Raw genomic sequence first — 56,625 nt, forward strand, 5'->3', positions numbered from 1 at the left:
TGTCCGGCCTGCCCCGGCGGGATCGGAGCTGGATCAGGGGGATGCGGAAGAAGCCAGCCAGCGCCTGAGAATTGCGCGGAGGGTAGGTGAGTTGCTCGGGCACCTGCTGGGGCAGGTATCCCTGGAGCCCGTCTCGGAGGCCCGGGCCAGGCGGCTGCAGGAGTCATTGCTCAATAGTGATAACTGGGATGAGCTGCGCGAAGGGCTGAACGGCGTAGCGGAACTGGTGATTGCGGCGGTCACAAGAAGCCAGAGGGAGTTTGAGGCATTCCTCAGACGCCTGGATGAGAGGCTGGAGTCATTACGGCAATGCTTTTCCGAGCAGACAGCCGCGCAGACCGGTCGCCTCGACGCGTCTGAGGCGCTGGATCGTGAAATCCGGGATGAACTACAGGTGTTCGGCGCGCAAGTGGAGTCCAGTGCGGATTTTGGCCAGTTGAAGGCCTCGGTCGGGCGGCATCTGGAGTCGATAAGCGGCGCTGTGGAACGCTTCCGCACCCAGGAGTCTGAGCGTGAGAAGAACCTGTCGCAGCAACTGGAGTTGATGCACGAAAAGCTGGCAGCGGTGGAAGCACAATCGGAGCAGGTGCGGGAAGAGCTCGCGGAAGAGCGCCAGAAGGCGCTGAGGGATGTTCTTACCCAGCTGCCCAACCGGGAGGCATGGCAGGAGCGCCTTGCGTTCGAATGTCAGCGTTGGCAGCGCTATCGCCACCCCCTGACGATTGGCGTGCTCGACATCGATTTTTTCAAGCGGGTGAATGACTCCTACGGTCACAAAGCCGGTGACAGGGTGTTGCAACTTGTGGCCAAGGCGCTGAGTGAGCGGCTCCGGACAACGGATTTTATTGCCCGCTTCGGTGGTGAGGAGTTTGTCATTCTTTTGCCCGAGACCCCATCAGATGTCGCAAAGTCGGTGCTTGATGGCATGCGGGAGCATATTGCCTCATTGCCGTTCCATTTTCAGGGGAGTCCCGTGTCCGTGACGTTTTCCGCCGGGCTTGCAGAGTTTACTGACGGGGACGATGAGGACGAGGTTTTTGATCGCGCGGACAAAGCTCTGTACCTCGCCAAGGACTCTGGGCGCGACCGGGTGCTGATCAGTGGGGGCAGCCCCCCTGCAACCTGAGTCAGTGACGCATCAGTGCGTCCAGCTCGTCGATAATTTCCGCCCAGTCGGAGTCGTCCTCCAGGCCTTCCTCCAGGAAGTGGGATTGGCTCTCGGACCAGAAAGGCGCGTCCTGCAGGGCGATTTCCGAAGGAAGGGGTGAGTGTTTTGCAATGAAATCCTCAATACTGCGTTTGTCAGAGGGCATGCCCAGCTGTTCAAACAGGGCGCTGAACGTGTGTTTGCTGGTATCCATTGTAATGGCTCTCCCCGGGGCGTTCCCCAGTTTGTCGATGAATGCGAGTCAGGTCACGGTAAATCGGGTAACCCGCTGAATGCAATCAAAAGAATTTACGGGTATGGTTCCCTGAACTGTAGCCAAACCGGTGAGGATATCCAGTGAGGGCCGCTTTTTATTTTCTGTGGGCAGTCAACTGCCTTCTGGTGTCCGGCATCTCCATTGCTGAGCCGCCCCAGCCGTCGCCAGCTCCGGTCCTGGGCAGCGACGACCTGCGTTGGTTGCATGACCGAGACGCTTTTCGCATCGGTGTTCGTGATGGCCAGGTACCACTGGCGTTCGACACCGGGGACGGAGAGTTGGCCGGCATCTTCATTGATTACCTCAACCGGATATCCGAGAAACTGGATGTGCCCGTTGAGCCAGTTGCAGGCAGTGAAGCGCAGCTGGATGAGTGGCTCCGGGATGGCAGTCTGGATGCCCGGCTGAGCACCCGTCTGGCGAGTCAGCCGGCGCCTTCGGATGTGGCTGTGTCGTCACCACTGATGAGCGTGACCTACGGTATTTTCGTGAATTCCGGGGATGCTGGCATACGCAAACTCTCGGATCTCGAGGGTACTCGTTTGGCCCTTGTCACAAATGACCCCAATCAGTTCGCCCTGCTTGATCCTGTTGACGATTTTTCCCCCGTACCAGTAGCCAGCATCAGTGAAGCGGTCAGCATGCTCCTGTCCGGTCAGGCCGATGCGTTCCTGGGTCCGGTTCCTGTGGTTTCGGATTACCTTCAGTCCGCCATGGTGAATGGAGTGGGGATGGCCAGGCTACTGAGCCAACAATCGGCGGATGTTGTGCTTGAGGTCAGCGCCGGGGAGGATCGGATATATCGGGCGCTTAATCAGGCAGTGCTGGCCATAGACCATAACGAGCATCGTGCAATTCGGCAATCCTGGCTGCAAACGGAGTTGCCGGAGCAGGACTCGTCCACTATTTCACTGACAGCCGACGAGAGTGAATTCCTGAAACGCAATCCCAACCTCCATGTGGCCTTCCGGCCAGACTGGCCACCGTTCGAGTTTGCTCAGGATGGCCAGCCCACCGGGCTTGTGCCAGATCTGGTTTCCCGTCTGGAAGAGCAGCTCAATATTCGTTTCAGCCGTGAGCTTCTATCCGACAGTGCCGATGCCGAATCCGCCCTGAGCTCAGGCAGGATCGACGTATTGCCAGCTCTTTCCCGCACACCGAAGGTGCAGGACCGGTTCCTTTTCAGTCGGGCCTACCTGACGGTTCCCATCGCCCTGGCTATTCGTGATGACGGGCGGTTTGTCGGCGAGCTGAGGGAACTGAGGGAGGAGCGGGTGGGCGTCGTGAACCGTCAGGCCGGGCACGATTACCTGCTGATCAATCACCCTGACCTCAATCTCTACCCTGTCACCTCAATCGAGGAGGGGTTGCTGGCGTTATCAAACGGGGACCTTGATGTGATGGTAACCCATATTCCGGGGGTAAGTTATACCGTGGCCAGGCTGGGGCTTTCCAACCTCAGGATTACCAGTATCACTCCCTATCAGTACGAATTGAGGTTTGCTGTCAGTAAGGAGCAGCCGGAACTCCAGCGCATCCTGAACAAAGCCCTGGGCAGTCTCGACGCTTCTGAAACCGAAGCGATCTACAACCGCTGGATTCACCTGGATATTGAACAGGAGACGGACTACACCGTCGTGCGCCGCATCGTGCTCATCGCCATTGTGGTGGTGCTGATCTTTCTGTACTGGAACCGCAAGCTGTCGCGGGAGGTGGACGAACGTATCCGATCGGAAAATGCGCTGCGCAGAAGTGAAGATGAACTACGGGCAGCGAAACTGGAAGCAGAGCGACTCGCGCGCGAGGCGGAGGCGGCGAGCCTGACCAAAAGCGAGTTCCTGGCCAATATGTCCCACGAGATCCGCACGCCGATGAATGCAGTGATCGGTTATAGCGATCTGCTGAGCAACACCGTCAGGGACCCCCAGCAGCGGAATTATCTGGATGCCATCCGTGCGGGGAGTCGCAGCCTGCTGATGCTGATCAACGATATCCTCGACCTGTCCCGCATTGAGGCCGGCAAAATGCGGCTTGAGTATTCGGCAGTTTCAATGCGTCGTCTGCTCAGTGATGTGCGGCATATATTTGACCTCAGGGCCACCGAGCAGGGAATTTCACTCGAAGTCAGTGTTGACTCCAAGATGCCGGCGGCGATGATGCTGGACGAAACCAGGCTGCGTCAGGTTCTGTTCAATCTGGTGGGCAATGCCATCAAGTTTACCCACGAGGGTGGTGTGACCGTCCGTGCCACAGCCACGCCCCGAAAGTCAGGAGGGGGAGGGCCTGCTGCCGACGGCAGTACCGATAAACGCAGATGGTATCGCCTGGTAGTGACGGTTGCGGATACTGGCGTGGGTATACCTGTTGAGCAGCAGGAGCAGATTTTCGAGGCCTTTGAGCAACAGGAAGGGCAGAACAGCCGGCGTTATGGGGGGACCGGTCTGGGCCTTGCCATCAGTCGCAAACTGGTACGCATGATGGGAGGCGAGCTCACCGTTGAAAGTGAGCCTGGAGCGGGCTCCACCTTTACAGTCACACTGCCGCGGGTGGAAGTGACGGATGAGCAGGCCGAGGATGAGGGTGCGCCCGAAGAGTCCGAGCGTCTGCTGGCCCAGACCCTGAGCATGCAGGAGCGCGGCTGGCTGCGGGAGCAGCTGGCCAGGGACTTTGGCGATGAGTGGCAAACAGTGCGGGAGAGCGGTGACCCGGAACAGATGAAGGATTTTGCGATACGCATACTGGAATGGGGCAAGCGCTTCAGGTCGCCGTCGGTTACCCGCTACGGTGAGAAGCTGCTGGCGGATGTGGAGGCGTTCAACCTTGATTCTGTCAACAGTGCGTTGGAGGCCTTTCCGCGACTGTTGGGCCGTGACCAGTAAGACTGCTGTCAGAGGCAGTCGTACTGGGACTTTCGGTCAAAGGCAACCGCGACCATGTCATACCCGGAATCGGACAGGGACTGGATCAGCTCCCGGTCTTTCAGCAGCGCCATGCAGACTTTATGAACACTGGCCTGCAACTGGTCGGCGGCCGGGTCGGATTCGAAACGGAAGTCCACAATCAGGTATTTGCGCTCAATAGGGGAGGTGTCGGGGATATCCTCGCGCTCAACGCTCTCATACCCGATGTAGGTTGCTTGCTGATCAGGAAAGACACCGCTGAGCAATACGTCCAGATTGCCTGCCGTTGCGGGCTTTATAGCCAGGACCAGCAAGAGGGCGAAGGCGCCAGCGATACTGCGGATAGTCATGGAGCCACTCCTGTGATGTGAGTCCGTGGAGGTCTGTAAATATATGTAACATTTAGTTACTGATCATTATTGCAGAGTCCTGGCCGTTTTTCCTGATTTGTGCACACATTTTTCAATTGTTTGCAGTTTCCGGCAGAACTGGACCGGACAGCCGCGAATTTCCCGGGCCGCCGGGATCAACTATGATGAAAGAATCAGGTACAGCTAGAGGCAGAATCATGTTCCAGCTCATTTTTAAAGGTGAATGCACGCCAGGGACCGATCCGGCAACGGCCCGAAACAATGCCAGAGCCTTGTTCAAGGCCACGTTGGAGCAGGTAGACCGTATGTTCAGTGGTCAGCCGGTGGTGATCCGCAACAAGCTTGAAGAGGTGCAGGCGGAAAAGTACCGGGCCGTCTTGCAGAAACACGGCATGGTGGCCTATGTAAAGCCCATGGAAGGGGCGGCGCAACCTGCGGCATCCAGTCCGTCGCCAGCGCGGGAGCCCTCAGCGCAGTCGCAATCCGAGCAGACGGCCAGGCCATCAGTGGCGGAACAGGCTGCGCCTGAGCAGGGTTCCAGTTCTGGCAAGCCGGCCTCGTCCGTTGCCGTGGAGCCGGGCGATCGCCTGCCGGTGGCGGGCGAGAAGGTCGACACGATTCTTTCCGGGTCCGGGCTGAGTCTCGACCCGGTCGGTGTAACCCTTGAGGAGCACAGAGACGCTCCGCCCCCCATGTTTCAGCACCTTGACGACTGGACACTGGCACCACCAGGAAGTGAGCTGGGGGTAAAGCGGGATATCCCGCCCCCCGTCGTGCCGGATGTCTCCCATTTGTCACTGGCTGAAGAAGACGGCAAGGAAAATCAATAGCATGCGGGCAGGATGATGTCGGCACGGGGATTACTGGTACTGACGATTGCGGTGCTGGGATGCATTCCGGCAGTGGCCGACACCGGACGGCCAAAAGTAGGGCTGGTGCTCAGTGGGGGAGGTGCCAAGGGCATGGCCCATGTCGGCGTGCTGCGTGTGTTGGAAGAAATGCAAATACCGGTCGATGTGGTGGTAGGCACCAGTGCAGGTTCTGCGGTTGGTGCACTCTATGCCTCTGGCATGGAGGTTCCTGAAATCGAAGAGCGCTTCATCGAGATGGACTGGGTCTCGAGTTTTCGCGATGACCCGGGTCGTGCCTATAAACCGGTTCGTCGCAAGCGCCAGGACTGGCGCTTCCCGGTTTCACCGGGCATCGGTGTTCGTGCGGATGGTCTGCACTTGGGCGGGGGTATCATCGCCGGCCAGAATCTGGGGTTTATTCTCAACGAGCTTACCCGCGAAGCTTCTCTGGTGGAGGATTTTGACAGGCTGGCTATCCCCTTTCGCGCGGTTGCCACGGATCTGGAAACCGGCGAGGAAGTGGTTATCGGTAGTGGTAATCTGTCCGATGCTATTCGCGCCAGCATGAGTATTCCCGGTGTCTACGCTCCGGTCACGCTGGACGGGCGCCTGTTAGTGGACGGTGGCGTTGCCAATAACCTGCCGGTCAGTGTGGCCAGGGATCTCGGCGCTGAGATCATCATTGCTGTGGACATAACGGACCCATTGCTGGAACGTGAGGAGATCCGCGAGGCGTTTTCTGTAGTGGGCCAGCTGACCACCATGATGACCCGCAGAAACACCGAGCAGCAATTGGAGTTGCTGACGGAGGAAGACATTCTGATCCGGCCGGATCTGGAGGGGCTTTCCTCGTCGGACTTCTATGAGGCCCCAGCGCTGTTTGAGCTGGGTGCCAGTGGCACTCGAAAGCATGCCGGTGAGCTTCGTCACCTGAGCGTTAGCGACGATGAATGGAACCGTTTTCGTAGCGGTGTTAAGGCACATTCATTCAGTCCCGGTCTGATTACCGCAATCCGTATTGACGACAATTCCCGCCTGGCGGGGGATTTCCTGCGTCAGAGGATAAGCCAGAAAACCGGTGAACCCTTGGATGTCGAAGCGCTTGAGGAAGATCTCAAGCGCATCTATGGACTTGGCTACTATGAAACGGTTTCCTATTCGCTGGCGCCTTCGGATACGGCTGGCACGGAGCTAGTTGTCAGGGTCCGGGAGAAAAGCTGGGGGCCCAACTACCTTTCATTCGGCCTTCACTACGAGGACAACTTCGAAAACGACACCCGTTTCAATGTGGCAACGTCGTTGCGTATGACGGGTCTCAATGCCCTGGGTGGCGAGTGGGCAACGGGGCTTCAGCTGGGTACCCAACCCTGGATCCGCACCCAGTGGTTCCAGCCCCTGGACTATGGGTTCAAACGCTTCCTGACTCTGGGAGGCGAGTATGACAGGGAGAGTCTGAGTGCGTTTGATGGCGAGGGCGAGCGTATCGCCGAAGTGGATGTTACCAACCGACAGGTGGATCTTGCCATAGGCACTGAACTCGGGGCGAACGGAGAAATTCGCCTTGAGTATATGCGAGGATATGCCACTGTTGACGGGCAGGTGGGACAACCGGTGGCGCCCTCCGGCTCCATCCAGAGTGGCAGTCTTAATCTGCAGCTGGTCCACGACTCCCTGGATGACACCTTTCTTCCGGAGTCCGGCGCCTTTGCCGGTATTCGCGGCCGGGTCGAGCGCCCCGGCCTGGGGTCTGACCGTCACTTCGATTCTGTGACCATCATGACTCTGGGCACCGCCAGCTGGAAAAAAACCAGCATTACCGGACTTCTTTACGGAAGAGCAGTGACCCGTGGAGAAGCCGGGGTCGAGAACTCGGTGCTGCTGGGCGGGTTTCGTCGGCTGTCGGCCTACAGTAAGGGTGAGATAGCGGGCGAGGATGCAGCACTTGCCGGCGTCTTTGGCCGTCAGGAGTTTGGTGGGCCTTTTGTATCCTGGTTTGCCGGAGCCGGTTTCGAAACCGGTAACGCCTGGCCATCGCTTGGAGATGCCAGATGGAATGACCTGCTGTATTCAGGCAGTGTATTCGCTGGGGTTGAAACCTTCCTGGGGCCGCTTCAGGTGGCCACTGCCTACAACAACGAGGATGACTGGAGTGCCTACCTGAGCCTCGGGTTCTCGTTTACCCGTCTGTTTGACTGACTGCATCGATTCACGCAGTGGCAGGCGTGCTTCCGATGGCGTCGAGGACCTGTCGGCACTGCTGTTCAGCGTATTTTTCCAGGATATCGGCCAGACGCTCCTCGTCGTGCTCCCTGATGGCATCAATGGATTCACGGACGTGTTGCAGGTTGTCCTCCAGCACCCGATTGCCCCCGCGCTGAAAAGCGACGAAGGCACAGCGTTTGGCTGAGGGCCAGAGATCCTCTATGGCGGATACAATGAAATAGTTGTCGGCGTAGGCCAGTGACGCCTGGGTATACTCGATGCCCAGCTCCAGGAAAGCCAGCAGGTCATTTTTGTCGTGACAGGCTTTCATGCGCTGATACAGGGACTCAAGCTTTTCCATGTCCTCGGCTTGCCACTGCCGCACCAGCTTACGGCCGGTATGGGTCAGGTACAGTTGCAGCACCTCGTAAAGACTGCGCACAAAAAACTCGTCCAGCGGTGTAACGAAGGCCCCCTTGCGCGGAACGTTCTGCACCAGGTGGCGCTTTTCCAGCAACAGTAAACCCTCGCGGATGGAACCATGGCTGACGTCCATCTGTTTCGCCATGGCGCTTTCGTAGATCCGCTCTCCAGAGCGCAGTTGGCCGAAAGCGATGAGGTTTTCAATGTGGCGTGCAACCTGTTCAGTCAGGGTTTCGCGGGGCTTGAATGTGGTCATGGTCCTGCTTCGTTACAGCGTGCTGGCTCAATGGTTCTGGCATACTCTCACATTCTTTACGTCCGGAAAATGGTCACACTGAAAGCGGTTCCGCTGTCGCGGTGTGTTTCAGAGCAGGGGAGCCATCAGGCGGGTGGCCCTGCAGGCGAGGCGGAATGGAATTGAACGGTCCCGGTAATCCCGCTCTGTCATCAGTCGGCAGCTACTGAGGTCTTGCTCCAGCATCTGTTCGACACCGTCTACAAAATCTCCGGCTGTGCTGATGGCGGTAATCTCGAAATTCAGCCGCATTGACCGGTTGTCCAGATTGGCCGTGCCCACGGCAGCGTAGCGGTGATCCACCAGCACCATTTTCTGGTGCATGAAGCCGGGCTGATACCGGTAGATCCCGATACCGGTCCGGCAGGCCTGGACCAGGTAGGAATAGGCGGCAAGCCCGATCAGCCGGCTGTCGGATTTCTCCGGAATGATGATTCGCACATCCACACCCCGGAGCGCGGCCAGCTGCAGCGCATTCATGATCTGGAAATCGGGCACGAAATAGGGCGAGGCAATCCAGATCCGCTCCCGGGCGTTGTTGATGCAGTTCAGGAAGAACAGCGTGCAGGTTTCATAAGGGTCTGCCGGGCCGGTGGGAAGGATCAGCACTTCCTGATTGCCCCGAGCCGGCAGGGAGGGGGTCCAGTTGAGAGTGGGGAACTCTTCGCTGGCCCAGTTCCAGTCTTCCAGCCAGGCCAGTTGCAGGCCGGTCACTGCCGGCCCGGTGATGCGGCAGTGACTGTCACGCCAGGGTTCTTCGTCCATGGCGGTGCCCAGGTACTCGTCACCGAGGTTAATGCCCCCGACAAAACCCACCTCGCCGTCGCAGACCAACAGTTTGCGGTGGTTGCGGAAATTGACCTGCATCCGCATGCGGCGAAAATTGCCGTCTCCGAACGAAGCAACTTTTGCCCCGGCTGCAGCCAGTTCCCTGAGGTATTTTCTGGGTAGCCAGACACTGCCGATATCGTCAAACAGAAACCAGACTTCCACGCCCTGGGCCAGTTTGCGTTTCAGAATCGACTTGATGCGCTGGCCCACCTTGTCGGATCGAACAATATAGAATTCCAGGAGAATATAGTGGCGGGCGTTCTCCATGGCGTCGAACAGTGCCTCGAAGGTTGCCTCACCGTCCTTGAGCAGGTCGCACTGGTTGCCCCTGGTGAAAGGTTGCCGGCCCAGCTTGCAGAGTACCTGGAGTTCATCGTGAAAATGCTCGTGGTCCCGCTGGTTGATGGCCTCGGTCTGCTGTTCGAAACGGTTGAGCAGGGCGGTGAGTGCTGCATCTCCCGTTCGGCGGGTCCTCAGGTAGCCTCCGAACCGGTTGCGGCCGAACAGCAGAAACATGGGAACGGCGATGTAGGGCAGGCCGATCAGTGCCAGGACCCAGGCAAGTGCGCCCTGGGCCGTTCGGTAGGTCATCAATATCCGGTAGATGCAGACTGCTGCCGCGGCATAGAGCAGCCCGATGGCAATCGCGAGCCAGGGGATCTCTGCCGGGCTCATTCTGACGCTTCCCCGGTTTCGTTGGCCTGGTGACGGGCCCGATACTGGGCCGGGGCCATGCCGGTCCAGCGTTTGAACGCCCGGCTGAAGGCGCTGAGTTCGGAGAAGCCCAGCAGGAATGCAATCTCGCCCAGCGCGTAATGGTCTGACGCAACATACCTCAGGGCTTTATCCTTGCGTACCTCTTCCACCAGTTCGTGGAATCCCAGACCTTCCTTCTTCAGGCGCCGATACAGAGTCTGTCGGCTCATGTGGCACTGCTTCGCCAGGGTGTCGGCATCAATACGTTCAGTAGCCATCTGGCGGGAAATCAGTCGCCGTATCTTGCGGCCAAAGGTGCGCCGGCCCTGAAGTCGCGCAAGCAGGCTATTGACCTGTTTGAGTACCGCCGAATAGACGTAGGGATTGCGGTGTGGAATCGGGTGGCTCAGGTGCCGGCTGTGGAATGCAAGACGGGTGGTGCCGGAACCGAAATAGACGTGCCCGCCCAGTAGGCGGGGATACTCCGCGGCATAGGACGGCTCCGGGTGGGCAATCTCGGTCCACTCGGCAACAATGGACGGGTGGATGAAATGTCGCGTCCGGCAAATAGCCGCTGCCAGGGTCCGGTCCATATCCTGGCGGCAGTAATGCCCGGGTGAATCCGCCTGCCAGGTGAGAATGGCCTGCTCGCCGGCCTGCTCGAAACTCAGTATGACCGACTCATTGATCAACCGGTGCAGCCGCACATACTGGGTGACTGCCTCGCCGAGGGTATCGCAATTGAAGAACACATGGCCCACCAGTCCCATCCGGTCAGGATCCACCACCTGGCCGGCATGAAGTCCTACGGCAGGATCACCGGTGACTTTCTCCGCATGTTGCCAGAGGCGGTAATGGTTTTCGGCGGGAATGCGAAGATCCGGGTCGGTCAGTTCGGTGCGGGTGTAACCGGTGATCTGCTCAACAACAGGAAGGTCCAGTACCCGTTGCCGGTCAAGATAATGAACCAGTGCCAGCGTGCTTGAAGCTGCAACCAGTGGCGATGTGGTGGCTTCTGCCTGTGGAGCGTTCACGGTCACCTTTGTTTGATGGTTAACAGGAATTCATCGATGCTGATACAAAATGTCAAGCCTGTGGGACAGCCTGTCAATGGTATATCCCCGTAACAACGATAGCATTAAGTTATTGAGGATTCTCATCCGCACATTATGAATCAGGAGGTGTTTTCATGGAGCTTGAAATTTTTGTACCCCATAACGAGCTGGAGCGTCGCAACATTGCCGAGCTGGCTGAGTACCTGAACAGCATGTACTACTGCTGATCGAAAGGTATCAGAGTTCATGACCTGAGGCCGGGGGAACCCCCGGCCTTTTTTTGTCTGAACGATCCGTTTGGCCCGCCTCGTCAACCGGTGCCGACTTGTGCCTGTAACGATCGATGGTAATGTAGACGGTTTACCGGCTTATAGGAGGCTCTGGCCATGAGTGTTGAACTCAACTACCGGATTACTGGCGAAGGTCCGCCGGTGATCCTGCTGCACGGCCTGTTCGGGTCACTGGAAAACCTGGGGGGCATCAACCGCCGGTTGCAGGATCAATGGCAGATTCATGCCCTGGACCAGCGCAACCACGGCAGCTCCCCCCATACGGATACCATGGACTACCCCGCAATGGCCGAGGACGTCCTGGCCTACATGGATGCCCGGGGGCTGGACAAGGTTTCCATTCTCGGCCATTCCATGGGTGGGAAAACGGCGATGCAGGTTGCGCTGCAGGCTCCGGAGCGGGTCGAACGGATTATCGTTGCGGATATCGCACCTGTGACCTATCGCCCCCGTCATGACGCTGTACTGGAGGGCCTGACCTCTCTGGATCTTGGCTCGATCCGTTCGCGGCAGGAGGCTGACACGGCGTTGGCTGATTACGTTGAGGAGCCGGGTGTCCGACAGTTCCTGTTGAAGAACCTGGTTCGGGTCACGGAGGAAGAGCGCAATGATTATCCCGGCGTTTATCGCTGGCGGCTGAATCTGCCGGTAATTGAGCAGTGTTATTCGAAGCTGGCCCAGGCGCCGGAAGGTGAGGGGCCTTTTGAAGGGCCGGTGTTGTTTATCAAGGGTGCCGACTCTGCCTATATTCAGGAGAAGCATCGCGACGATATCCGTCGCCTTTTCCCCAACGCGGATCTGCGTATCATTTCCGGCACCGGGCACTGGTTGCACGCTGAAAAGCCCGACAGTTTTGCAGCGCTGTGCCGCAGGTTCCTTACAGGTTGACTGTATCAGCGAGAGAGTCTGGTCGGCAGCACGCGCCAGTTCAGCCCGGAGCGGCTGTCTGATAAGGTGGCAGGATTGTATCTGACAGGAACAGGCATCATCTATGAAGTGGCTTCTGGCAGCTTTGCTGATTGGTTTTCTGGCGTTGGGCAGTTTTCTGCTGTCGCCTTCGCCCATAAACAGTCAGTTCTGGAAAGCGCCGTCGCCCCGTCCGCTGACCGGTGAGCTGGCCCCGAACGAACGCTTGCGGTTGGCCGATCTGATCGCCAGGGGAGAGGTCTACGGCCCGGAAGACACCACTGTGGATGAAGAGGGCGTGCTCTATACCGGCACCCAGGATGGCTGGATTGTCCGGGTCTGGCCGGAGGACGGCCGGGTTGAGAAGTGGCTCGAGACCGGGGGTCGCCCCCTGGGTATGGTGTTTGACCGCCATGGTAATCTCATTGTCGCGGATTCCTGGAAGGGGCTACTGTCCATCGCTCCGGACAAGTCTGTCACCCTGTTGACGCGGGAGGCGGAGGGTCTGCCCTTCCGTTTTACGGATGATGTGGATATTGCCCCGGATGGCCGGATTTATTTCACCGACGCCAGCTCACGTTTCCGCCAGCCGGACTACCTTCTGGATTTGTTGGAAATGCGGCCTCACGGTCGCCTTCTGCGCTATGATCCAGACACGCAGAAAACCGACGTGCTACTGAGCAACCTGCATTTTGCCAACGGCGTGGCCGTGTCACCGGACGGCGAGTACGTGCTGGTGAATGAAACCTGGAAGTACCGGATTCTGAAGTACTGGATTGGAGGTCGCACCCCTGGTCAGGCGGAAGTGTTCGCCGACAACCTGCCAGGTTTTCCCGATAACCTGGCGGTCGACAGCGAAGGCCGCTACTGGGTTGCGTTTCCCACCCTGAGAAATGCCCAGGTTGACGCCATGCATAGGCAACCCTGGCTCAAGGACCTGCTGGCCAAACTGCCGGACTACTTTCTCCCGAAGCCTCAGGAATACGGCCTGGTGGTGGCAATGGACGAGCAGGGAGGGGTGATTACCAGTCTTCACGATACCCGCGGTACCCATCTGCAGGAGATAACTTCCGTCAATCCTCACGATGGCTACCTTTACTTTGGTTCGCTTCATAATGACCGCATCGGCCGGCTGGCGTTATCGGCCATTCCCGGCCTGGGAGACAAAAACGATGAGTGATGGCAACACGGTGAACTGGGACCTTCCCGAACCGTTCACCATGACCATTGAGGTGCGTGATGAGGATACTGACAGGCTGGGCCACGCCAACAATGTGGTCTATATACGCTGGCTTGAGGAAATCAGCTGGCAGCATATCGATAGCCTGGGAATGACCTGGGAGCTGCATGAAAAAACCGGCAAGGCCATGGCTATCACCCGCACTGAGATTGATTACCTGGCTGCTGCCAACTCCGGTGACCGGCTGGTGCTTGGCACCTGGTTAACCGGATTCGACGGACGTTTTCGTTCGGCGCGCCAGTTCCAGCTGGCGCGTGAGTCTGACGGCAAGACACTGGTGCGGGCGGTGTCGACCCATGCCTGCGTCAATATGAAGAGCCAGCGGCCTACTCGTATGCCCGCCGAGTTCGCTCAGATTCTCGGTGGAGCGATTGTCCCGGGAGGTCGCGGCCTTGATACCACAGGCTGAAGTTTCTGCTAGTCTGAACAATGATTCTGTCCTGTCCCTGAAGCTGTCTGGAGAACATCATGGAAAACACTGTTGATCCGAATGCTGGCAACGCCATGCGCCATGTGGTTTACGACCGCTTTGGTGATGCTGACGTACTCCGGATGGAATCCTCTGCGATCCCCGAACCGGGCGCCGAGGAAGTATTGTTCAGGGTAGCCGGTGCCGGGCTCAATCCTATCGACTGGAAGACCCGTAAGGGGTTGGGGTTCGTCGCCCGGCAGATAGAGAGTGATCTGCCCTGGACGCCGGGTTTTGACGCCGCCGGCGAAGTGATTGCTGTCGGCCGTGATGTTACCACCCTGGCACCCGGTGACCGGGTCATGGGTATGGTCGGCTTTCCCACTCGGGGCGGGGGGTATTCAGAGTATGCCGTTGCACGTGCCGACGAGCTGGCCATTGTGCCCGAAGAACTGGACCTGGTAACCGCCGGTGCCCTGCCCCTGGCGGCACTGACTGCATGGCAGGCGCTGTTCGAAGTGGCCGAGCTGGATGCGGGCCAGAAAGTTCTGATTCACGCAGGTGCTGGCGGGGTGGGTCATTTTGCAGTGCAGTTTGCACTGGAGCGCGGCGCCCACGTGATTGCCACCGCCTCTGCCGGCAATCGTGATTTTCTCGCAGCCCTGGGTGTCCATGAAGTGATTGATTACCATACCACTGATGTGGTGGATGAATGCTACGGGCTGGATGTGGTGCTGGATCTGGTGGGCGGCGAAGCGGGGAAGCGTTCCCTGCATACCCTGAGCGAGCATGGTGTACTGGTGACCATTCCCACGGTAACGGCAGACGAAATCATTACCGCTGCGGAAGCCTTGGGCCTGCGGGCCCACGGCATGACCGTCCGCCCCGATGTCTTTCACCTTGATGAGATTGCCGAACTGATCGAGGACGGAGATGTGCGGGTTCACATCGATGAGACTTTCCCGCTGGAGAAGGTGGCGGACGCCCACCGCTTGCTTGAGGGTGGGCACGTCAGAGGCAAGCTGGTGCTCGACTGCCGAGGCAGTTGAGCAGATCAGGCAGGGGCGGGCTCCGGTGACTCGCCGGTATCCCTCTCCTTGCGCTCCTTTCTTGCCTGGGGTGGTACCAGGCTGACAAGGGTCCAGTCCTTCTCTGGCTTGATGTCGTCCACGCTTTTGACCGGGGAAATGTGCTCGCGGTTGTCCAGCACAAACAGCACTATGGCCTGACGGTCGTATTTCTCCAGAAAGTCGTCGAAGGTGAATTCTTCACTGAGCTGGGTGGTTTTCACCGAATACCCCTGGCTTGCCAGGCTGGCAAGCTTGGCATAGCTTACACCGCCAAATAGCCCCCTTGTCAGCTGAATTTTCTCGGCAGTCTGATGCCTGGCTTTCTGGTCCTGGTCTCCCTCGGCCAGCGTCAGCACCGAATCCTTGCCGAACCAGTCGAGGAAGTGGTACGTGGCCAGTGAATTCATGTGCTTGTAAGGGGATATCACCAGCAGGTTACCAATGCCGGTCAGATCAAGATGTGTGGAGGCGTGCTCGGAAACCGGGTTGCCGAAATACACCTGCAGGTCGTCCATCCGCGCCTGTTTGACGTTCTCCCAGTTGGTGTCCGCCAGAGTGACCGGCACCTCCAGTTTCTTCAGGGCCAGAGCGATCTTCCGTGCAACCGGGTTGGCACCAAGGATCAGGAAGCCGTACTCCGCGGGTTCGGCCACATTCAGCAGCTTGGCCAGGGGGCGGGCGGTAAGACTCTGCAGGGTTACGGTGGCAATAATCAGCATGAACACCAGCGGCACCAGGGCTCCGGCACTCTCATAGCCCAGTTTCTGCAACTGGAAGGCGAACAGGGCGGAAACCGCTGCCGCAACGATACCCCGGGGCGCAATCCAGCTCAGGAACAGCTTGTCCCTCCAGGTGAGGCTGGTGCCCACAGCCGACAGGAAAATACTCACTGGTCGCGCCACCAGCATCAACAGGGCCAACACGGCCACCAGGCCCCAACCCAGTTGGGCTATGGCCTCAAACTCCACCCGTGCGGCTAGAATGATAAACAGTGCTGAAATCAGCAGTACGCTCAGGGATTCCTTGAATTCCAGAATGCTGTCGATGGGAACCTGTTTCATGTTGGCCATCCAGATTCCCATCACGGTCACTGTCAACAGGCCTGACTCATGAGCCATCTCGTTGGACAGGGCGTAGACTCCGAGCATGAAGGTCAATGTACCGGCGTTGTGCAGATACTGGGGCAAAAGGTGTTTGCGCAGTGCAATGCCATTGAGCCACCCGGCAACGGCACCAAGGACAAAGCCTACCGCAAGGGTTTTGCCGAAAATGTACATGGAATGGCCGAACACATTGCCCTGTCCCCAGGATATGATGCCCTCAAACACCAGAACTGCCAGCAGGGCACCAACCGGGTCAATGATAATGCCTTCCCAGCGCAGAATGTTGGCAAGTTTGGCATCCGGCCTGACTGAGCGCAGTAGTGGTGCGATGACGGTCGGCCCGGTGACAATGGATATGGCCCCGAAAAGCAACGCCACCTCCCATGACACGTCAAGTATCCAGCGCGCAGCCAGCGTACCGATAAAGCAGGTAACGATCGAACCCACGGGAATGAGGTTGCGAACCATCTTGCCATGGCCGCGGATTTCGTCGTAACGGAGGGTAAGGCTGCCCTCGAACAGGATGATCGCCACCGATAGCGAGATCAGCGGGAACAGCAGGTCTCCGAATACGGCTTCCGGATCCAGGAATCCCAGTAGCGGGCCTGCCGCAATACCACCAGCCAGCAGGAACAGAATTGCTGGCATACGAACCCGCCAGGCGAGCCACTGGCAGAACAGGGAAAGTACACCAATGCAGGCAAGTAGGAAGACAGTGCTGACGGTCATAGTGGAGTCAGTTCCATTGATTCATGGGTTTAGTTCTGTTGCCCGGCCGGGGAGGCTGCAGAGGTGTCTGACTCCGCCTTCCGCGCAAGCCTTGCCAGTAGTCTGGCGGCTGCAAAAAAACCGAAACTGGCGGTAACCGGGCTGGCGGCGCCGAACCCGGAGGCGCAATCCAGTCGCACCGGGCCTTCTGTGGCGGGCTTCTGGAGGCAGACCTCACCATCCCCTGCAGGATACGTGAGCTGTTCAAGGGAGTACACGGCTTCAATGCCAAAACGTCGTTTGGGGTTGCGGGAGAAGCCATACTCCCGTCGCAACAGATTACGTACCTTGGCGAGCAGTGGATCCTGGGTGGTCTTGCTGAGATCGCCGACGCGAATCTGGGTCGGATCCATCTGGCCCCCTGCACCGCCGGCACACACCAGCGGAATTTTCCGCCGCTGGCAGTGAGCGATCAGCGCCGCCTTGGCCTTGACGCTGTCAATAGCGTCAACCACTCCGGACATCTCCGGCGTGATCAGTTCACTGACATTCTTGGTGTTCAGAAATCCGAAATGGATATGGATATCGGCCTCCGGGTTGATTCCCCGCAGGCGTTCCGCCATGGCGTCGGTCTTGGTGCGGCCATACTGGCCTGCCAGGGCATGGAGCTGGCGATTGGTGTTGGAAACGCAGATATCATCCATGTCGATCAGCGTCAGTGTGCCAATGCCGGAGCGGGCAAGGGCTTCGGCTGCCCAGGATCCTACACCGCCGAGGCCGACAATGGCGATGTGGGCGTGACGAAAGCGCTCCAGAGCCCTGCGGCCATACAGTCGCTCGATACCGCCGAAGCGGAAGTGGAAATCGTCGCCCGTCATTCTGCATCTCCGCGCAAAAGCCCCGATTGTAACCCAGTCGCGCCGGCTGTCTCTAATCATTGGTGGAGCAGGGTGTCGGGAGGGAGCGATTGCCGGGCATAAAAAAAGGCCATGCAAACGCATGGCCTGTAAGCAAATGCCCAACCCGACGGGGGGTGGGCCGGACTAGTTCAGAGACACTAATCAACGTAATCAGTATCGTCTATTCACCTGTTCTCCGGAAGGTCATTAATTGACAATTGTCAGTCATTTCCGGCCAAGTTCCGGGTTGGGCCGGAAAGCAGGATTATGCGGCCCAATGGTTGTCATTGAAGGCCATGAGCGAGTCCTTTCCGCTCTCAATGTCCTGCAGTAGCCACTGAATCTCCGGTAGCAGTTTCTCGAAGTAGAAGCGGGCCGACACCAGCTTGCTTTCCAGCAGCGGCTTGTTGCCTTCGCCAGCGTCCAGTTGCGCCTGTGCTACGCCTGCCATGCGTGACCAGAGATAGGCGATCACCGTGAGAGCCATCAGGCGCAGGTAAGGCGTGGCTGCGGCCCCAGCCTGTTCCGGATCCTTGGGGGCATTGCCGGCAATCCACATGGTGGCAGACTCAAGCGATTTGATGGCCCTCTTCAGCTCTTCCCGGTGCGGTGCTTCCGGGTTTTCCTTGAGGTAGCCGGTCAGTTCCGCAAACAGGGTGCGTACCAGCTGACCGCCCTTCAGGCTGAGCTTGCGGCCCACCAGGTCCATCGCCTGGATGCCGTTGGTGCCCTCGTAGATGCGGGCGATACGACCATCCCGTACCAGCTGTTCCAATGGCCAGTCGGTGGTGAAGCCGGAACCGCCCAGTACCTGCAGGCCGGTGTTGGCATTGTTGAAGCCTTCGTCTGTGAGGAAGGATTTAACCACCGGGGTCAGCAGTTGAACCAGGTCATCTGACGATTCACGAACTGCCTCGTCGTGGTGAGCCACGGACAGATCCAGTTTGTGGCCGGTAAACAGAGCCAGGGCGCGCATCCCCTCATTGAGTACCTTCTGGCGCATCAGCATACGGCGAACGTCCGGGTGCACGATGATCGGGTCTGCCGGGCCGTCGGGGTTCCTGGCCCCGCTCAGGGCGCGGCTCTGCAGGCGCTCACGGGCAAAACCGAGACTTTCCTGGTAGGCCATTTCCGCCAGCCCCAGGCCCTGCATGCCTACCATCAGGCGAGCTTCGTTCATCATGGTGAACATGGCGCGCATGCCGTCATTGGGCTCGCCCACCAGCCATCCTTTGGCGCCTTCGAAGTTCATGACGCAGGTGGCGGAACCCTTGATCCCCATCTTGTGCTCAAGACCGCCACAGAAAGCCGGATTGCGCTCGCCGGAATCCGGCAGCACCTTGGGCACTACAAACAGGGAAATTCCCTTGGTGGTATCCGGCGCGCCGGGCAGTTTGGCCAATACCAGGTGCACAATGTTGTCCACCAGATCGTGCTCGCCGCCGGTGATCCAGATCTTGGTGCCTTCAATGGCGTAGGAGCCGTCATCATTCGGCGTGGCGCGGGTGCGGATCATGCCCAGGTCAGTGCCGCACTGGGGTTCGGTCAGGCACATGGTGCCGGTCCACTGGCCGGAGATCAGCTTTTCCAGGTAGGTATCTTTCAGTTCGTCGGAACCGTGGGCATAGAGTGCGCTGATGGCGCCGTGGGTCAGGCCGGGGTACATGCCCAGTGACAGGTTGGTGGAGCACACCATCTCATCCACTACGAACTTCAGTGTGTGGGGCAGGCCCTGGCCACCGTACTGCAGTGGTGCGTCCAGTGCTGTCCATCCGCCCTCTACGAATTTGGTGTAGGCTTCACGGAAGCCATCCGGCGTGGTCACGTCGTGGGTTTCCGGGTTGTACTGGCAGCCCTGGCGATCGCCTGTCTGGTTGGTGGGCTGGATCACTTCCGCAGCGAGCTTGCCGGCCTCGTCGATGACCGCCGAAATAAGGTCAGGTGTAGCATCTGCATACTTTTCAAGTTCATGGAGCCTGTCGGCGCCGAGGACATCAAACAGCAAAAAGCGAAGGTCGTTCGCTGGAGCCTGGTATTGCATGGAAGTCTCTCCTCAATGCAGCGGGTTGTGCCAGCAATGCCCGAGGCCTGTCAGATCGGTCGGGTGGACATTGCAGATTGTGTCAACGCCTCTATTCATACGGTCGTTTTAATCCCTGGTTCACCAGAAAGGCCGGTCTGATGAGGAGAATTTTCGTATTGGTTCAATGAATTCATTTAATCGAGGGGCCTGGCCCCGCAAGGCGGGAGTTTTTTGATGAAACAGGTGTTGATTGCCGGGATTTCGGGGGCCATTGGTGGCGCTCTGGCCAAGCGAATCCTGAAGCAGGATTCGGAAGTGTCGCTCATCGGGTTGTGCCGTGATCCGTCGTCCGTGGTCCTGGGTGAGGCACCGGATGGCCGGGTCACACTGATTCCGTGGGATGCGGTGGAGCACGGAGGCGCCGGAGCGCTGAGGGAGAGACTGAAGCAGGCGCTGTCGGAGGAGTCAGGGCTGGATACGGTGATCTACGCAGCAGGGATACTCCATGGTGCAGGAATGACTCCCGAGAAACGGCTGGAGGACCTGGATGCACAGGCATTCGCCCATGCCTTCGCCGTCAATGCCACCGGCTTTGCGATGCTGGTCCAGGCGATCTCTCCGTGGCTCCTTCACCGGCGCTGCAAACGCATTGTGGCGATATCTGCCAAGGTCGGCTCCATCACCGATAACGGATTTGGCGGATGGTATGCCTACCGAAGCTCAAAGGCAGCGCTGAATATGCTGGTGCGTAACCTGTCTATTGAGCTGCCCAGGAAATACCGGCCACTGGCCTGTGTCGCCGTGCACCCGGGCACCACTCTATCCCCATTGAGCAAACCTTTTACCCGGTCGCTGGCCCAATTGCAGGTTCATGAACCAGGGGAAACAGCGGAGAATATCCTGCGTGTGACAGAGGGGCTGACGGAAAATGAAAACGGAACCTTCCTGAGTTGGGATGGTTCCGCTATTCCATGGTGATGGGCAAAGCGCTGAGACAGCAGTGCTGTCTCAGCGAATGAAGGGGTTCAGTAACCGGGTGAAGGTTCCGGTGAGTTTGACCGGTGCGCTCAGTACCGACAGCGTAATGCAGTCTTCACAACCGACGGCGACAGGTTTGTGCTCGTCTTCCTGGTTAAGAACGACAAAGTCCCACTGGTTGAATACGCCCTTCTGATCGGCAAAAGCCCCCTGCAGGACAATCGTCGTCTCGTCTCCCCGATGGGTGTGGGCTGGTGCCTTGCCGCCTGCCGCCAGCTTCTGCAACACCACCTGCTCACTCTGGCCCGGAAACTTTTCGCTGATATCCAGCACACTGACGTCGCCCAGCTGGCGCTTCCAGGGCAGGTCATTCAGATCGTCGCCAAGAAGTTTCTGTAACGGGCTCATGCGCCTGGCCTGTGCGCTGATGTACTTCTCGGTTATGTCCGGCTCGCTGTCAATGCGAGACAGGATGGAGTCAAACATATCCGAAGAAACATCCACCTGTGGCTGGCTTTCCATCATTACAGCACCCAGGCTGTCGAGCGTATCAACACGGCTACGGCAGTGAGGACACTGGTCCAGGTGAAGTCGGATACACAACGCATGAGGCTCGCTAAGATTGCCTGCACTGTATTCCATCAGAGTTAGCGTATCTGGATGATGCCGTGTCATACGTTCTGGTCCTGCAAAATCACTTTCAGTTTGTTCAGTGCCAGACGAACCCGGCTTTTGACGGTACCCAACGGGATGTTCAGCTCGTCAGCCACCATCTGGTGTGACTTGCTTTCCATGTAAACCTTGGCAATGACGGTAATCTGCTCCTCCGGAAGATGACTGAGGGACTCACGAACCCGTCGTTCCGACATCAGGCGGTGCAACGAGGTGACCGGCTCGTCTTCGTTTTCCCCGGGAATCTGCCACAGGTCTTCAGTTTCCACTGGCATTTCCGCGCTCGTACGCTTCATCTTGCGAAGCATGTCGATACGCTGGTTCCGGGCAATGGTGAAAATCCAGGTGGAGGCAGCAGCCTTGCGCCAGTCGTAAAGACAGGAGCGCCGCCAAATGGAGACGAACACTTCCTGGACCAGTTCTTCCGCATGACTGGCCAGACCGTTGGCCATGGCGTAATACTTGATCTGCGGGCCAAAATGCTCAAACAGAGCATGGTAGGCCTGGCGGTCCTGGTGCTTACCCACCTTTTCCAGCATCTGGCTCCAGGGGTCCTTACGGCCCTCTGCCCGTGCCGGCTTCTGATCCAGTGTCGTCACCGGATGCTCCTTGACTGTCGCATGATTGGAAATTGTTCTATTGATCATTCTATGCACTCGCCCCGGCTTTGTCAGTGACGGTATGTACGTGGAGCGCGCATAGCTGGATCAGCCAGGATGTGTTTTTCGTGAATTTCCTGTTCCTGTCCTTTCTAGTCTTCCAGATAGGTGTAGCCTTCAAGGCCGTTGCCAAGCTCCTGCAGCAGAGTTGCCTGCTCTTCCGCAGGCAGTCCGCTGGCAGCGAACTTTTGCTGGTAGGCCCTGAGCAGGGCAGCGGGCTCAAAGTTCACGTACTGCAGCACCTTGGACACGGTATCTCCCTGTATAGGCTCACTGATGGTATGGCCGCCACCCGGATGACGCCGCACATCCACCGAGTGGGTATCGCCGAACAGATTGTGCATGTCACCGAGGATCTCCTGGTAGGCGCCGGTCATGAAGAATCCCATAAGCATGGGTTCTTCCGGCCTCTCTTCAGGCAGGGGAAAAGTGGTCTCGATACCCTGGCCGTCCACATAGCGGTCAATCCGCCCGTCAGAGTCACAGGTAATGTCCTGGATCACCGCGCGCCGGTTCAGGGGGCGGTTCAGCCCGTTGATAGGCATGATCGGGAAAATCTGGTCGATCCCCCACACATCCGGTAACGACTGGAACAGAGAAAAGTTCACGAACAGCTTTTCCGCCAGCTTTTCGTTCAGCTCATCAATAATTTCCCGGTGTGCGCGGTTAGCTGAATTCAACTGGTCCCTCAGAATCCTGCAACCGGTGGTGTAGAGCGTTTCTGCGTTTGCGCGGTCGGCCAGGGATAAAAGACCGTGAGCAAACTGGGTGTGCACATCCGCCATGGCGTGGAGCAGGTCATGGTAGATCTCAGCGAGGGACCTGGGCGACCCCTCGTCCTGAAGGCTTTCCAGATCTCGCCACAGATCCTGGAGAGGTGCCGGAGCATTGCTGGCCGGCTGCCTGGGCTGGCGATTGTCTGGCACCTCCCTGTCAATAACATTGGTGACCAGCACCGAATGGTGGGCCGTCAATGCCCGTCCTGATTCGCTGATCAGATCGGGGTGGGGGATGCCGGCACGGTCGCACTCTGATTGCAGAATATGGACCACGTTGTATGCATATTCATGCATGCTGTAGTTCATGGAGCAACTGCTGCGGGACCGCGTGCCCTCATAGTCCACGCCAAGCCCCCCGCCGATATCCACGGTGCCCACCGGTGCCCCCATATGCCGCAACTCGCTGTAGAAGCGCGCGCACTCTCGCAGCCCGGTCTGGATGTCGCGAATATTGGCAATCTGTGAGCCCAGGTGGAAGTGAAGCAGTTGCAGGGATTCCAGAGCACCCGCATTGCGCAGGGTTTCAACCACATCCATTACCTGGCTGGCGGACAGTCCGAATTTTGACTTCTCGCCACCGGTATTCTGCCAGTTCCCCTTGCCAATGGTCGCCAGACGCGCCCGCACGCCAATCAGCGGTGTCACCCCGAGATGGCGGGCCTCGTCCAGGATCAGCGGCAGCTCGGATTGTTTTTCCACGACAATAAATACCCGGTGCCCCAGCTTCTGCCCAATCAGAGCCAGGCGGATGTATTCCCGGTCTTTGTAACCATTGCAGATGATAACGGAACCCGATTGCCGGGACAGTGCCAGAACTGCCATAAGCTCCGGCTTGCTGCCAGCTTCCAGGCCGATCTGGTTGCCACTGGCTGCCGGCTCGGCGCAGAGCAGCTCCTCGACCACCCGCCGCTGCTGGTTGACCTTGATGGGATAGACCGCGGTGTAACCTCCCTGATAGCCGTGTTCTGTCGCGACTTTGTTGAAAGCGCCGCAAAGCTTGTTCACCCGGTCGTGGAGAATATCGGTAAAACGGATCAGAACCGGCAGCTGCACCCCTTCGCTGACCAGGGATCGGGTCAGGTCCGGCAGGTTGATGTCCTCACCACTGCGGCCCCGGTCTGGCCGAATAAGTACCTCGCCGCGGGGATTCACATCAATATAGCCGTCGCTCCAGTGGGCGATGTTGTACACCTTGTGGGCGGCACTGCCAGTCGGTTCATTCATCGTGCTTTCCTGTGCTGAATCCGGAGCCGGCAATCTGCCGGCTTATGGCGGTCATTGTATGGATTCCACCGGTCTGCTGAAAGAACCATGTCGGAAAAACCGTGGCCAGACGGGATGCCAGGCACCTACAATACCTTCAATACGATCAGGCTCGACACGCAAATCCGGAGACACGAAATGACTGTACTGAACGACGGCTGGTTTACCGAGGTATTCCAGGACCAGGGAACCGCATTTTCCCTGCAGGTCAAAAAGAAGTTGCACGAAGAACAGACCGAATTCCAGAAGCTGGAAATCTGGGAAACGGAAACCTTCGGCAACCTGATGGTACTGGACGGCTGCGTGATGCTGACCAGTCGTGACAACTTCCTCTATCACGAAATGATGACCCATCCGGCCCTGTTCACCCACAGGGACCCGAAAAAGGTTGTCATCGTCGGCGGGGGTGACTGTGGCACTCTGAAAGAGGTGCTCAAACATCCGGGCGTGGAAGAAGCCTGGCAGGTGGAAATCGACGAGCGTGTTACCCGCTTATCGGAACAGTACTTCCCCGAGCTGTGCGAATCCAACACCGACCCTCGCGCCAACTTCTTTTTCGGGGACGGCATCCAGTGGATCCGCGACGCGGTGCCGGAAAGCCTTGACGTCATCATCATCGACAGCACGGACCCGGTGGGCCCGGCTGAGGGGCTGTTTGCGCTGGACTTCTATCGCGACTGCATGATTGCGCTGCGCGAAGGCGGCATCATCGTCCAGCAGAGCGAATCACCGCTGCTGCACACCAACACCATTATCAAGACCATCCACGATGATATGAAAAAGGCCGGCTTTGACCACGTCAGAACCCTGCCATTCCCGCAGCCGGTTTATCCCACCGGGTGGTGGAGTTGCACTATGGCTGGAAAGGAAAAGCCGGTGGTGTATTTCCGCGAGGAAGACGCCGATCAGCGGCCGTTTGTGACTCGTTATTATAACGCGGATATCCACCGTGGCGCCTTGGCGATGCCGCAGTTTATGGTGGATGTGTTGGAAGATGAGGTTATGTCGAGCGAAAGATAAGAGTTGGCGGAGGAGGTGGGAGGGGGCCTTTCCGGGATCGTCAAAAACATGGATGTTTTTGTCGAGCGTACATGGACGTATTCACAGCGTATCCCGGAAAGGCCCCCTCCCACCTCCGGCATGCTCTCAGGTCTGCGTGTCGGATTACGCTTTGCTAATCCGACCTACTAAGTCAAAAAAAGGGCGCCCGCGGGCGCCCCTCTTTCGATCCAGTGTCAGCCGATGTTACTTGCTGCTGACAAACTCCGGATAGGCTTCCATGCCACACTCGGACAGATCCACACCTTCGTACTCTTCCTCTTCGCTAACCCGGATACCCATGACCGCCTTGAGGATGCCCCAGACAATCAGGCTGGCTACGAAGACCCAGACGAAGATGGTGAGCATGCCGACCAGCTGGCCCATGAAGGTTGCATCCGCGTCGGACAGAAGTACCGCGAAGATACCCCAGATGCCAACCACGCCGTGCACCGAGATGGCGCCCACAGGATCATCGATACGCAGCTTGTCGAGTGTGACTATCGAGAATACCACTATGATGCCGCCGATAGCGCCGATGATGGTGGCCAGCAGGGGCGAAGGGTCAGCGGGCTCGGCAGTGATTGCCACCAGGCCAGCAAGGGCGCCGTTCAGGGCCATTGTCAGGTCGGCTTTGCCGAACATGATGCGGGCGACGATCAGCGCACCGATCAGGCCGCCGGCCGCGGCTGCGTTGGTGTTCAGGAACACGTTGGCAACCTCGTTGGCCACACCGATACCACCCAGCTTCAGGGTAGAACCGCCGTTGAAGCCGAACCAGCCCATCCACAGAATGAACGTGCCGAGAGTCGCCAGCGGCAGGTTGGCACCCGGGATAGCGTTGATCTGGCCCTTCGAGCCGTACTTGCCTTTACGGGCACCCAGCAAAAGAACACCTGCCAGGGCTGCCGCAGCACCAGCCATGTGCACGATACCGGAGCCGGCATAGTCGCTGTAGCTGAGCTCGTACAGGCCGAAGACCGCATCGCCGTTCCAGGTCCAGGAACCCTGCATCGGGTAGATGAAACCACACATAACAACGGCGAAGGCCAGGAAAGCCCAGAGCTTCATACGCTCGGCCACGGCACCGGAAACGATGGACATGGCTGTGGCGACGAATACAACCTGGAAGAAGAAGTCAGAAGCACCGCTGTACTCACCCATTTCACCGAAGCCGGACTCGGTAGATGCAGCAATAACACTGGCCACGGCTGCATCGTCCATTTCAGCAACGGTGGTGATACCGCTGAGGAAAAGACCGCCTCCGTACATGATGTCGTAGCCGACGATCAGGTACATGGTGCAGGCAACGGCAAACAGGGCAACGTTCTTGGTAAGGATTTCGGTGGTGTTCTTGGCACGCACCAGGCCTGCTTCGAGCATCGAGAAACCCGCAGCCATCCACATGACCAGGGCGCCGCAGATCAGGAAGTAGAAGGTATCCAGTGCATACTGGAGTTCAAAGATATGATTAAGATTGCTTTCCATGTGAAGCCCTCCGCACGAGGCTTTTCAAGTTATAGATTTTTGCGTTGGCTGTCTGGTTGATCAGGCCGTGATCAGACCGCTTCTTCGCCGGTTTCCCCGGTTCGGATTCGGATGGCCTGTTCCAGTTCGGTCACGAAAATTTTGCCGTCACCAATTTTTCCGGTGTTGGCGGCCTTGGTGATGGATTCGATGACCTGGTCCAGCAGGTTGTCGCCGATAGCAACTTCAACCTTGACCTTGGGTAGAAAGTCCACCACATATTCTGCGCCGCGGTAGAGTTCGGTATGACCCTTCTGGCGACCGAAGCCTTTGACTTCAGTGACCGTTACGCCTTGTACGCCAATCTCGGATAGTGCCTCACGGACATCATCCAACTTGAAAGGCTTGATGATCGCTGTCACAAGTTTCATTGCTTTCTCCTTGGTAAAGCCGTCTCAACGCCTGGAACTCTTCGGCCCGTTGTTGAGGTCGGGATGCTGCCACCTCGCACACCAATTGTGCGGATTGCGTACAAGGCTTTTAGCATCGGGTGTGCCAACGCAAAAAATAACAATAGTATCAGTATCTTGAGTATATGCTGATCCAAAATGGATCGTCAGGCCGCACCATTTCGGGGCTTGCCTGTCTGAGGTGAACCATAATGATGCACCAGTCATGTGCAACCATTAACAGCTGCCACAGCCGCATTATACTGCTGATAGGGTACAGTATGGCAGTGCTGGCAATGTGTTACACTTCCGACCTTCGTACCGGTGCCAGAGCGGGACCGAATTCAAGAGATTCAAAGCCAACGAGGTGATTTGTGAAAGGTCCGCAGGATTTCTTTACCCAGCTTCAGGGTCAGTTTGGCCAGTTTGTTCCCGATATGGCCCGCGCTGCCCGTGAGGACTTCGAGGCTCAGGCCCGTGCAACCGTCATGACTGTGCTGTCGCGCCTTGAGCTGGTGACCCGTGACGAATTTGATGCCCAGCAGGCGGTTCTGATGAAAACCCGTGAAAAGGTCGAGGCGCTGGAAAAGCGCGTGGCCGAGCTGGAGCAGCAGTCCCCGAAGAGCTGACAGGCAGGAAGCCAGTCGGGCGGCCGAGCCGCCAATACCCATAACCATGGAAGGTTGTCATGTTTGCCGTCGTCCATACCCGCGCCAGTATTGGCGTATCCGCTCCGTCCGTTACCGTTGAAGTCCACCTGTCCGGAGGCCTGCCGGCGCTTTCCATTGTCGGGCTGCCTGAAACAGGGGTTCGCGAAAGCCGGGAGCGTGTCCGCAGTGCCCTGCTCAATGCAGGCTTCGAGTTTCCCGCCCGCAGGATAACCATCAATCTGGCTCCCGCCGACCTGCCCAAGGAGGGAGGCCGCTTCGATCTGCCTATTGCTCTGGGCATCCTGGCTGCATCCGGGCAGATTCCTGCGGAGAGCCTTGCCCAATATGAGTGTGTGGGAGAGTTGTCCCTTGACGGCGCGCTTCGTCCCCTCAAGGGGGTTCTCCCCGCTGTACTGGCAGCGCGCAAAGAAGGCCGGCAGCTGCTTGTCCCCCAGGCCAACGCCCGGGAAGCGGCGCTGGCCAGCCAGGACGATGTGCTTCCTGCAGGCCACCTGTTGACAGTGTGTGAGCATCTGTGTGACCGGGCCCGTATTTCTCCGGTGCCTGCTGCAACGCTGGAGGGGAGTGTGAGACCAGGTCCTGATCTGGCCGATGTGCGGGGACAGAATGTGCCGCGCAGAGCGTTGGAGATTGCAGCGGCTGGCGGACATAACCTGCTGATGTTTGGCCCGCCGGGCACCGGGAAAAGCATGCTTGCGAGCCGCCTGCCCGGTATTCTGCCGCCGCTGACCACAGAGTCAGCCCTGGAAGTGGCCAGCATTCATTCCGTGGCCGGATTGCCGGTCCAGGATGGGGACTGGTGCCGTCCGCCGTATCGGGCGCCACACCATACCGCTTCGTCCGTTGCCATGGTTGGAGGGGGAAGCAGCCCCCGGCCCGGGGAAATCTCCCTGGCCCACCGTGGCGTACTCTTCCTCGATGAATTGCCGGAGTTTGGGCGCCGTGTACTGGAAGTGCTGAGGGAGCCTATGGAGTCGGGTGAAATCGCCATCAGCCGTGCCGCCAGGCAGGTGACCTTTCCTGCCCGATTTCAGGTCGTGGCGGCCATGAACCCTTGCCCCTGCGGCTACCTGGGGCATCCCTCGATCGAGTGCCAGTGTACGCCGCAACAGGTGCTCCGTTATCGGGCAAAGATTTCAGGGCCCTTACTGGACCGCTTTGACCTCCATGTAGAGGTGCCGGTGCAGAGCGGTGAAGTACTGATGCAGCGGGAAGGCGATGGCGAGTCCAGCGCCGTCGTGCGTGAGCGTGTTAACCGGGCCCGTCAGCGGCAGATTGAGCGTGGAGCCGTGAATTCCGCCCTGGGCGGAAGTGATCTTCATGACCACTGCCGGGTGGACCAGGCCGGTGAGACCATGCTGTCCTCGGCCATGGAGCGCCTGGGCCTGTCGGCCCGGGCTCTGCACCGCATTCTCCGGGTGGCGCGAACCCTCGCCGACCTGGAGGGTCAGCAACGTATTGGTAGTGGTCATCTGGTGGAAGCTCTGGGTTATCGCAAGCTGGACCGGCAGCAGACCAGGAATGCGCAGGTGTCCCTGTGAGCCATTCGTGGCTGGCAAGGGGCTGACGGGCACAGAAACCTGGCGGTATAGTGGCGTCTGCAGCAATTCACTCTGATAAACTGTCGATATAACCCATTGAAGATGAGCCGCGAAAGGGCGGTTGAGGACGTCAGATGACCGATCAGAATGATGTTTCCGGCGATTCCCCTGTTACCACACGCCGTGGTGTGCGCAGTTTTGTATTGCGGCAGGGTCGAATGACAGAAGGGCAGAAGAAGGCCTATGAACGCAGTTGGCCCAAGTATGGCCTTACCCGCGAGCAGGGTATGATCGACCCGCGGGAGGTGTTTGGCCGGGACAATATGCTCAACCTGGAGATCGGGTTCGGCATGGGCAAGTCCCTGGCGGATATGGCGGAGGCAGCTCCGGAACAGGACTTTATCGGAGTGGAGGTGCATCTTCCGGGTGTCGGTGCCCTGCTGAAGGAAATAGAAGACAGGGGGCTGGAGAATATCCGGATCTACGCCATTGATGCCAATGATGTGATTGATCTGTGCCTGCCGGATGCGGCCCTTGACCGGGTGATGGTGTTTTTTCCGGACCCATGGCACAAGAAGCGCCACCACAAGCGGCGGCTGATTCAGCACGATTTTGTCCAGCGCCTTCGTCACAAGCTTCGAGTGGGCGGTATCCTGCACCTGGCCACAGACTGGGAGGACTACGCGGAATACATGATGGAAATCATGAGTGAGTCGGAAGGTTTCGCGAATGCTCAGGAGCCAGGCCAGTATTCCCCCCGCCCGGAGGACCGCCCTATTACCAAGTTCGAGCAGCGCGGCGAAAACCTGGGGCATGGGGTCCGGGACCTGGTGTTCTACCGCACAAACTAGAGACCTGTTCTGTGGACGTTATCCGTGCGCCAGCGGATGACGTCTGGCAGCGCGGATAATCACCAGCCCGGCAGCGCCCAGCATAAGCCCGGTAAACTTGATCAGCGCGCACACGGTTGCGGACAGGCTGATCAGATCTGTGGGCGGGTCCATGTTGTTGAGCAGCAGGATATTTTCGGCCATGTCCCCGGTGCCCGCAGCCACAAACAGGGCCTTGACCCACCGCGCTACATTACGCTCCCGCACGCCCGGTCTGTCGCGGCTCAGGTGATTGGTCAGGAGAATCAGGGTAACCAGGTAGGCAGGGACGAACAGGAAGTCCAGCCACAATGAAATCTGGGCCCATAGCAGGCCCTCCTGCCGCCAGCTCCGGATGATGGCCATGGACTGGTCGGCCGTAGCCGCCATCTGGAAGCTGACAATACCCTGGGGCGCCGAGCCTGTCTGGAGTGGCTGGTTGACTAGCAGCAGAATAAGCAACAGAGCTGCTGTTACCAAAAGGCTCAGGTTGAGCCTCTTGGGGAGCAGGGTCAGAAGGCGCGGCAATGGCATCAGAGGAAGCGCTCCAGCAAGCTGTTCAGATATCGCTGACCGAGTTCCGTGGTCTGTATTCGCCCCGGTACCAGCAGGTTTTCTGTTCTCAGTTCATCAAGTTTTACCGCAACTGTGCTCAGGGGTAAACCTGTACGCTCTGTAAACAGGTTTTCCGGCACCCCGGACGTCAGGCGCAGGGCGTTCATCAGGAATTCCAGGGGGCGTTCGTCAGGCTCGATGTCCTGACTGCCCGCGGTGCGGCTGCCGATCCGGTTCAGGTAGGCTTCGGGTTGCCGGGTTTTCCAGAAACGCCGCATGTCGCCGTTGCGCAGCGTAACCTTTCCGTGGGCTCCGGCGCCAAGGGCCAGGTAGTCGCCAAACATCCAGTAATTCAGGTTGTGGCGGGACGCCATTCCCGGCCGGCTCCAGGCTGACACCTCGTAATCCGCGAAACCCTGTTGGTGCAGAAAATCCGCGCCCTGGCGATAGATCTCCCACAGGTGGTCCTCGTCCGGCAGGGAGGGTGGGCGACTGTAGAATTCGGTATTGGGCTCAAGGGTCAGCTGGTACCAGGACAGGTGTGGAGGCTCCCACGCCAGGGCTGCCTCCAGGTCGGCAATGGCCTGTTCAGGCGTCTGGCCCGGCAGCCCATGCATCAGGTCGAGGTTGAAGTTCTCGAAACCAGCGTTGCGGGCCGCTTCAATGGCCCGGTGGGCTGCCTTGTCGTCGTGGATGCGTCCCAGTGCTTCCAGACGCTGCGCATTGAAGCTCTGGATTCCAATGGACAGGCGGTTGATCCCTGCTGCCCGGAAACCCTGGAATCGGCGTTGTTCAACCGTGCCGGGATTGGCCTCCAGGGTGATTTCGGCATCGTCAGTAAAGCACAATTGTTCCTGTAGCTGGCGGAACAGGCCTTCGTAGAAGTCCGGCGACATCAGGGAGGGGGTGCCGCCACCAATGAACACCGTCTGAACGCTGCGGCCCTGAACCAGGGGAAGGTCGCTGGCAAGGTCCTCCATGATTGCCTTCAGGTAGCGGTCTTCAGGAATCTCGCCGGTCAGCGCGTGAGAATTGAAATCACAATAGGGGCATTTCTTCACGCACCAGGGAACATGAATGTACAGGCTCAGCGGTGGCAGTTCCCCATGCTGCCAGGCACTCGCAGTGTCGATATTCACGCCGCCCCGGTACCCAGTTGCTCAAGGAGTTGGGCGAGAGCTCGCCCGCGGTGGCTGATTCTGCTTTTGTCTTCGCGGGACAGCTCAGCCGCGCTGGTTCCTGTTTCGGGTACCCGAAACACCGGGTCGTATCCAAACCCGCCTTCGCCCCTGGGCTGTTCGAGGATATGTCCGGGCCATCGGCCATGGCAGATGATGGGGGTCGGGTCATCGGCATGACGCAGGTACACCAGGACGCAGTGGAATTGAGCGGCGCGTTGTCCTTCCGGAACCCCTTCCATGGCGGACAGCAGCGCACGGACGTTGTCCTGATCGCTCGCAGATTCGCCGGCATAGCGTGCCGAGCGTACACCCGGTTCGCCGCCAAGTGCGTCGACCGCAAGCCCGGAGTCGTCTGCCAGGGCAGGCAGGCCGGTAATGCGGGCAGCGTGCCGAGCTTTGAGGATGGCATTTTCCACAAAGGTGACGGCGGGCTCCTCTGCCTCGCCAACCCCCAGCTCGCCCTGGGCGACCGGTGTCAGTCCCAGGGGCTTGAGCAGGTCAGCGAGTTCAGCGATTTTTCCCTTGTTGTTACTGGCAATCACCAGTGTGTCAGTGGTAGCCATCAGTCATTGAACAGCGTATGGGTGAACCGGACAGGAAGGTCCTGTTGGGCGCCAGTGGGCCTTGCGGTTATCTCAAAGGTCATCAACTCGGCGTCGCTGTACTGGTATTCCGCAATAAAGTAGACGGCATTGCCTTCCTGAATACGGCGGAAAGCCAGAAATTTTGGCTGCTGTACCTCATTCAGGACCTTGCCTTCTACCTGGCCGGATACAGGCTCCAGGCCACCGTTGTCGGTTTCCTGCATGATGGATATGTTAACAATTCCAATGCTCTTGCTGCGATTCAGGTTGTTTTCGCGAGCAACCTCAGGCGCAAGGAAAGTGCTGGGGAAAACACTCCAGTGTACCTGGAACTCGCCGAAGTCCTTCGAGCCGGCATGGCTCTGGGCGGAAAGTAAAGTCAGGCATGCCAGCGACAGCAGGGCAAGCCAGTGCGTGAGAATCTTCTTGGTCATGAATCCTCCCGGGTTATCCGATAAATGGCAATCTGTCCCAGCATGTTGGGCCATAGGCGGCTGAGCCAGCGATCCTGATGCTCACCATCCACCACCGTACGGGTAAGGATGCGGTAGCCTTTGCGGTAACACAAGGCCTCGAAATCCTTGAAGGTGCACAGATGAATGTTTGGTGTGTTGTACCATTTATACGGCAGGGTTTCGGATTCGGGCATACGGCCTCGACGCATCAGGTACCAACGCAGCTTCCAGTAGGCAAAATTGGGGAAGGTGACGATGCCCTCGCGGCCTACCCGAAGCATTTCATCCAGTACCATGTCCGGGCGGCGAACCGCCTGTAATGCCTGGGTCATCAGTACCGTGTCGAATGTCTCGTCCTCGAAGTTGCCCAGCCCCTGCGTGTCCAGGTTCTGCTCAATGACGGACACTCCGCGTCCCATACAGGTGGTGATATGGTCGGGATTGATTTCGAGGCCAAATCCGGTGGCCTGTTTCTCCCGCTGGAGGTAGTCAAGCAGAGTGCCGTCGCCACAGCCAAGGTCGAGCACGTGACTGCCGGGCCTGATCCACTGTTCGATAATTTTCAGGTCTGTTCTCATGCGCCCACCTCCCGCGCGACCCTATCCATATAGGCCTCGAAGATTGCAGTGTACCTTGGCGTTGGGATCAGGAAGGCGTCGTGGCCCCAGGGGGCGTCGATTTCGGCATAACTGACCCTGCGCCGGGCCGCGATCATGGCGTTCACCAGTTCCTCCGAGCGTGCCGGAGTAAATCGCCAGTCGGTGCTGAACGACAGCACAAGGAATTCGCAGCGGGCGCGGAGCAGGGCTTTGGCCAGATCGTTATCGTGCTCATAGGCGGGGTCGAAATAATCCAGTGCCCGGGTCATCAGCAGGTAAGTATTGGCATCAAAAGATTCCGAAAAGCGTTCACCCTGGTAACGAAGGTAGCTTTCCACCTGGAACTCCGCGTCATATCCGAACTTGTAGGCCTGATCCCGCAGTTCCCGGCCAAACTTCTCGCCCATGGAGGCGTCTGACAGGTAAGTGATATGCCCCACCATGCGTGCCAGCATCAGACCACGGCGCGGCAGGGTGTTGTGTTCGTAATAGCGGCCGTCATGGAACTCACGGTCAGAAGTGATGGCCTGCCGTGCCACCTCATTGAACGCGATGTTCTGGGCGCTGAGGCGTGGAGTGGAGGCGATGACGACGGCGTGTTTCAGGCGGTCCGGATAGTCCAGGCTCCATTGCAGCGCCTGCATGCCGCCCAGAGAGCCGCCTACCACTGCCGCCCAGCAGTCTATGCCCAGCCGGTCGGCAAGCAGGGCCTGGCTGTGCACCCAGTCCCGGACCGTAATAACGGGGAAATCTGGCCCATAGGGCTGGCCTGTCTGGGGATTGGTGCTGCCGGGGCCGGTGCTGCCATGGCAGCCACCCAGGTTGTTCAGGCTGACCACAAAGAAGCGGTTGGTGTCTATGGGCTTTCCCGGGCCTATGCAGCTGTCCCACCAGCCAGGCTTGCGGTCATCCTCGCTGTGGTAGCCCGCCGCATGATGATGGCCGCTGAGCGCATGGCATATCAGCACCGCGTTGCTGGCATCGGCGTTGAGCTTGCCATAGGTCTCGATCACCAGGTCGTAGCTTTCCAGCGTCCGGTTGCAGGCCAGGGTAATTGGCGTGTCGAAGTGCAGTGTCTGCGGGGTGACTATCCCTACAGAATCCGTTGGCAAGGGATCGGGCATTGGCGCGACAGGTTCCTGATTCGGTCCGGTTTATCTGCAATAACATGGAGGCAATGGCCGCGCAGGAGAGCCCCGGATGAAGTTGGGCTCGATCGAGAGCCAGGCTGATTGCCAGCCAAGCAGTTTAAAGGCCGGCCTGCCAGGCTGCAACCGCCATCTCCGGCGCTGCTCAGACAGCGCCGGAGATATTGACCACTTTCTGCTGGATCAGGGTTGGTGCGGGTTTGCGAATCTGGCGCTGCATGGCATCCGCCAGTTCCAGCTGCCGCTTCAGGTCAGAGATGGTGTTCTGCAGTCTTTCCCGTTCAGCGCGGCTATCCCGGTCGCTGCGTACCATATCCCGCAGGCGGCGGATCTGGTGCTCCAGCAACTGCTTCTGCTCCATGGAGTACTGCATGATGGGTAGCAAAGCTTCCGAGGGCCAGCGTTCGACGTCTGCCCGGACCCGCTGATGCAACGTGCGTGCTTCACCCACCATGACATTGAAAAAGCGACGCACCAGCAGTGACTGTTCCGTCAGCAGGTTTTTCGGGCTGATGCGGAAACGCCTGGCTTTTTTACGCAGTTCGCGGACGGCGATGACATGACGTCCGGCCCGCAGAGGTATCGGTTCCAGATGGCGCGCCCGGGTGTCTTCGTTATAGCGTCGATAGATTGCTCCGACCATTTTTTCTGCAAGGCGCCCCTCGCTGAGGAGATTGTTCAGGTCGCTTTCCAGTAGCTCGAAGAAATGATCCATGCTTTGGTTCATGCCGGCGGTCGTCCAGCTTTTCGACATTTTCTGGCGGATCTTCTCGGCATGGGCTTCAAACCGGTCCTCGCCCACCAATCCTTTGAGCATCTCGCCCTGTGACTCCATCAGTCTGCGGCTGGAGCGCAGGGTGATCAGTTTCTTGTAGTAAAAGTCGTAGTCCCGCTGTGCGCGGTCTGCCAGACGGCGCAATGCATCCTTGTCCATGGTAACGCCGGAGCATGCTTCCAGCTCTTCCTCCAGGGCACCGAGCCGGGTCTGCATGGCAGCCTGACTGTTCTGAAGCATGCCCAGCAGATCGTTGATCAGGCTCTGGGTGATCAGTTGTTCCTTGTGCATCAATATGCGCTGGATAATCAATTGTTCCAGCTGGCCAAGGTTCGAGCGCCCAAACAGTTCTTCATCGCCCTTTACACGAGCCAGCAGGCCCTGTTTGGCAGAGAGAGGGATCACGTCGTTCTGGCGCATGCCAAGATGGTCGGCTGTGTAGCCACGTACCCGATCGATGGCTTCCTGGGTATGCTTCTCGCCCTGAAGATCGTCCCAGAGCACATCAATCTTGTTCAATACGGCAAAGCGGCCTGCGCGGTGGTCCGCGTGCTCGGTATCGATATGCTCTTTCCAGATGGTCATGTCGCTGGCGGTGACGCCGGTATCGGCGCTGAGCAGGAATATGATGGCGTGTGCCCGGGGCAGCATGCTGATGGTCAGTTCCGGCTCCGAGCCCAGCGCATTGAGGCCCGGGGTGTCCAGAATCCTGAGGCCGCGCTCGAACAGAGGGTGGCGGATGCTGACCTGAGCGTTCCGCCAGGCCGGGACCAGGACGTTGCCGGGCCTGTTACGATCATGCTCCAGCATGTCTTCGTCGAACCCTAGGCCGCGCGCTTCCTGGGGGGTAACACTCTTGACCCGAGCCACTTCGGCCAGAACCTCACGCATGATTTCCGGGTCGCGCTCATCGAGATCATGTTTGACCCAGCGCTCGGGTTGCTTGCGTAGCTGCTGAAGGGACAGCTCGCCGGTGCGGGTTTCGATGGGAAGGAGTAACAGGTAATTGCTGTTTGATGTGCGATCAAAAAACAGCTCGGTCGGGCACATAGTGGTGCGACCAGCCTGGGACGGCAGCATGCGCTGGCCATACTCGGAGAAGAACAGGGCATTGATCAGCTCGGTTTTGCCACGGGAATACTCACCGACAAAGGCAATGGTAAGCTCATCTTCAATCAGCAGTTCCAGCCCATGGCGGATGCGATTGCTGACATCATCCGAGAACAGGTTGTTGTCCTGAAGCCACAGGCGATACCGGCCGATCTGTCTGATCAGTTCCTTTTTCCAGCCATGGTAGGCTTCGACCTGCTGCGACAGGGTACCTTGCTTGTTCATCGGACCATCCTTCTGCGCGACTTCCGGGCGACTGCGTTGGCTATTGGTTGGGTAAAGCTGTGTCAAAAATATAGTTAATGTTACCGCAACTGCTGGGAAAATCTGCGAGGCGGGTCACGGGTCTGTATGCCAATGCGACGGTGGGCTGCAAAAAAATGCAGCTGATTCAGTCACATGAATCAGCTGCTCGGGACGGTAGCATTATTGTCCTGATGTGTAACGGAATGTGTTTCTGGGAGTTGGTCTACATTCCGACGAGCGATCCCATGCCAGCGGCGACCTTCATGTGATCAATCACCACTGAAATCACGTTGAGGATCAGGAACACGATAATGGGGGAAAGATCCAGCCCGCCAAGGGATGGCATCACGCTACGGACCGGCCGCATCACCGGCTCGGTGATCTGTGCAACCAGCTGTATGGCTGGATGGTTGCTTTGCGGAGCGATCCAACTGACCACCACAACAGCGATGACGGACCAGAAGTAGATCTTGACGATCAGATCCAGCACATTGAGTATCGACCAGCTCAACAGGGTGAGCGGATTGATGGCAGGAATGCTGCTGTTCAGGGCAACCAGTATCAGGAAAAAGGTGATGGCCTGAATGATGACCGCCAGTACCAGGGCAGCGCCATCAATGCCTCCCCAGCCGGGAATGAAACGGCGAAGAGGGCGTAGCAGAGGATTGGTGGCCTTGACCGCAAACTGCGAGATGGGGTTGTAAAAGTCTGCCCTTGCCAGTTGCAGCAGGAAGCGTAGCAATACCACCGTCAGGTAAAACGTCGAGGCAATGAGCAGGATGGTGATCAGAATGTCAGCCAGCATGAAGCCGTGTCTCCCGTTATCGGTTACTGTTTCTTGGCAAGTTCTTTGGCCATTTCCCCGGACCGTTTATAGGCTGCGGTATAGGCTTTCTTCACCAGGTCCCTGAGGCCACCTTCTTCAAAGGCCTGGATGGCCCGCTCGGTAGTACCCCCCGGTGACATGACATTGCGCTTGAGCTGGCCAGGATCATGTTCGCTACGCCCTGCCATTTCGGCGGCGCCTGCCATGGTCTGGATGGCAAGGGCGCGGGCGGTTTCACTGGCGATGCCTGCGTCGGTTGCGGCTTCTTCCAGGGCTTCCAGCATCAGGAAGAAGTAGGCCGGGCCACTGCCGGAAAGGGCGGTGACCGCATGCAGCAGAGATTCGTCCTCTACCCACAGGGCGGAACCAATACTGTTAAAGACCGATTCCACCATGGCCTTCTGCCTGTCCTTTACCTGGTCGTTGGCGTAGAGACCGGCCGCTCCCTTGCCCACCAGAGAAGGGGTGTTCGGCATTACCCGTACCAGAGGCAGGCCGCCACCCAGCCATTCATCCAGGGTCGATGCTTCCAGGCCTGCGGCAATGGACACCATCAGCGGGCGGGTATTCTGCACCACTGGTGCAATGTCCGAACAGACGTCAGCCATAACCTGAGGCTTGACCGCCAGTACCACCATGTCCGCCTGCTGGGCGCAGTAGCGGTTATCGGTAGTAACGCTGACGCCAAACTGCTTTCGGATGGATTGAAGGTGGTTGTCGTCGGGGGCGCTGACCCAGATATTGGCAGCCTGAAAGCCGCTGTCCAGCATGCCACCGATGATGGCGCTGGCCATGTTGCCGGCGCCGATAAACGAAATCGTTGGTGATGTGCTCAAGGTTCACTCCACGTTTGGATCAGTAGTGGTCAGTTGTCGATCTGCTGCTGATGATAACAGGATCTGCAGCCATCAGCCTCCGCTTACCGTGGCCCGAACAGGGCTGTTCCCACCCTGACCCAGGTAGAGCCCTCTTCAATCGCCATCTCCAGGTCGCCGGACATCCCCATGGACAGTGTGTCCAGTGGGCCGGAAGCCGGTGCTTCCTGCCGGAGTTTTTTCAGGGCGTTGGACAGCTTGCGGAAACTCGACCGTAGTTCCGCCTCTGGCTGGTCCGGGTCCGGAATTGCCATCAGGCCCCTGAGCGAGAGGTTGGGCATCTCTTCTATGGCGTCCGCCAGTTCAGTGAGATCTTCAAGTGAGCAGCCGGATTTGGAGTCTTCGTTGTTGATATTCACCTGAAGACAGATGTTCAGGGGAGGGAGTGCGCGGTTTCGCTGATCATCCAGTCGCTGGGCAATCTTGACACGGTCGACGCTGTGAACCCAGTCGAATGCCTCGGCAATCTGGCGGGTCTTGTTGGACTGGATCGGCCCTATGAAATGCCACTCAATGTCCTTCAGGTCGGCAAGGGCATCAATCTTGTCCAGTGCTTCCTGCACATAGCTTTCACCAAATGCGCGCTGGCCGGCGTCATAAGCGGTACGAAGGGCATCTGCGGACTGTTTTTTGCTAACAGCCAGCAAATGTACCGATCCTGCCTTGCGGCCGGCCCTCAATGTTGCTTTTTGTATGCGTCGGGTTACGGTCCCGATGTTGTCTGCTATGCTGCTCATAGTGCGAATCCGCCGACTCCGGTCTGTCACTGATACGGTGACACGTTACCCGCAGGTCACTGAAATGCCAAGTGAAGCTGTTCGGGGCCTGCTGCCGGAAGACGGCGCATACCGGGATAAAAGAAAAACGCCTTCCGAGGACCCCTATGGATATTACTGAACTGCTTGCCTTTTCGGCCAAACAGGGCGCATCAGACCTGCACCTTTCGGCCGGCCTTCCTCCGATGATCCGTGTTGATGGTGATGTTCGTCGTATCAACCTTCCGCCCATGGAACATAAAGAAGTCCACGGGCTGATCTACGACATCATGAACGACAAGCAGCGCAAAGACTACGAAGAGTTTCTGGAAACCGACTTCTCGTTCGAGGTTCCGGGGGTTGCCCGCTTCCGTGTCAACGCGTTCAACCAGAATCGGGGGGCCGGCGCGGTCTTCCGGACCATTCCGTCAAAAGTGCTTACCATGGAAGACCTGGGCATGGGCCAGGTGTTCAAGGATATCGCTTCTGTACCTCGTGGCCTGGTGCTGGTCACCGGCCCGACGGGTTCCGGTAAGTCCACCACGCTGGCGGCGATGATCGACTACATCAACGACAGCCGCTACGAACACATCCTCACCATTGAGGACCCGATTGAATTCGTGCACGAATCCAAGAAATGCCTGCTCAACCAGCGGGAAGTACATCGTGACACCCTGGGCTTTAACGAAGCCCTGCGCTCGGCGCTGCGGGAAGACCCGGACATCATCCTGGTGGGCGAGCTGCGGGACCTTGAAACCATCCGCCTGGCGCTGACGGCCGCTGAAACCGGCCATCTGGTATTTGGCACCCTGCACACCACCTCGGCGGCGAAAACCATCGACCGGGTAGTGGACGTGTTCCCGGCGGAAGAGAAATCCATGGTCCGTTCCATGTTGTCGGAATCTCTGCAGGCGGTTATCTCCCAGACCCTGATGAAGAAAATGGGCGGCGGCCGGATTGCGGCCCATGAAATCATGATTGGTACCTCGGCGATCCGTAACCTGATCCGCGAGGACAAGATTGCGCAGATGTACTCCGCGATCCAGACCGGCGCTTCCCTGGGCATGACGACCCTGGACCAGTGCCTGGAAAAACTGTTGAAGAAAGGCCTCATTTCCCGCGAAGCGGCAAGAATGAAGGCGAAAATGCCGGACAACTTCTAGATTTCATCGAAGGCTGGGCACACTGTTCGGGGGGTGTCGGGCAGGGGCTGTTCCAGGGACGTCAAAAACATGGATGTTTTTGTCGAGCGTACACGGACGTATTTACAGCGTGCCCTGGAACAGCCCCTGCCCGACACCCGGACACCGAAAGTCAGAAAAATAGGTAGAAAATCATGGAATTCGAAAAACTGCTCCGTTTGATGGTGGAAAAGGGCGGCTCCGACCTTTTTATAACAGCCGGCGTGCCACCCTCCATGAAGGTGAATGGCAAGGTGTTACCGGTTACAAAAAACGCCCTGACCCCGGAGCAGACACGGGAGTTCGTGTATGGCGCCATGAACGACAAGCAGCGGGCCGAGTTCGACGAAAGCCACGAGTGCAACTTTGCCATCAGTGCCCGCGGCATTGGCCGTTTCCGTGTCAGTGCGTTCTTCCAGCGTAACCTTTGTGGCATGGTGCTGCGTCGGATTGAGGTGAAGATCCCGCAGATTGATGACCTGGCGTTGCCGGAGATCATCAAGGATCTGGCCATGACCAAGCGCGGCCTGATCATGTTCGTGGGTGCTACCGGTACCGGTAAGTCCACCTCGCTGGCGGCCATGCTCGGGCACCGCAACCGCAACAGCCGCGGCCATATCATCTCCATTGAAGACCCCATCGAATTCGTCCACCAGCACCAGGGCTGCATTGTTACCCAGCGGGAAGTGGGCATTGATACCGAAAGCTTTGAAGTGGCACTGAAAAACACCCTGCGCCAGGCGCCGGACGTGATCCTGATCGGTGAGGTGCGTACTCGCCAGACCATGGAATACTCGGTGCAGTTCGCCGAAACCGGCCATCTGTGTCTGGCCACGTTGCACGCCAACAACGCCAACCAGGCGCTGGACCGGATTATCCAGTTCTTCCCGCCGGAGCAGCACAATCAGATCTGGATGGACCTGTCGCTGAACCTGAAGGCCATTGTGGCCCAGCAGCTGATTCCGACACCCGACGGCCAGGGCCGCAAGGCGGTTATCGAAGTTCTGATCAATACGCCGCTGGTCGCAGACCTGATTCGCAAGGGTGAGGTCCACCGGCTCAAGGAACTGATGTCCAAGTCCAACGAGAGCGGCATGCGCACCTTCGACCAGGCTCTGTACACGCTTTATGCCGAGGGCTCCATCACCTACGAAGACGCGCTGGCCCATGCCGACTCGGCCAACGATCTGCGCCTGATGATCAAACTGGGTACTGACTCGCAGGGGGCGGACAAGCTTGCATCCAGCGTCGACAAGTTGTCGATTCAGGATGATTGATCAGGAATTGGACTAAAGTCGTAATCGGTTAGCTTTCTGAATCAGTAGTCATGGTAATTGAGGCCGCTGACTCCTGATGCGTATACTCCTCCCGACGATCAATAGGGAGGGGTTATGTGCAAAAACAAGGTATTAGCAAGATCAGCCGTCCGAGTGGCTGTTCTTTCGACGCTGGTGGCACCCGCCGGGGTCTGGGCTGGCGGTTTTTCGCTCAATGAACAGAGTGCCAGCGCCATGGGCGTTGCGAATGCGGGAACCGCAGCCAATCCTGAGAATGCCACCACTGTATTCTTCAATCCGGCTGGCATGAGCCAGCTGTCTGGTACCAATCTTTCGTTCGGCGCGGCGGTGCTTGATATTGATGCTGAGCTCAAGGAAGGCACCGGTAGCGCAGTCCGTGATGACGGTCGCCCTGTTAACGGTGGAACCGGCGGTGACATTGCCGACCCGGCTGTACTTCCGAATGTCTATATGACCCATGAGGTGAACAGCTGGCTGGATGTGGGCTTTGGTCTGCATGCACCCTATGGTCTGGCAGCGGACTACGGGGATGACTTCAAGGGCCGTTTCTTCGCTGACGAGACAGAATTGACCGCCATCGCTTTCAGCCCCTCCATTGCCGTCAATGACGGCAATGGTTTCTCCATGGGCGCGGGCATCAATGTTATCTACGCTGAGGGCAAGCTCACCAAGTTCCAGGACTACAGTGGCACTGAAGCCCGCTTCGGCCTCCCGCCGGGATCATTTGACGACGGATATGCGGATGTTGAAGGTGATGACGTTGCACTTACCTTTGCGTTCGGGATGCTGTGGGAGCTCACCGACCGAACCCAGTTTGGCTTGTCTGCCCAGACCGGAACAGAGCTGAACCTTGATGGCGATGCGGAAATCAGCAACTTCCCGCAGGGCAGCGCGGGCTCCGGCGGCCTGACGTTCAGCCAGTCCACAGTGACTGAAAAGGCGACGGTGCCGTTGGAGATTCCGGAGAGCATTACGTTCGGTGCCCGCCACCACCTCACGGACAAGGTGACTCTCCTGGCCGGAGCAACCTGGGCGAAGTGGAGCCGCTTTGAAGCGCTGGATATCGTCAGTCGAGAGGACAATGGCCCTGTTTCTTCCCGCACCGGGCCGGAGCTGGGCGATGACAGCCTGATCGCCCATGTGTCGGAGAACTGGAAAGATACGTGGCAAGCCAACGTCGGTGCTATCTGGCAAGCGACACCGGAATGGGCTCTGAAAGCGGGCTATGCCTGGGATGAGTCGCCGGTGAACAACGACTTCCGCACAGCACGGATTCCATCCGGCGACCGCGACTGGCTGACGCTGGGTGCACAGTATGCTGATGCCCGTTCAGGCTGGACGGTGGATGTCGCTGCTGGCGTATTGCTGTTTGACGATCAGGACGTTGACGAACAGAACTACGACGTCAATGACGAGCCGATGCCGGGCGCAGCCCGTTTTCAGGGTACTTACGAACTTGATGCCTGGAGTGCAGGCGTCCAGGTCAGTAAATCGTTCTGATCTTTTCTTGCTGAGGCTGGCCGGGTTCTCCGGTCAGCCGACCACCTGCCCGCGATAGATCCTTCTAGTGTGCTTCGTCCCAGTTATTGCCGACGCCGGCTTCCACCAACAGGGGAACATCCAGCCTGGCAGCGGCTGACATGCGCTTCTCCAGGCCTTCGCGGATACGGTCTATCGCTGACTCCCGCACTTCCAGAATCAGTTCATCATGCACCTGCAGGATCATGCGGGCATCTTCCCTGTGGTTGTCCAGCAGCCAGTCTTCCACACTGACCATGGCACGCTTGATGATGTCTGCGGCGGTTCCCTGCATGGGGGCGTTGATGGCGGTACGTTCAGCGGCTTGCTGCATCTGCTTGTTGCGGGCGTTGATCTCCGGCAGATACAGGCGACGACCGAACAGCGTTTCCACATAACCGTCATCGTGAGCCTGCTTGCGAATGTTATCCATGTACCTGAGTACGCCAGGGTAGCGCTCGAAGTAACGATCGATGTATTGCTGGGCCTGGTTGCGGCCTACATCAAGCTGGCGGGCAAGGCCGAAGGCAGACATGCCATAGATAAGCCCGAAGTTGATGGCCTTCGCGCTTCGGCGCTGATCTCCCGATACATCCTCTACGGCTACGCCAAACACTTCCGCTGCTGTGGCCCGGTGAATGTCCTCGCCCTTCTCGAAGGCATCCAGCAGACCCTTGTCTCCAGACAGGTGCGCCATGATGCGCAGCTCAATCTGGGAATAGTCTGCCGCCATCAGCTTGAAGCCGTCCGGTGCTATGAATGCCTGGCGAATTCGCCGGCCCTGTTCCGTGCGGATGGGGATGTTCTGCAGGTTGGGCTCTGACGAAGACAGTCGCCCGGTGGCCGTTACCGCCTGGTGGTAGGATGTATGGATCCGGCCAGTACGGTGATTGATCAGCTCCGGCAGGGTGTCAGTGTAGGTGGATTTGAGTTTGCTCAGGCTGCGATGTTCCAGGATCAGTCGCGGCAGGGCATAGTCGTGTGCCAGTTCCTGCAATACGGGCTCGGCTGTGGACGGAGCGCCTTTCGGGGTTTTCTTCACGACCGGCAGCCCCATCTTGTCGTAAAAGATGGTTTGAAGTTGCTTGGGGGAGCCCAGATTGAAGATTTCGCCGGCCTCTTCGTGAGCTTCCTTTTCAAGCTCCGCCATGCGTTCTGCCAGTTCCTGGCTATGCCTGCGGAGGGTGCTGGCGCTGATCATGGCGCCCCGTTGCTCCATTCTTGAGAGTACTGGCACAAGTGGCAGATCAATGTTTTCGTACACCTCCAGAAGACGGCCGGTTTTCTCAAGTTGCGGTCGCAGCACCTGGTGTAGACGCAGGGTGATGTCAGCATCTTCCGCGGCGTAAGGGGCTGCCTGCTCCAGATCAATCTGGTTGAAAGTAAGCTGTTTCGCCCCCTTGCCGGCAATGGACTCGAAGGTGATGGTCTGCTCGCCCAGGTACTGCATGGCCAGGGAGTCCATGTCGTGGCGCGAGCCCACCGAATTGAGAACGTACGACTCCAGCATGGTGTCCTCGGCAATGCCTTCAAGGTCGATGCCATGGTTGGCCAGAACGTTCTTGTCGTACTTGAGGTTCTGGCCCAGTTTGGGCTTTTTCGGGTCTTCAAGCAGTGGCTTCAGCTGGTTCAGCACGGCATCCCGGTCCAGCTGCTCAGGTGCCCCCATGTAGTCATGCCCCAGTGGAACATAGGCAGCTTCACCCGGTTCGATGGCAAAGGAGACGCCGACGACTTGCGCCTCCATGTACCTCAGACTGGTGGTTTCAGTGTCGAACGCGAACAGGGTTGCCTTGCTCAGCCGCTCAATCCATTGATCAAGCTCTGTCTGGTCCGTGATGACAGAGTACTTCTTTTCTTTCAGGGTCGTTTGTCGATTGCTGTTATCGTTGCCATTCCCGGCACGCTTGGTGTCGGAGGCACCGTTGGCGCCATTTTCGAGCTCTGCAATCCAGGAGCGGAGTTCGTACTCGCGGAACAGTTCAAGCAGTTTTTCATCGTCCTGGGTCCTCAGCTTCAGGTCTTCCAGTCCGAATTCGAGGTCCACATCAGTCCTGATGGTGGCCAGTTCCCGGCTCAGTGGCAGGGTTTCCCTGGCTTCGCGCAGGTATTCGCCAATCTTGCCCTTGACCTCATCAGCGTGCTCGATAATGTCATCCAGGTTGTCCCAGGTCTGCAGCCATTTAACCGCCGTCTTGGGACCACATTTGTTCACCCCGGGAATGTTGTCTACCTTGTCGCCCACGAGTGCCAGGTAATCCACAATCTGTTCCGGTGCAATGCCGAACTTTTCAATCACGCCCTCCCGGTCCATGTGGGTGTCAGTCATGGTATTGATCAGGGTGACATGGTCGCTTACCAGCTGGGCCATGTCCTTGTCACCGGTGGAGATCACGACATCAATGCCTTTACTGGTAGCCTCTTCTGCAAGAGTGCCAATCACGTCGTCGGCCTCCACACCACTGACGATCAACAGTGGCAGACCCATGGCACGAACCATGTCGTGGATTGGCTGGATCTGCACAGCCAGATCGTCAGGCATGGGGGGACGGGTGGCCTTGTAGTCTTCGTACAGGTCGTTGCGGAAGGTCTTGCCCTTGGCGTCAAAGACCACCACCATCTTTGAACCAGGGAAGTCCTGCTCCAGCTTCCGGATCATGCTGATAACGCCCTTGATGGCTCCGGTTGGGTGTCCTTTGCTGGTCATCAGGGGTGGCAGGGCGTGATAGGCACGGAAAAGGTACGATGAACCGTCTACAAGAACCACGGGCGGGGTTTGCTGTTGTGTCATATCAAAACGGATCCGGATTCTGATTGAAGCGTTGAATGGCTTGTGCAACTCTGACACTACAGTGGCATTTGTTCACAGTGTCAGGGCGGCTTTGGGCGTCCTTAAACAGAATGGAAGAGTAACATGAAAATGAAGCGTATCGCCTGCTCGGCTCTTGTCTTGGGTGTGCTGTGGGGGCCGGTGACGGCTCAGGACGACATGGATGACAGTGATGTTGTAGAGACGCCCCGGGAACCCCTGGTGGTGTCCGACTACCAGCCATCCAGTGAGGGCCCTCAGGTTGTCATCCGGCCCGGTGAGAATGAAGTGTTCTATGAGTACCGGGTTAATGGCCAACTGATGGAGATCAAAGTGGTTCCGGAGGTTGGGCCGGAGTATTACCTTGTGCCTGCTGATGGGGGTGGCTGGATCCGCGAGAACGAAACCGACATGCTGGTACCCAGCTGGATTATCTTTCGCTGGTAATGATTCAGATCAGATCAACCACAACGGCATCGGATCGCCGGCTCTCCAGGCCATTGTCGTCAAGAGTGGTGATGCTGAACTCGTAGGCGCCGGGAGGGAAATCCTCCAGGGGGTATTCGGTAGCAGCACTGCCAGGAAGTGGAATGACATCGAAGTCATCTTCATGCCGCAGTCGGTAATAAATGCGGTAGCCGCTAATGTCACTTGAATATAGTCGAGAGCCGTCTTCCCTGGTAAGCGGAGCTTCCCAGCGCAACGTAGGTGGCGTTGCCAGGGAGTCCTGGCCGGCGGATCCGTAACGCTCTCCAGATTGCCCCAGTGTATCGCGGAAACTGGAGACGGCATTATCGAGGCGCTTCGCTGACACTTCATTGGCCTGGCTGGATGCCGCTCTTGATGCTCCGGAATCTTCCTGGCATCCGGCCAGCCCGGCCAGCAATAGTCCGAATATGAAAAATTTCCAGGGCCGCGCGTGGCCCGCAGTCCCTTGACTGAGTCTCTTGCCTGGCATGGTATCTCTCGCAATCCGGTTGTCGGCGCAACCCTGTTTTAAGTCACGGTGTCGAATACTGCAGAAGCGAGGCCTGAATAAAGCGGGGAGACCGGCCATCTCATTTCAGGGCCGTGATTATGCCCAAACCCGGGAAATCATCAAGTGAACAATCGGCAAATTCCGAAACGAAAGTTCCAGGCGCCTGAAAATAACTGAAGGATTCGGGGTTTAGTATGAACATTCTAATTTTTGACCGTAACCTTACCCATGTAATCACAAGTCGGTACAGATTCACTGGCCGCGACGATGCAACTTTCAAACGCTATGCATCCACAACCTAAGGAGAACCATCATGGGTAAACTCAAGAGCTATCAGGAACAACTGCAGGACATCGTAGAGAAGGGCATCAACGCCGCAGAAGAGCAGCAGAAGAAGCTGTCTTCCAAGCCTTTCGAATACGCTGAAAAGCTGGAGTCAGAAGCGCGTGAATACAGCGTGAAAAACCTGCGCACCCGTTACTACGGCTACAGTGAAAGCCTGTTTGACCAGCTGCGTAACCTGAACAGCCGTGTCGGCAGTTTCGCGGCCGATCTGGTTGCCAAGCTGGAAAAAGAAGCAGCTGAAGGTGCTGATGCGGTTTCTGAAACTGCGGAAGACGTTGCTGAGGCTGCCCAGTCAGCCAAGAAAAACGTCGAGACCGAGGCGAAGAAGCCTGCTGCACGCAAGACCACTGCGCGCAAGACCACCAGCACTACCAAGAAAGCATCTTCCGCCACTGCCTGATGGGCAGCCGGAAACGCTGAAACAAAAAGGTCACCTCTTGAGGTGACCTTTTTTTGCCCGGAAGCCGTCAGCCAACGGCTATTTGTCTGCTTCGTCGGGGTCCAGCGGCACAGTCCTCTCCTTGCCCGTTATTTCCTCTAATCGCCGGATATCCTTTTCAAACTGCTCTCGCAAGGCCTTGATGTCGGCATTCTGTGAGTTGATTTCCCGTTCGATATCCCGAATCTGGGACTCCAGGCGCCGTATTTTCTCAAGTGTTGCTTCTGGAATGTCCCGGCCAGCACGCTCAAGATCCGCCGCACGGCTCTGCTCGCTATCCAGCTGACTGTTGATGACCGAGATGTTGCCACGTTTGAGCTGGTTCAGCCCCTCCAGTTCACGGATTTTTCTGTGCATGGCGCGTACAGCTTGATCAGGATGGCTGAAGCGCTCCAGCAGCTTGCGGTCAAGCTCCCTTTGCCGCTCCTCTTCAGCCTGACGCCGCTCTTCCGCTTCCCTGGCGGCAATTTCCTCTTCCGTTGGTTCGGGGTCAATTGTCTCAATAACACGACCGCTCTTGTTGAGGATGTCGTAGCCGCGCTTGGTGGCCTCCTGGGGAATCGTGTTGCCAATGACAACCTGACCGTTTTCATCCGTGTAACGGTACATCCTGGCTTCCACTAACGTGGCCGACATCAGTGCGGCCACAGCAGATACAGCGATTGAAAACCTGGTCAGACGGTTCATGGTGGAAAACTGTCGCTCCGCGAAAAACGAATTGTGTAGGGAAGCATAACAAAAGCTGGCGGATAAACCATGGCTGGTATCAGATGCCGTACTTATCCCGGTATTCGGCAACTTTCTGGGCGTGTTCTGCGAACTCTGGCCTGTTTTTCAGGTAATCGAGAACCTGATCAAGCCTGATAATGCTGACGACCGGGATGCCATATTCCTGAGTGACCTCCTGAATGGCAGAAAGTTCACTGCCGCCCCTTTCCTGTCGGTCCAGTGCAATCAGCACGCCGGCGGGTTCCGCCCCTGCACCACGGATCAGCTCCATGGATTCGCGGATGGCTGTTCCGGCGGTGATGACATCGTCGACAATCAGTACCTTGCCTTGAAGGGGGGCGCCAACGATATTGCCACCCTCGCCGTGGTCTTTCTTTTCCTTGCGGTTGAACGCGAAGGGCTTGTTGTGCCCTTCCGAGGCCAGAGCCATGGCTGTGACCGTTGCCAACGGTATGCCCTTATAGGCAGGACCGAAAATAATGTCATAATTCAGCCCGCTACGCTGAAGTGCAGCGGCATAAGCCTTGCTTAGTTCAAGCAGATCCTCGCCTGTATTGAACAGCCCTGCATTGAAAAAGTAGGGGCTTGTCCGGCCGGATTTGAGGGTAAACTCGCCGAAACGAAGTACATTGCGGCGGATGGCAAATTCAATGAACTGTTGCTGATAGTCTTGCATGACAGGGCTTCTGGCGGGTGTGGATCTTTAATTAAAGCGTAAAACCGGTATCATACACACAAACCGAATCAGGGAACACGTATGCGGGTAGTATCAATCAGCGTCAATGGTCTGGCACAGGCTGTTGAAAAAGGTTTCTTTGAATGGCTGGCCAAGCAGGACGCTGACGTGGTTTGTGTTCAGGACCACCGCATGCGGGCCTACGAGATTGAGGACTACAATCTTATCCCGGACGGCTACGAGGCCTACTTCATTGATGGCGAACGCAACGAGGATGGTGGCGTGGGCATCTATACCCGTCATTTCCCCAAGGCCATCATGTACGGCTTCGCCAATGAGCAGGCTGATCGCGAAGGCCGCTTTATCCAGGCGGATTTCGACAAGGTCTCCGTTGCCAGTGTCCTGTCTCCCTGCGCCCTCGGTCGGGAAGAAGAACTGATCGGCGACGACGACCTGACCGTCCTTGACCATAAAGACGACTTCATGGAAGCCTTCGGCCTCCATATGCAGAAAACCCTGCGCAAACGTCGCCAGTTTATTTTCTGTGCCAATCTGCAGACAGCCCACCACGTCACCGACGCCAGCCCGCTTTATCACAAACTGGACTTCTCCGGTTTTCTGCCCCATGAGAGAGCATGGCTGGACCGCCTTTTCGATGAAATGGGCTGTGTTGATGCGTTCCGTGATATCAACAAACAGAGCAACCAGTACACCTGGTGGCCCGAGCAGGCCGAAGGCTCCCGCAAGAACGCCGGGATCCGCGTGGATTACCAATTACTGACACCGGGCATCCGCAAGACCGTCCGCGATGGCTGGATTGATAACAGCACCCGGTTCTCCGATCACGCACCGGTGATCATGGATTACGATATCGAGATTGGTCTCTGATTTGAACTTTGTTTGCAGGCTTGCTGGAGATTAGCGGGTTCGGAGAGGATCTCTTTTCCGGAACGTCTCCGGCCAGGGATGGCCGGAGTCGAGCGCACAGGGATGTGCTTGTAGCGTTTCCGGAAAAGAGATCCTCTCCGGACACGCGGGAAGGCTGCACCTTTTTTTAACTGGCTAACGCTGCCTTCTGCGCCTCAAACAACTGCGAAATGCCCAGCTTGGCCAGCTTCAGCATGCCATCAAGCTCTTCCTGCTCAAAAGGCTCGCCCTCGGCCGTGCCCTGAATCTCAATAAATCCGCCCTTGTCCGTCATGATCACATTCATGTCAGTCTCGGCTTCGGAGTCTTCCGGATAATCCAGGTCCAGCACCGGCGTGCCCTTGTAGACACCAACCGAAAACGCCGCCACCATTTGCTTCAGTGGTGACTTCTTCAGCCGGCCTTCCTTTACCAGGTGATTCAGCGCGTCTACAAGAGCCACGCAACCGCCGGTAATGGCCGCCGTACGGGTGCCGCCGTCTGCCTGGATGACGTCGCAGTCGATCGTGATGGAGTGCTCCCCAAGGGCGCTCAGGTCTACTGCAGCACGCAGGGATCGGCCGATCAGGCGCTGGATCTCCACGGTGCGGCCACCCTGTTTGCCACGGGCCGCTTCCCGGCCCATACGGCTGCCAGTGGAGCGGGGCAGCATGCCGTATTCCGCAGTGATCCAGCCCTTGCCTTCGCCGCGCAGAAACGGCGGCACCTTGTTTTCGATGGACGCAGTGCAGATCACCTTGGTGTCGCCGAACTCTACCAGCACGGAACCTTCAGCGTGGCGGGTGTAGTGGCGCGTAATGCGAATTTCTCGGGATTGTTCCGGCGTTCTTCCGCTCGGTCTCATAGTCATTCCTGGTGTCAGTAGTGAGTGTCCGGGCTAGTGTCCCGTCTGGTTAATGAATTAGCCAGACGGGACACTAGCCCGGTCGATTGCAATGTTGAAAGACTGCGGAGTATAACACGCCCTTTGAGGCCCCTGTTCGCTGTGCAGGCCGTCACCCTGCTAAACTTGGGGTCCTGTTCCTTTGCAAACGCGGAGTCACCATGATCAGAAGTATGACGGCCTTTGCCCGCCAGGACACCCAGGGGGACTGGGGCACTCTCACCTGCGAGATTCGCACGGTCAACCATCGATACCTGGAGCCGTCCTTCAGACTTCCGGAGGCGATTCGTGAGCTGGAGAACAGCTTCCGCGAGCAACTGCGCAAGCAGTTGCGGCGTGGCAAGGTGGACGTGGCCATGCGATTGCAGGCAGCGGAAACGGCATCTCAGAGGTTCGAGATAAACGAGGAAGTGGCCCACGCAGTGAACGAAGCGGCCAATCATATCAACAGGATGCTTGATAATCCGGCACACGTCAGCGCCCTGGATGTTCTCAAGTGGCCCGGAGTGCTGGCCTCCACCGAGCAGGATTTTGGTCCAGCCCGCAAGGCGGCGGGAGAGCTGTTCGAGCGTACCGTAAGTGAGTTGGTGACAGTGAGGGAGCGGGAAGGGGAGCGTTTGCGTCCGCTGTTTGAAGACCGGCTTGCCACCATGGGCAAGCTGGTTGCCGAAGTGCGCGAGCGCATGCCGGAACTGATCCGTGCTCAGGAAGAGCATCTGAAAAATCGCTTTGAGCAGGCCAGGGTGGAAATCGATCCCGATCGCATTGCCCAGGAAATGGTCATGCTGGCCCAGAAAAGTGACGTGGCCGAAGAACTGGACCGGCTCGAGGCCCATATTTCCGAGGTGTCGGAAACTCTCCAGGGTGACGAGGCGATTGGCAGGCGGCTTGATTTCCTGATGCAGGAGCTTAACCGCGAGGCCAACACGCTCAGCAGCAAGAGCATTGATGCGCGAGTGACCAGGGCCGCCGTTGATCTGAAAGTGCTCATCGAGCAGATGCGGGAGCAGGTGCAGAACCTGGAGTAAAAGCCGTATAATCCCGCGCTTGCTAATATTGTGCTGGCGGGGATGTTCCCCCAGTTGAAATCAGTCAGGCTGCGGAGTTGTTTGCCCCATGAGCCAGGAATCAGAACAAGGCACGCTTTATGTGATTTCCGCCCCTTCGGGTGCCGGTAAAACCAGCCTGGTGGCGGGAATGCTGGAGCGGGACGAGAAACTCGGCGTTTCGGTGTCCCATACAACACGGCCCATGCGTACCGGCGAGCAGGACGGCATTAACTATCATTTCATCAGTCGGGATGAATTCGAGGCGATGATTGCCCGGGGTGACTTTCTCGAACACGCGGATGTTTTTGGCAATTACTACGGCACCTCCCAGGTCTGGGTTCAACAGACTCTGGCCAGGGGCCAGGATGTGATACTGGAAATCGACTGGCAGGGGGCGGAACAGATTCGTCGTCTGATGCCGGGCTGCGTGAGTATTTTTATTGTGCCGCCGTCACCGGAAGCGCTCAGGGAGCGGCTTTCCGGGCGTGGTACCGATTCCCCTGAAGTGGTTGTGCGGCGCCTGAAAGAGGCATCGGATGAATGCAGCCACGCCCTGGAGTTTGACTACCTGGTGGTCAACGACGATTTCCAGACGGCGCTTGACGACCTGTTGTCCATCGTCCGTTGCCAGCGGCTGCGCATGCAGGTCCAGCAGGTAAGGCATGCCGTTTTGCTTGCGACGCTGTCTGACGGCTGAGCTGGGTGCTTTTGCCTGTATACAAATTGAACCAGTAGGATTAAACTACGCGGTCTGCTGAAATCAGTCATTATTGCTATTGTCGGGGAAGTTATGGCACGAGTTACCGTTGAAGATTGCCTTGAACACGTTGATAACCGCTTCCAGCTGGTTATGCTGGCCACCAAGCGAGCTCGCCAGATCGCAACCAAGGGTTTTGAGCCGCTGGTTGCCGAAGAAAACGACAAGCCAACTGTTATTGCTCTGCGCGAAATCGCCGAAGGCAAGATCAGCCGTGATCTCCTCAAGGAAGATGACGAAGATTAAGGTTGAAGCTGGCTGAAGGCCGGAATATTTCTCTGGTAAGCCGGCGAAGGCATTGAAATCTGTTCTTGCGGTTTTATAGTGTAACTATAGGCATTACCGGAAGAACGTCGGAAGGACCCGAATGCACGCATTCGGGTTTTTTTATCCCTGGAATTTATGATCCCCCACGGAGGCGCGGTGTCGGCAGAGGCAACGGTTGATGTGCTGGCCAGTGAGCTCAGCACCTATCTGGATACCAATCGCATCAATCAGGTGCGAAGAGCCTACTATTATGCCGAACAGGCCCACGAAGGGCAGATGCGCAAAAGTGGTGACCGATACATTACCCATCCCCTGGCGGTTGCCCGGATTCTTGCCGGCCTGAAACTGGACCATCAGAGCCTGATGGCGGCCATGCTCCATGATGTCATTGAAGACACAGGCATCCCCAAGGATGCGCTGTCGGAACAGTTCGGTGAGGACGTGGCCGAGCTGGTGGACGGCGTCAGCAAGCTTACCCAGATTGAATTTCGTTCCCGTGCCGAGGCCCAGGCAGAGAACTTCCAGAAGATGACCCTGGCCATGGCCCGGGATATCCGTGTAATACTGGTCAAACTGGCGGACCGCCTGCACAACATGCGCACCCTGGGGCCCATGCCCTACGAGAAGCGCCAGCGCATTGCCAATGAAACCCTGGATATCTATGCTCCAATTGCCAACCGGCTGGGCATGCATTCTATCTGCACGGAGCTGGAGGATCTGGGGTTTTCCTCGCTGTATCCCATGCGGTCAAAGTACATCAGCAAGGCTGTGGCCAAGCTACGGGGCAGTCACCGGGAGATCATCGACGACATTCGTGGCAAGCTGCAGGAGAAGCTGGAAGAGCGCAGCCTTCCTGGGCGGATTCTGGGCCGTGAGAAGCACCTGAACAGCATCTATAACAAGATGAAGTTCAAGCAGAAGTCCTTCCATGAAATCATGGACGTGTACGCCTTCCGCATCATTACCGACACCGAGGACGACTGTTATCGTATTCTCGGGGCTGTGCACAGTCTCTACAAGCCATTGCCCGGACGTTTCAAGGACTACATTGCCATGCCCAAGGCCAATGGCTATCAGTCTCTGCACACCACCCTGTTCGGTATGCATGTGAACATCGAGATCCAGATCCGCACCGAAGAGATGGAGCACATTGCCAACAACGGTATTGCAGCACACTGGATGTACAAGAACGAGCCATCCAGTGTCACCAGCGTCAACCAGTCAAGGGTAGATCGCTGGGTGCAGGGCCTGATGGAAATGCGGGAGCGGGCGGATGACTCCCTGGAGTTCATAGAACACGTAAAGGTGGATCTGTTCCCGGATGAGATCTACGTGTTCACCCCCAAGGGCAAGATCATGGAGCTGCCCAGCGGCGCCACGCCGGTGGACTTCGCCTATGCCATCCATACCGATATAGGCAATGCCTGCGTGGCCTGCAGGATTAACCGCAATCTTGGCTCCCTGAGTCAGCCGCTGCAAAGTGGCCAGACCGTCGAGATAATTACCGCCCCCGGTGCGCGGCCAAACCCAGCCTGGCTCAGCTTCGTGGTCACCGGCAAGGCGCGCAGCAGTATCCGTCACGTGCTCAAGAACCAGAAACGGGCCGAGTCCCTGGACCTGGGCAAGACCCTGCTCAAGAAATCCCTCAAAGGCTTCGGCACCAGTCTGTCGAGTATTAGCGAGCAGCAGATCCAGACAGTCGTCAGTCACAACCAGGTGAACAGTTTTGAAGACCTGGTCAGCGACATCGGCCTGGGCAACCGCATGGCATATCTGGTAGCCCGTCAACTGGTCAGCGGGAGCGCCGAGGGTGAAGGCGAGGAAACCTCATCGGCAACGGTCATGGATGAGGCCGACAACACCCCGGTCACGATACGTGGCACCGAAGGTCTGGTGGTGCGGTTTGCCAGCTGTTGCAAGCCCATTCCCGGGGATCCGGTTGTTGGTGTCATGGACTCCGGCAATGGCATGGTCATTCACTCGGATACCTGCTCAAGGTTGCCCGAAGACAGTGAGGGCCGTGCCCGCCTGACCCATCTTAAATGGGCCAAGGACATTGCCAACGAGTTTTCCGTTGAACTGAGGGTAGAGCTGGAGCGTCAGCGTGGCGTGATTGCGGAGCTGGCCAATGCGGTGGCAATGGCAGATGGCAATATTGAGCGTATCAATGTAGAAGAACAGAACGCCAGACTCGGCATTGTCAGCCTTGTGGTGCATGTCAACGGCCGCAAGCACCTGGCCAGGGTGATGCGGCGGATCAGGAACATTCGTGCGGTTACTCACATCAATCGGGTGAGGCACTGATGCTGTTCCCGGGCAGCTTGCCAGAGGCGCGACTTTCCGCGTGTTGACAGGTTGGTTGCCAAGGGGAGACGATTGGCGTTTTAAAACAGAGGGCCCAAGGTCATGACCAATAAATCCGTAATCCAGACCGACAGTGCGCCACAGGCCATCGGCACCTACTCCCAGGCCGTCAAGGCTGGCGACACCGTGTACATCTCCGGCCAGATCCCGCTGGTGCCGGAGACCATGGAGGTCGTGGCAGGCGACTTCGCCGCCAAGACCCGTCAGGTGTTCGAAAACCTGAAGGCCGTTTGTGAGGCCAGTGGTGGTGAGCTCAAGGACATCGTCAAGGTCAACATCTACATGACGGACCTCAGTAACTTCGCCACGGTCAACGAAATCATGGCCACCTATTTCCAGGAACCCTATCCGGCCCGCGCAGCCGTTGGCGTGGCAGCCCTGCCCAAAGGCGTTCCGGTGGAGATGGAAGCGGTAATGGTGCTGAGCTGATAGCGGCACCAGCGAGTCAGTAAGGCGGCCCTGGGGCCGCCTTTTTCATTGTTTCCGTGCGATCAGTTCCTGGTAACCGGCACGAAAATCCGGATAACGGAAATGGAATCCGGAATCCAGCAGCCGTTTGTTGCTGCAACGCTTGCTACCCGCACGCCCACCTTTGCGGGCATCAGGCTTCGGAGCCGCACAGGGCAACTGCTCCCTCACCCAGGCCACGACTTCGTCCAGTCTTACCGGTTCACAATCGCTGGCGAGATAACACTGATCCAGTGGCTTGCCTTCCAGTGCGCGGTTCACCAGATGGCTGACAGCTGCTGCAGCATCGAATTCGTGAATCCGGTTGCTGAATGGTGCGGGGGACACGGGGTCCATCCGGCCGTTGATGACGGCTTCCAGAAACTGTTGGCGAGAAGGCCCGTATATGCCGCTGAAGCGGATAACCGTGGCAGGTATACCGCTGTTCAGGGCCGTCTGCTCACCCTCAAGAACCATCTGACCGCTGAACCGGGCAGGTTCCGTGGGGCTGGTTTCATCAACCCAGGAATCATCATCCTGGGAATAGACACTGCTGCTGCTAACAAAGATCAGACGTTTAAGTGGCTGTGGACCAAGGGCCGCAATAAGGTTTTCAAGGCCTCGGACATAGGCGTTGCGATAGCCCTCCTCGTCATAACTGGAAGGGGTCAGGCAATAGATCACGATGTCGAGATTATCCGGCAGTACTGACTCAACCTGTTCCCGTTCCATCAGGTCAGCACCAAGAGGATGAATTCCCTCTGGA

The 56,625-nt window shown here is 57.9% G+C and carries 53 protein-coding genes (2 of these 53 only partly in view); 24 read left to right on the top strand and 29 right to left on the bottom strand.

From position 1 onward, the window contains the following. On the top strand, positions 1-1,126 hold the 3' portion of the coding sequence (locus QPM17_RS14695; RefSeq protein ID WP_285391579.1) for a diguanylate cyclase. 554 nt of this gene lie to the left of the window's left edge; 1,126 of the gene's 1,680 nt are visible here — the last part of the coding sequence; its start codon lies off the left edge, out of view; the stop codon is at positions 1,124-1,126. Between the two features lies 1 nt (position 1,127). On the opposite strand, the gene QPM17_RS14700 is transcribed toward QPM17_RS14695, so the two are convergent. Beyond that, entirely contained in the window at positions 1,128-1,361 is a 234-nt protein-coding gene (locus QPM17_RS14700; RefSeq protein ID WP_285391581.1) for a DUF2789 domain-containing protein, read from the bottom strand. 143 nt (positions 1,362-1,504) lie between these two features. Between QPM17_RS14700 and QPM17_RS14705 the strand changes: the two genes are divergently transcribed. After that, positions 1,505-4,303: a transporter substrate-binding domain-containing protein gene (locus QPM17_RS14705; protein WP_285391582.1), complete on the top strand. Its 2,799-nt coding sequence runs from the start codon at positions 1,505-1,507 to the stop codon at positions 4,301-4,303. Positions 4,304-4,311: 8 nt separating this feature from the next. Here QPM17_RS14705 and QPM17_RS14710 read toward each other — a convergent pair whose 3' ends face one another. Beyond that, positions 4,312-4,674: a hypothetical protein gene (locus tag QPM17_RS14710; RefSeq protein WP_285391583.1), complete on the bottom strand. Its 363-nt coding sequence runs from the start codon at positions 4,672-4,674 to the stop codon at positions 4,312-4,314. Between the two features lie 218 nt (positions 4,675-4,892). Between QPM17_RS14710 and QPM17_RS14715 the strand changes: the two genes are divergently transcribed. Together QPM17_RS14715 and QPM17_RS14720 are read left to right on the top strand one after the other, a co-directional pair. Next, positions 4,893-5,525 carry a hypothetical protein gene (locus QPM17_RS14715; protein ID WP_285391584.1) on the top strand — a complete coding sequence of 211 codons (633 nt, stop codon included), beginning with the start codon at positions 4,893-4,895 and terminating at the stop codon, positions 5,523-5,525. A gap of 12 nt (positions 5,526-5,537) precedes the next feature. Next, positions 5,538-7,742, top strand: a complete 2,205-nt coding sequence (locus QPM17_RS14720; protein WP_285391585.1) for a patatin-like phospholipase family protein — start codon at positions 5,538-5,540, stop codon at positions 7,740-7,742. Between the two features lie 10 nt (positions 7,743-7,752). Here QPM17_RS14720 and QPM17_RS14725 read toward each other — a convergent pair whose 3' ends face one another. The 3 genes from QPM17_RS14725 to QPM17_RS14735 all read right to left on the bottom strand — a co-directional run bounded on the left by QPM17_RS14725 (position 7,753) and on the right by QPM17_RS14735 (position 11,033). After that, a complete protein-coding gene (locus tag QPM17_RS14725; protein WP_285391586.1) occupies positions 7,753-8,427 on the bottom strand; it encodes a GntR family transcriptional regulator in 675 nt (224 codons plus the stop codon). A gap of 108 nt (positions 8,428-8,535) precedes the next feature. After that, the gene (cls, locus tag QPM17_RS14730) at positions 8,536-9,972 is read right to left on the bottom strand and encodes a cardiolipin synthase (protein ID WP_285391587.1); all 1,437 of its coding nucleotides are present in this window, start codon (positions 9,970-9,972) and stop codon (positions 8,536-8,538) included. Beyond that, positions 9,969-11,033, bottom strand: a complete 1,065-nt coding sequence (locus QPM17_RS14735; RefSeq protein WP_422732772.1) for an AraC family transcriptional regulator — start codon at positions 11,031-11,033, stop codon at positions 9,969-9,971. Before QPM17_RS14735 ends, cls begins: the two co-directional genes overlap by 4 nt. 401 nt (positions 11,034-11,434) lie before the next feature. Here QPM17_RS14735 and QPM17_RS14740 point away from each other — a divergent pair, with 401 nt between their 5' ends. From QPM17_RS14740 to QPM17_RS14755, 4 genes are all read left to right on the top strand, one after another. Next, entirely contained in the window at positions 11,435-12,226 is a 792-nt protein-coding gene (locus QPM17_RS14740) for an alpha/beta fold hydrolase (RefSeq protein WP_285391589.1), read from the top strand. A gap of 103 nt (positions 12,227-12,329) precedes the next feature. Continuing rightward, the gene (locus QPM17_RS14745; protein WP_285391590.1) at positions 12,330-13,424 is read left to right on the top strand and encodes an SMP-30/gluconolactonase/LRE family protein; all 1,095 of its coding nucleotides are present in this window, start codon (positions 12,330-12,332) and stop codon (positions 13,422-13,424) included. Continuing rightward, positions 13,417-13,893, top strand: a complete 477-nt coding sequence (locus QPM17_RS14750) for an acyl-CoA thioesterase (protein ID WP_285391591.1) — start codon at positions 13,417-13,419, stop codon at positions 13,891-13,893. The genes QPM17_RS14745 and QPM17_RS14750 overlap by 8 nt, the downstream gene beginning before the upstream one ends. Before the next feature lie 59 nt (positions 13,894-13,952). Further along, positions 13,953-14,942 carry an NADP-dependent oxidoreductase gene (locus tag QPM17_RS14755; RefSeq protein WP_285391595.1) on the top strand — a complete coding sequence of 330 codons (990 nt, stop codon included), beginning with the start codon at positions 13,953-13,955 and terminating at the stop codon, positions 14,940-14,942. Between the two features lie 5 nt (positions 14,943-14,947). On the opposite strand, the gene QPM17_RS14760 is transcribed toward QPM17_RS14755, so the two are convergent. From QPM17_RS14760 to QPM17_RS14770, 3 genes are all read right to left on the bottom strand, one after another. After that, complete coding sequence (locus QPM17_RS14760) at positions 14,948-16,795, bottom strand: cation:proton antiporter (protein ID WP_285391596.1); 1,848 nt, start codon at positions 16,793-16,795, stop codon at positions 14,948-14,950. A 29-nt stretch (positions 16,796-16,824) separates the two neighbouring features. Then, entirely contained in the window at positions 16,825-17,652 is an 828-nt protein-coding gene (gene tcdA / locus QPM17_RS14765) for a tRNA cyclic N6-threonylcarbamoyladenosine(37) synthase TcdA (RefSeq protein WP_285391597.1), read from the bottom strand. A gap of 286 nt (positions 17,653-17,938) precedes the next feature. Then, the gene (locus QPM17_RS14770) at positions 17,939-19,714 is read right to left on the bottom strand and encodes an acyl-CoA dehydrogenase C-terminal domain-containing protein (protein ID WP_285391598.1); all 1,776 of its coding nucleotides are present in this window, start codon (positions 19,712-19,714) and stop codon (positions 17,939-17,941) included. A gap of 216 nt (positions 19,715-19,930) precedes the next feature. Here QPM17_RS14770 and QPM17_RS14775 point away from each other — a divergent pair, with 216 nt between their 5' ends. After that, positions 19,931-20,674 carry an SDR family NAD(P)-dependent oxidoreductase gene (locus QPM17_RS14775; RefSeq protein WP_285391599.1) on the top strand — a complete coding sequence of 248 codons (744 nt, stop codon included), beginning with the start codon at positions 19,931-19,933 and terminating at the stop codon, positions 20,672-20,674. A 30-nt stretch (positions 20,675-20,704) separates the two neighbouring features. Here QPM17_RS14775 and QPM17_RS14780 read toward each other — a convergent pair whose 3' ends face one another. The 3 genes from QPM17_RS14780 to speA all read right to left on the bottom strand — a co-directional run bounded on the left by QPM17_RS14780 (position 20,705) and on the right by speA (position 24,008). After that, positions 20,705-21,349 (bottom strand): ChrR family anti-sigma-E factor, encoded by a 645-nt coding sequence (locus tag QPM17_RS14780; protein WP_285391600.1) that lies wholly within the window; start codon positions 21,347-21,349, stop codon positions 20,705-20,707. Then, positions 21,346-21,945 (bottom strand): sigma-70 family RNA polymerase sigma factor, encoded by a 600-nt coding sequence (locus QPM17_RS14785; RefSeq protein ID WP_340366897.1) that lies wholly within the window; start codon positions 21,943-21,945, stop codon positions 21,346-21,348. Before QPM17_RS14785 ends, QPM17_RS14780 begins: the two co-directional genes overlap by 4 nt. A gap of 152 nt (positions 21,946-22,097) precedes the next feature. Next, positions 22,098-24,008 (bottom strand): biosynthetic arginine decarboxylase, encoded by a 1,911-nt coding sequence (speA, locus tag QPM17_RS14790; protein ID WP_285391603.1) that lies wholly within the window; start codon positions 24,006-24,008, stop codon positions 22,098-22,100. A gap of 177 nt (positions 24,009-24,185) precedes the next feature. Here speA and speE point away from each other — a divergent pair, with 177 nt between their 5' ends. Next, on the top strand, positions 24,186-25,067 hold the full coding sequence (speE, locus tag QPM17_RS14795; protein ID WP_285391605.1) for a polyamine aminopropyltransferase: 882 nt from the start codon (positions 24,186-24,188) through the stop codon (positions 25,065-25,067). 225 nt (positions 25,068-25,292) lie between these two features. On the opposite strand, the gene QPM17_RS14800 is transcribed toward speE, so the two are convergent. Both QPM17_RS14800 and glnK read right to left on the bottom strand, forming a co-directional pair. Further along, positions 25,293-26,573, bottom strand: coding sequence for an ammonium transporter (locus tag QPM17_RS14800; RefSeq protein WP_285391606.1), 1,281 nt, complete (start codon positions 26,571-26,573; stop codon positions 25,293-25,295). Between the two features lie 71 nt (positions 26,574-26,644). Continuing rightward, positions 26,645-26,983, bottom strand: coding sequence for a P-II family nitrogen regulator (glnK, locus tag QPM17_RS14805; protein WP_004578958.1), 339 nt, complete (start codon positions 26,981-26,983; stop codon positions 26,645-26,647). Between the two features lie 392 nt (positions 26,984-27,375). Here glnK and QPM17_RS14810 point away from each other — a divergent pair, with 392 nt between their 5' ends. From QPM17_RS14810 to trmB, 3 genes are all read left to right on the top strand, one after another. Continuing rightward, positions 27,376-27,630, top strand: coding sequence for an accessory factor UbiK family protein (locus QPM17_RS14810; RefSeq protein WP_137437090.1), 255 nt, complete (start codon positions 27,376-27,378; stop codon positions 27,628-27,630). Between the two features lie 59 nt (positions 27,631-27,689). Further along, complete coding sequence (locus tag QPM17_RS14815) at positions 27,690-29,213, top strand: YifB family Mg chelatase-like AAA ATPase (RefSeq protein ID WP_285391607.1); 1,524 nt, start codon at positions 27,690-27,692, stop codon at positions 29,211-29,213. Between the two features lie 134 nt (positions 29,214-29,347). Next, positions 29,348-30,064 (top strand): tRNA (guanosine(46)-N7)-methyltransferase TrmB, encoded by a 717-nt coding sequence (gene trmB, locus QPM17_RS14820; protein ID WP_285391608.1) that lies wholly within the window; start codon positions 29,348-29,350, stop codon positions 30,062-30,064. A gap of 18 nt (positions 30,065-30,082) precedes the next feature. On the opposite strand, the gene QPM17_RS14825 is transcribed toward trmB, so the two are convergent. The 10 genes from QPM17_RS14825 to QPM17_RS14870 all read right to left on the bottom strand — a co-directional run bounded on the left by QPM17_RS14825 (position 30,083) and on the right by QPM17_RS14870 (position 39,173). Further along, on the bottom strand, positions 30,083-30,616 hold the full coding sequence (locus tag QPM17_RS14825; RefSeq protein ID WP_285391609.1) for a hypothetical protein: 534 nt from the start codon (positions 30,614-30,616) through the stop codon (positions 30,083-30,085). After that, positions 30,616-31,776 (bottom strand): radical SAM family heme chaperone HemW, encoded by a 1,161-nt coding sequence (gene hemW / locus QPM17_RS14830; protein WP_285391610.1) that lies wholly within the window; start codon positions 31,774-31,776, stop codon positions 30,616-30,618. Before hemW ends, QPM17_RS14825 begins: the two co-directional genes overlap by 1 nt. Beyond that, positions 31,773-32,381 (bottom strand): RdgB/HAM1 family non-canonical purine NTP pyrophosphatase, encoded by a 609-nt coding sequence (gene rdgB, locus QPM17_RS14835; RefSeq protein ID WP_285391612.1) that lies wholly within the window; start codon positions 32,379-32,381, stop codon positions 31,773-31,775. Before rdgB ends, hemW begins: the two co-directional genes overlap by 4 nt. Further along, on the bottom strand, positions 32,381-32,836 hold the full coding sequence (locus QPM17_RS14840) for a DUF4426 domain-containing protein (protein ID WP_285391613.1): 456 nt from the start codon (positions 32,834-32,836) through the stop codon (positions 32,381-32,383). Before QPM17_RS14840 ends, rdgB begins: the two co-directional genes overlap by 1 nt. Then, positions 32,833-33,435 carry a methionine biosynthesis protein MetW gene (metW, locus tag QPM17_RS14845; RefSeq protein ID WP_285391614.1) on the bottom strand — a complete coding sequence of 201 codons (603 nt, stop codon included), beginning with the start codon at positions 33,433-33,435 and terminating at the stop codon, positions 32,833-32,835. Before metW ends, QPM17_RS14840 begins: the two co-directional genes overlap by 4 nt. Beyond that, positions 33,432-34,580, bottom strand: coding sequence for a homoserine O-succinyltransferase MetX (metX, locus tag QPM17_RS14850; RefSeq protein WP_285391616.1), 1,149 nt, complete (start codon positions 34,578-34,580; stop codon positions 33,432-33,434). The genes metW and metX overlap by 4 nt, the downstream gene beginning before the upstream one ends. A 169-nt stretch (positions 34,581-34,749) precedes the next feature. Then, the gene (locus QPM17_RS14855) at positions 34,750-36,714 is read right to left on the bottom strand and encodes a dynamin family protein (RefSeq protein WP_285391617.1); all 1,965 of its coding nucleotides are present in this window, start codon (positions 36,712-36,714) and stop codon (positions 34,750-34,752) included. Between the two features lie 244 nt (positions 36,715-36,958). Then, positions 36,959-37,540, bottom strand: a complete 582-nt coding sequence (locus tag QPM17_RS14860; protein WP_285391618.1) for a YggT family protein — start codon at positions 37,538-37,540, stop codon at positions 36,959-36,961. Between the two features lie 23 nt (positions 37,541-37,563). Continuing rightward, on the bottom strand, positions 37,564-38,397 hold the full coding sequence (proC, locus tag QPM17_RS14865) for a pyrroline-5-carboxylate reductase (protein ID WP_285391619.1): 834 nt from the start codon (positions 38,395-38,397) through the stop codon (positions 37,564-37,566). 83 nt (positions 38,398-38,480) lie between these two features. Then, positions 38,481-39,173, bottom strand: coding sequence for a YggS family pyridoxal phosphate-dependent enzyme (locus tag QPM17_RS14870; RefSeq protein WP_285391620.1), 693 nt, complete (start codon positions 39,171-39,173; stop codon positions 38,481-38,483). 146 nt (positions 39,174-39,319) lie between these two features. On the opposite strand from QPM17_RS14870, the gene QPM17_RS14875 reads away from it, so the two are divergent. The 3 genes from QPM17_RS14875 (at position 39,320) to QPM17_RS14885 (ending at position 43,170) form a co-directional block, all read left to right on the top strand. Beyond that, complete coding sequence (locus tag QPM17_RS14875) at positions 39,320-40,354, top strand: type IV pilus twitching motility protein PilT (protein WP_285391621.1); 1,035 nt, start codon at positions 39,320-39,322, stop codon at positions 40,352-40,354. Between the two features lie 173 nt (positions 40,355-40,527). Continuing rightward, positions 40,528-41,649 (top strand): PilT/PilU family type 4a pilus ATPase, encoded by a 1,122-nt coding sequence (locus QPM17_RS14880; RefSeq protein ID WP_285391622.1) that lies wholly within the window; start codon positions 40,528-40,530, stop codon positions 41,647-41,649. A gap of 153 nt (positions 41,650-41,802) precedes the next feature. After that, positions 41,803-43,170, top strand: a complete 1,368-nt coding sequence (locus QPM17_RS14885) for an OmpP1/FadL family transporter (RefSeq protein WP_340366869.1) — start codon at positions 41,803-41,805, stop codon at positions 43,168-43,170. A 64-nt stretch (positions 43,171-43,234) separates the two neighbouring features. Here QPM17_RS14885 and polA read toward each other — a convergent pair whose 3' ends face one another. After that, positions 43,235-45,979: a DNA polymerase I gene (polA, locus tag QPM17_RS14890; RefSeq protein WP_285391624.1), complete on the bottom strand. Its 2,745-nt coding sequence runs from the start codon at positions 45,977-45,979 to the stop codon at positions 43,235-43,237. A gap of 129 nt (positions 45,980-46,108) precedes the next feature. On the opposite strand from polA, the gene QPM17_RS14895 reads away from it, so the two are divergent. Next, positions 46,109-46,444, top strand: coding sequence for a DUF2782 domain-containing protein (locus tag QPM17_RS14895; protein ID WP_285391695.1), 336 nt, complete (start codon positions 46,109-46,111; stop codon positions 46,442-46,444). A gap of 4 nt (positions 46,445-46,448) precedes the next feature. Here the strand turns inward: QPM17_RS14895 and QPM17_RS14900 are convergent, their stop codons facing one another. After that, a complete protein-coding gene (locus tag QPM17_RS14900) occupies positions 46,449-46,955 on the bottom strand; it encodes a fibronectin type III domain-containing protein (RefSeq protein WP_285391625.1) in 507 nt (168 codons plus the stop codon). 334 nt (positions 46,956-47,289) lie between these two features. Here QPM17_RS14900 and QPM17_RS14905 point away from each other — a divergent pair, with 334 nt between their 5' ends. Beyond that, positions 47,290-47,721, top strand: a complete 432-nt coding sequence (locus tag QPM17_RS14905) for a hypothetical protein (RefSeq protein WP_285391626.1) — start codon at positions 47,290-47,292, stop codon at positions 47,719-47,721. Positions 47,722-47,799: 78 nt separating this feature from the next. On the opposite strand, the gene QPM17_RS14910 is transcribed toward QPM17_RS14905, so the two are convergent. Further along, the gene (locus QPM17_RS14910; RefSeq protein ID WP_285391627.1) at positions 47,800-48,447 is read right to left on the bottom strand and encodes a DUF4124 domain-containing protein; all 648 of its coding nucleotides are present in this window, start codon (positions 48,445-48,447) and stop codon (positions 47,800-47,802) included. A 79-nt stretch (positions 48,448-48,526) separates the two neighbouring features. Continuing rightward, entirely contained in the window at positions 48,527-49,165 is a 639-nt protein-coding gene (pyrE, locus tag QPM17_RS14915; protein WP_285391628.1) for an orotate phosphoribosyltransferase, read from the bottom strand. Between the two features lie 81 nt (positions 49,166-49,246). Here pyrE and QPM17_RS14920 point away from each other — a divergent pair, with 81 nt between their 5' ends. Beyond that, positions 49,247-50,053 (top strand): exodeoxyribonuclease III, encoded by an 807-nt coding sequence (locus tag QPM17_RS14920; protein WP_285391629.1) that lies wholly within the window; start codon positions 49,247-49,249, stop codon positions 50,051-50,053. A 166-nt stretch (positions 50,054-50,219) separates the two neighbouring features. On the opposite strand, the gene rph is transcribed toward QPM17_RS14920, so the two are convergent. After that, on the bottom strand, positions 50,220-50,936 hold the full coding sequence (rph, locus tag QPM17_RS14925) for a ribonuclease PH (RefSeq protein WP_285391630.1): 717 nt from the start codon (positions 50,934-50,936) through the stop codon (positions 50,220-50,222). A gap of 200 nt (positions 50,937-51,136) precedes the next feature. Between rph and QPM17_RS14930 the strand changes: the two genes are divergently transcribed. From QPM17_RS14930 to QPM17_RS14950, 5 genes are all read left to right on the top strand, one after another. Continuing rightward, positions 51,137-52,003 (top strand): YicC/YloC family endoribonuclease, encoded by an 867-nt coding sequence (locus QPM17_RS14930; RefSeq protein ID WP_285391631.1) that lies wholly within the window; start codon positions 51,137-51,139, stop codon positions 52,001-52,003. An 88-nt stretch (positions 52,004-52,091) separates the two neighbouring features. After that, positions 52,092-52,721: a guanylate kinase gene (gmk, locus tag QPM17_RS14935; RefSeq protein WP_285391632.1), complete on the top strand. Its 630-nt coding sequence runs from the start codon at positions 52,092-52,094 to the stop codon at positions 52,719-52,721. Between the two features lie 93 nt (positions 52,722-52,814). Next, a complete protein-coding gene (rpoZ, locus tag QPM17_RS14940; RefSeq protein ID WP_285391633.1) occupies positions 52,815-53,027 on the top strand; it encodes a DNA-directed RNA polymerase subunit omega in 213 nt (70 codons plus the stop codon). 156 nt (positions 53,028-53,183) lie between these two features. After that, the gene (locus tag QPM17_RS14945; protein ID WP_285391634.1) at positions 53,184-55,352 is read left to right on the top strand and encodes a RelA/SpoT family protein; all 2,169 of its coding nucleotides are present in this window, start codon (positions 53,184-53,186) and stop codon (positions 55,350-55,352) included. A 102-nt stretch (positions 55,353-55,454) separates the two neighbouring features. Further along, a complete protein-coding gene (locus QPM17_RS14950; protein ID WP_285391635.1) occupies positions 55,455-55,841 on the top strand; it encodes a RidA family protein in 387 nt (128 codons plus the stop codon). A 45-nt stretch (positions 55,842-55,886) separates the two neighbouring features. Here the strand turns inward: QPM17_RS14950 and QPM17_RS14955 are convergent, their stop codons facing one another. Continuing rightward, positions 55,887-56,625, bottom strand: the 3' portion of a protein-coding gene (locus QPM17_RS14955; RefSeq protein WP_285391636.1) for an NAD-dependent epimerase/dehydratase family protein. Its footprint extends 131 nt past the window's final position; only the last 739 of its 870 coding nucleotides appear in the window; its start codon lies off the right edge, out of view; the stop codon is at positions 55,887-55,889.

The sequence above is a fragment of the Marinobacter azerbaijanicus genome, assembly GCF_030250645.1.
In the GTDB taxonomy this organism is placed as follows: domain Bacteria; phylum Pseudomonadota; class Gammaproteobacteria; order Pseudomonadales; family Oleiphilaceae; genus Marinobacter; species Marinobacter azerbaijanicus.

Coding starts and splice junctions, on each gene's coding strand:
- QPM17_RS14700 (WP_285391581.1), bottom strand. CDS start 1,361: ATGGATACCAGCAAACACACGTTCAGCGCCCTGTTTGAACAGCTGGGC.
- QPM17_RS14710 (WP_285391583.1), bottom strand. CDS start 4,674: ATGACTATCCGCAGTATCGCTGGCGCCTTCGCCCTCTTGCTGGTCCTG.
- QPM17_RS14715 (WP_285391584.1), top strand. CDS start 4,893: ATGTTCCAGCTCATTTTTAAAGGTGAATGCACGCCAGGGACCGATCCG.
- QPM17_RS14720 (WP_285391585.1), top strand. CDS start 5,538: ATGATGTCGGCACGGGGATTACTGGTACTGACGATTGCGGTGCTGGGA.
- QPM17_RS14725 (WP_285391586.1), bottom strand. CDS start 8,427: ATGACCACATTCAAGCCCCGCGAAACCCTGACTGAACAGGTTGCACGC.
- cls (WP_285391587.1), bottom strand. CDS start 9,972: ATGAGCCCGGCAGAGATCCCCTGGCTCGCGATTGCCATCGGGCTGCTC.
- QPM17_RS14740 (WP_285391589.1), top strand. CDS start 11,435: ATGAGTGTTGAACTCAACTACCGGATTACTGGCGAAGGTCCGCCGGTG.
- QPM17_RS14745 (WP_285391590.1), top strand. CDS start 12,330: ATGAAGTGGCTTCTGGCAGCTTTGCTGATTGGTTTTCTGGCGTTGGGC.
- QPM17_RS14750 (WP_285391591.1), top strand. CDS start 13,417: ATGAGTGATGGCAACACGGTGAACTGGGACCTTCCCGAACCGTTCACC.
- QPM17_RS14755 (WP_285391595.1), top strand. CDS start 13,953: ATGGAAAACACTGTTGATCCGAATGCTGGCAACGCCATGCGCCATGTG.
- QPM17_RS14760 (WP_285391596.1), bottom strand. CDS start 16,795: ATGACCGTCAGCACTGTCTTCCTACTTGCCTGCATTGGTGTACTTTCC.
- tcdA (WP_285391597.1), bottom strand. CDS start 17,652: ATGACGGGCGACGATTTCCACTTCCGCTTCGGCGGTATCGAGCGACTG.
- QPM17_RS14770 (WP_285391598.1), bottom strand. CDS start 19,714: ATGCAATACCAGGCTCCAGCGAACGACCTTCGCTTTTTGCTGTTTGAT.
- QPM17_RS14775 (WP_285391599.1), top strand. CDS start 19,931: ATGAAACAGGTGTTGATTGCCGGGATTTCGGGGGCCATTGGTGGCGCT.
- QPM17_RS14780 (WP_285391600.1), bottom strand. CDS start 21,349: ATGACACGGCATCATCCAGATACGCTAACTCTGATGGAATACAGTGCA.
- speA (WP_285391603.1), bottom strand. CDS start 24,008: ATGAATGAACCGACTGGCAGTGCCGCCCACAAGGTGTACAACATCGCC.
- speE (WP_285391605.1), top strand. CDS start 24,186: ATGACTGTACTGAACGACGGCTGGTTTACCGAGGTATTCCAGGACCAG.
- QPM17_RS14800 (WP_285391606.1), bottom strand. CDS start 26,573: ATGGAAAGCAATCTTAATCATATCTTTGAACTCCAGTATGCACTGGAT.
- glnK (WP_004578958.1), bottom strand. CDS start 26,983: ATGAAACTTGTGACAGCGATCATCAAGCCTTTCAAGTTGGATGATGTC.
- QPM17_RS14815 (WP_285391607.1), top strand. CDS start 27,690: ATGTTTGCCGTCGTCCATACCCGCGCCAGTATTGGCGTATCCGCTCCG.
- trmB (WP_285391608.1), top strand. CDS start 29,348: ATGACCGATCAGAATGATGTTTCCGGCGATTCCCCTGTTACCACACGC.
- QPM17_RS14825 (WP_285391609.1), bottom strand. CDS start 30,616: ATGCCATTGCCGCGCCTTCTGACCCTGCTCCCCAAGAGGCTCAACCTG.
- rdgB (WP_285391612.1), bottom strand. CDS start 32,381: ATGGCTACCACTGACACACTGGTGATTGCCAGTAACAACAAGGGAAAA.
- QPM17_RS14840 (WP_285391613.1), bottom strand. CDS start 32,836: ATGACCAAGAAGATTCTCACGCACTGGCTTGCCCTGCTGTCGCTGGCA.
- metW (WP_285391614.1), bottom strand. CDS start 33,435: ATGAGAACAGACCTGAAAATTATCGAACAGTGGATCAGGCCCGGCAGT.
- metX (WP_285391616.1), bottom strand. CDS start 34,580: ATGCCCGATCCCTTGCCAACGGATTCTGTAGGGATAGTCACCCCGCAG.
- QPM17_RS14855 (WP_285391617.1), bottom strand. CDS start 36,714: ATGAACAAGCAAGGTACCCTGTCGCAGCAGGTCGAAGCCTACCATGGC.
- QPM17_RS14860 (WP_285391618.1), bottom strand. CDS start 37,540: ATGCTGGCTGACATTCTGATCACCATCCTGCTCATTGCCTCGACGTTT.
- QPM17_RS14870 (WP_285391620.1), bottom strand. CDS start 39,173: ATGAGCAGCATAGCAGACAACATCGGGACCGTAACCCGACGCATACAA.
- QPM17_RS14875 (WP_285391621.1), top strand. CDS start 39,320: ATGGATATTACTGAACTGCTTGCCTTTTCGGCCAAACAGGGCGCATCA.
- QPM17_RS14880 (WP_285391622.1), top strand. CDS start 40,528: ATGGAATTCGAAAAACTGCTCCGTTTGATGGTGGAAAAGGGCGGCTCC.
- polA (WP_285391624.1), bottom strand. CDS start 45,979: ATGACACAACAGCAAACCCCGCCCGTGGTTCTTGTAGACGGTTCATCG.
- QPM17_RS14895 (WP_285391695.1), top strand. CDS start 46,109: ATGAAGCGTATCGCCTGCTCGGCTCTTGTCTTGGGTGTGCTGTGGGGG.
- QPM17_RS14900 (WP_285391625.1), bottom strand. CDS start 46,955: ATGCCAGGCAAGAGACTCAGTCAAGGGACTGCGGGCCACGCGCGGCCC.
- QPM17_RS14905 (WP_285391626.1), top strand. CDS start 47,290: ATGGGTAAACTCAAGAGCTATCAGGAACAACTGCAGGACATCGTAGAG.
- QPM17_RS14910 (WP_285391627.1), bottom strand. CDS start 48,447: ATGAACCGTCTGACCAGGTTTTCAATCGCTGTATCTGCTGTGGCCGCA.
- pyrE (WP_285391628.1), bottom strand. CDS start 49,165: ATGCAAGACTATCAGCAACAGTTCATTGAATTTGCCATCCGCCGCAAT.
- QPM17_RS14920 (WP_285391629.1), top strand. CDS start 49,247: ATGCGGGTAGTATCAATCAGCGTCAATGGTCTGGCACAGGCTGTTGAA.
- rph (WP_285391630.1), bottom strand. CDS start 50,936: ATGAGACCGAGCGGAAGAACGCCGGAACAATCCCGAGAAATTCGCATT.
- QPM17_RS14930 (WP_285391631.1), top strand. CDS start 51,137: ATGATCAGAAGTATGACGGCCTTTGCCCGCCAGGACACCCAGGGGGAC.
- gmk (WP_285391632.1), top strand. CDS start 52,092: ATGAGCCAGGAATCAGAACAAGGCACGCTTTATGTGATTTCCGCCCCT.
- rpoZ (WP_285391633.1), top strand. CDS start 52,815: ATGGCACGAGTTACCGTTGAAGATTGCCTTGAACACGTTGATAACCGC.
- QPM17_RS14945 (WP_285391634.1), top strand. CDS start 53,184: ATGATCCCCCACGGAGGCGCGGTGTCGGCAGAGGCAACGGTTGATGTG.
- QPM17_RS14950 (WP_285391635.1), top strand. CDS start 55,455: ATGACCAATAAATCCGTAATCCAGACCGACAGTGCGCCACAGGCCATC.